This is a genomic window from Halovenus marina, from assembly GCF_051414115.1.
Taxonomy (GTDB): Archaea; Halobacteriota; Halobacteria; order Halobacteriales; family Haloarculaceae; genus Halovenus; species Halovenus marina.
Genome location: NZ_JBLKNZ010000001.1, coordinates 1111500 through 1167329, shown reverse-complemented (window position 1 = coordinate 1167329; position 55830 = coordinate 1111500). Strand labels below are relative to the sequence as shown.

Here is a 55830-nt window from a genome sequence, read left to right as displayed (position 1 = left end):
CGACTGCACCGCGTCGCTGACGCGCCCCCAGAGTACGAACCCCAGCAGGACGGGGCCGTTCTCGGGCGATTGCTGGTCGCACTTGGCTGTCCCGCTGGACACAAAAACGCACAGAGCGTCCGAACGCTCCCGCTGTGGGAGGCTCCAGCCCCCCACGCTGTTCGACTGCCGTTCGCTCAGGTGTACGTCGCGTTGCGTGGACACGACCGGAGCGACCGGCCCGGGCTTCAGATCGCTGAAACACGCCAAGAGAGCTACCGCCAGTCGCTCGAAGCGCTGTTCCGTGACGTGACCGACGACCCCGACGGCGTCAGCAGCGGATCGTGGCCGATCTATCTCAGCGGCGACGCCTACGAGACGTTGACCGCTCCCGTGGCAATAGCACGGCGCTGTGAACAGAACGCGGCGTGAGTGTCCGGACGGGTTCGTCGCTACTCACGGGATGTCGGCGGAATTTCCTCGTGGATTCGCCGAAATTCCAGTTCGCTCTCGGCGACGACCATCGTCCGACGGTCATCGAGCGCGTGAAACTCGTAGAGGTCCGGATCCGACAGTTGCTGGAGCGCGCTGTGCTGGATGATGACCGGGAATCGCTCAGAACTCGGCCCCCACAGCCTCGCCCCCTCGATCTTTGGATATCTCAGCAGGTCCTCGAACAGTTCGACGAACGTATCGAGCGTCTCGATAGAAAGCGTTTCCTTCGGGACGAAGGCGTCTTCGGGCGGGTCTGCAAGTGGTTCAGTCTCGTACGTGACATCGCTGTACGCTTCCACGTACGGGTCGAGAATTGCCGTTGCTGCCTCCTCGTCTACATCGGCCTCGAACAGCGGATAGAGACTGAACGCGCCCATAGATCTCCGTAGGAAAACCGGGAGTAAACCCCTTCCGTTATCGTGAGCGGCGACGCCCCAGACCGACACCAGCAAGCGGATCCACAATACTCGACTGTGAGAATACCCGCTGGACTTATCTGGGCATCCAACGTACGAACGTACATGTCACACAAGAGTGACTTCGATGGGAAGACAGTCGTCGTAACAGGTGCAGGATCGGGAATCGGGCAAGAGACTGCAGTCGAGTTCGGCGACGCTGGCGCGAACGTCGTTCTCGCGGACGTCGACACCGAGGGCGGCGAGGAGACTGCCGCCACGATCAACGACGACACAGACGGTGCCGCGACGTTCGTCGAAGTCGACGTGACCGACGACGGCGACGTCGAGCAGATGGTCGAGACTGCAACGGAGGAGTACGGTGGCCTCGACGTGGCGTTCAACAACGCGGGGATCGGCGGCACCTTCGACGAGACCCACGAAATTTCGGAGGAAAGCTGGCAGGCGATCATCGACGTCAATCTCAGCGGCATCTGGCGGTGTCTGCGCAAGGAGATTCCGGCGATGCACGAGGACGGCGGCGGCGCAATCGTCAACACTGCATCCATCCTCGGACAGGTTGGCGAGGCCGGAACGCCAGCGTACACGGCGGCGAAACATGGCGTCGTCGGCCTGACGAAGGTGGCAGCGCTCGAACAGGCGACCGAGGACATCCGCGTGAACGCGGTCTGTCCGGGCTACATCGAGACGCAGATGCTCGACGACGCGGGCGTGACGACTGACGAGCAGATGCGCGCAGAGACCGAAGCGCTCCATCCGATGCAGCGACTCGGAAACGTAGACGAGATTGCGGACGCGGTGCTGTGGCTGGCATCCGACGGCGCGTCCTTCGCCACGGGCGAAGCGCTCGCCGTCGACGGCGGCTATCTGAGCCGGTAGGTGACAGACGGAATTCAGGGGTGTATCGCAATTTTTTCAGATTTGGACGAATATCGTGATACGCAAGAGATGGACCCAGCACGCAGCCGAGAACGGCTCTACGAGGTCTTTGCTGATCCAGATAGCGACCCAAAGAAAAAGATTCAGCAAGCGCTCGAGATCGGGAGGGGCTTCCTCAAACTCCCGCTCGGGTTCTATACACAGATTCAGCAGGGCACACAGGAGATCGTACTCTCGGCAGGCGATCATCCACTGATCCAGCCCGGCGAGCGCTGTCCACTCGACGAGGCGTACTGCCGTCGGACGGTTCAGATCGACAGTGTACTCGCTATCGAAGATGCCGACGCCTCCGCCGCAATCTCGAACACTGCGATCGAGAGATTCGATCTCGGAACCTACATCGGTGCCAAAGTAACGGTCAACGACGAACCGCACGGAACGGTCTGTTTCGCCGCTGACGAGGAGCGAGAGACGGTGTTTACCGATACAGAGATTCACTTCGTTGAACTGTTTGCTCAGCTGCTCGGTCAGACCATCGAGCGACACATCTACGAACGCGAGTTGAAAGACCAGCAAGAACAGCTCCGCACTCGAAACCAACTCATCAGCGTGCTGAACCGAGTTCTCAGACACAATCTCCGCAACGATATGAACGTGATCTCGGGATTGGCGTCGATACTGGTGAATGAAATCGACGGGCAGGAAGCCGACTACGCACGTCAGATAGTCGAAACGAGCGACGGGCTGTTGGACATCACCGAAACGGCAAACAAACTGGAGGCGAATCTGAATACCCCTTCGGAGCCACAGTTGATGGATATCGTTCCTGTTGTGACCCGGGTGGCGAATGCAGTCGATGACGCGCATCCTGCTGTGTCAGTTTGCATCGCTGCGCCGGAGACGGCGATGGCGTGGGCCGATTCACGTCTGGAGCTTGCACTCCGGGAATTGGTCGAGAACGCAGCCAAACACGCAGGCGGCTCCCCGTCAGTCAGAATCGACGTGACCGAATCGGACACATCGACGAAAATCCACGTTCGGGACGATGGGCCGGGGCTCCCAGAGCAGGAGCGGCAGGTGTTGCTGACGGGAAAGGAGACACCGCTCGTTCACGGGAGCGGACTCGGCCTCTGGCTCGTTCACTCGCTGGTCCAGAGCATCGACGGGACACTGGAAATTGGCGAGACAGACGACGGTGCGTGCATCGTCCTTGAACTGCACAGGGGTAAGCGAATGGTCGGAGACGCCAACAATGATATACTCGCCGACCGGAGATGAGGTAAGGAATGTCCGGACGCAACTACAACCATGCGCAGGTGACCGAGTACTGGCAGTACGTCTGGAACCGCGAGCACGCCTACGAACTCGACGACGGCGCGGTCGACCCGACGTACGTGCTCGGGATGTTTCCGTACACGTCTGGCAACCTCCACATGGGTCACGTCAGAAACTACGCGATCACCGACGCGTACGCCCGGTATCGACGGATGCAGGCCGACGACGTGCTGCACCCGATGGGGTGGGACGCGTTCGGGTTGCCCGCGGAAAACGCCGCGAACGAGCGATTCACCGACCCCCGCTCGTGGACCGAGGCCTGCATCACCGAGATGCGCGAGGACATGGAGGAACTCGGCTTCGGCTACGACTGGTCGCGAGAGATCACGACCTGCGACCCCGAGTACTACCGGTGGAATCAGTACTTCTTCCGGAAGTTCTACGAGGAAGGCCTCGTCGAGTACGACGCCGCCGCGGTGAACTGGTGTCCGGAGTGTGAGACCGTCCTCGCGGACGCACAGGTCGTCGAACACGACGACGGGGACGTGTGCTGGCGGTGTGAGACGCCCGTCGGTCGGCGCGAACTCGACCAGTGGTTTTTCACCATCACCGACTACGCCGAGGAACTGCTCGACGGACTCGACGACCTGGATGGCTGGCCCGAAAGTGTCAAAGAGATTCAGCGCAACTGGATCGGCAAACGCGAGGGCGCACGCGTCACGTTCGAAGTCAAGGAGTACGGCGACGTGGACGTGTTCACGACGCGACTCGACACCATCTTCGGCGCGAGTTATCTCGCCGTCTCGCCGGGTCACGATCTGGCCCGAACGCTCGCGGAGGAACGCGAGGCCGTCGCAGAGTACGTCGAATCTGCCCGTAGCGAGCGAGAGACGGAGTTTTCCGGCATCCGAACCGACCTGACGGCGACCAACCCGGCGTCGGGCGAGGAACTCCCGGTCTACGTGGCATCGTACGTGCTGGAAGACGTCGGAACCGGCGCGGTGATGGGCGTGCCCGCACACAACGAGCGCGACTACGAGTTCGCGACTGCACAGGATCTGCCGATCCCACAGGTCGTCGAACCCGTCGACGACACGCCGGTCGACATCGGCACCGCGCCCTTTACCGGCGAGGGGATGCTCACCGACAGCGGAGAGTACGACGGCCTCGCGAGCAGCCCGGCCCGTGAGCGTCTGCTTGCGGATCTCGATGAAGCCCGCGAGGACGTGACCTACCGCCTGCGGGACTGGCTCATCTCCCGACAGCGCTACTGGGGCACGCCGATCCCGGTCGTCCACTGCGAGGAGTGTGGGCCAGTGCTGGTGCCCGAAAACGAGTTGCCGGTCGAGCTGCCCGAGTTCGTCCAGACGCGAGCGAACCCGCTCGAAGCGGCCACGGAGTTCGTCCAGACGACCTGCCCAGAGTGCGGGGGTGAGGCCCGCCGCGAGACTGACACGATGGACACTTTCGTCGACTCGTCGTGGTACTTCCTCCGGTATCTCTCACCCGACCGGTCGGACGTTCCCTTCGACAGCGAGCGAGCGAACGAGTGGCTCCCGGTCGACGTCTACGTCGGCGGCGAGGAACACGCCGTCTTGCACCTGCTGTACATCCGGTTTTTCACCCGCGCGCTCTCGGATATCGGCCTGATCGACTTCGAGGAACCGGTCGAGCGCCTCATCAATCAGGGGACGGTGTTGCACAGCGGCGAGAAGATGTCCAAGACGAAGGGCAACGTCGTCAGCCCCCACGAGTACGGCGCGGAGACGACGCGCCTGTTCGTCCTCTCGGCGGCCCATCCCGAACAGGACTTCGAGTGGACGGCCCGGGATGTCGGCAGCGCCTACGACATCCAGCAACAGATCTACAGCATGGTCGACACCTTCGCGAACGGCATCGACTGCCGAGAGTCGCGGGAGCCACAGGACGAGTACGTCGCCCGCGAAATCGACCGAACAATCCAGGCCGTCTCCGAGGAGTACGAGCGCGTTCGCTTCCACCGTGCTGTCAACGAGATCAGGGGACTTGCGGGCCTGCTCGGCCAGTACCGCGAGTACGGCCAGCCACACGAGGCGGTCTACCGACGCGGGTTGCGCGTGCTGACCCGTCTGATCGCGCCGCTGACGCCGTATCTCGGCGAGGAGTGCTGGAACCTCCTGCGCGGCGACGGCATCGTCGCACACGCCGGCTGGCCGACGCCCGAGCACGCAGTCGAGGACTACGCCGCCCAGCGCCGCATCGTCGAGCAACTCCGCGACGACGTGCGGGAGATATTCGAGGTGGCTGATCTCGCTGATGCAGCAGAGATAGAGGTCGTCGTCGCACCCGACTGGAAGTTCGAGATATACCGGCAGGCGCGCGAGGCGGAAAAGCGAGAGGCCTTCGTCGGGACGGTGATGGCGGACGAGCGCATGCAGGAGGTTGGCGAACCCGCCCAGTCCTACGCGGCAGAACTCGAAGACCGAACACAGCGACTACCGCCCGTACTCGACCCCGCGGAGGAGTTCGAACTGCTCGACCGCGCGTCGTGGCTGCTCGACGACGAGTTCGGCGTCGACGTGATAGTTCGTCGAGCGGAGGAGAGCGACGAACGCGCGAACAAAGCCCGACCGGGGCGTCCAGCGATACACGTCCGTTAAGAGGAATACTATGGGGGAAACCAACGAAACACCGACCGACGTACCGAGAACCGACGAGCCACCGTACCGAGTCGACCCGTCCAAGGAATCGCCAGAAAGCGAGGACAACGAACAGTATCTGTGCGAGGGGATGCCAGCGGAGCCATCGCTCCCCTTCGAGCAGCTTTCTGGGGTGCGAGTTGCGGGAGACCCGCTCGATTACACGGAGGCTGACCCCGCGTATCGAGTTCGTTCGATCGCGAACCGGGCAGCACTCGAAATGGCAGTTGATATCGAGCAGTCGAGCGACGGCGACCGACTCGATGCGGTGGATTTCGACAGCGAAAGCGTCATCCTCGTCGAGTCCGGGTTCGGGTCGAGTTCGGTCTCTCAGCGATTCAAGCGGGTCGAACTCGACGGCCGGACGCTGCACCTATACGGCTGTTACACGCAGCCGTTCGTCCGCACCAGCGATTACACGCAGTGGGACACCGCTGTCATCGTCGAACACGACCAGCGCATCCAGCACGTGCTGGTCAGCCTCACCGTCGCCGCGGACCGTCGGGTCAACTTCGACTCGACGGAAGGAGTCGTGACTGTCGAGAAGTGACCGCGTTGCGGCCGTCGACCAGTGTTCGTATCGTAACCATCGAGAGGTGATCGCGTCGTGACCACGGAAGGAAATCACCGCGAGCGGCGGGGAAACCCACAAGCATGTTGCGCCCAAGTGAGAGACAGATGGAACGGGAGCAGCGACCGGCAGCGGAGAGGTTCCTCGGTTCCGAGACAGCGTCGGCTGTCGCAGAGACCGAGGTCGACGACGCTGACGTACTCGAACTGCTCGAACCGGTCGTCCAAGAGTGGTGGGTCGAGCAGTTCGGGGAGTTCGTTCCCGAGAACGGCGGGTACTTCACGCCGCCACAGAAGGAGGCGATTCCGCTCATCCACGACGACGAGAACGTACTGGTCTGCTCGCCAACTGGCAGCGGCAAGACGCTCGCGAGTTTCTGCTCGATCATCGACGAACTGTTCCGGCGTGAACTCGCTGCTGACGACCCCGAAGACGGACTCGACAACAGCGTCTACTGTCTGTACATCTCCCCGCTGAAATCGCTGGCGAACGACATCCACCGGAATCTCGCGATTCCCCTCGATGAGATCACCGACAAACTCGACGAGCGTGACGAAGACGTCGACATTCGACACGCGATCAGGCACGGCGACACCGACGACAGCGAGCGACAGGCGATGCTCGAACGGACGCCCCACATTCTGAATACGACACCCGAGACGCTCGCCATTCTGCTCAACTCCCCGAAGTTCAGGGAGAAACTTCGAACTGTCGAGTACGTCATCGTCGACGAGATACACAGCCTCGCGGAGAACAAGCGTGGGACGCATCTCTCGGTGTCGCTCGAACGACTGGAGGCGCTCGCGAACGATTCACCGACGCGTATCGGCTGTTCCGCGACTGTCGAACCGCTCGATACCGTGGCGGAATTTCTAGTCGGCCGAACGTTCTCCGGGGAGGTTTCAGAAAAGGGAACCGGCGGAGAATCCCGCGAGTACAGCATCGTCGACACGCGCTTCGTCAGGAACTTCGACATCGAACTCCACTGCCCGACAGACGACCTGATCAACACTCCCGCGGGGGTGGTCAACGACCGCTTCTACCGGGAACTCGACGACCTGATCGCGGAGTATACAACCACGCTCGTGTTCACGAACACGCGCTCGGGGGCGGAGCGAGTGCTTCACAACCTCCGCGAGCGGTTCGGATACGACGAGCGAAATTCCGCCTGTCACCACGGCAGCCTCTCGAAGGAGAAGCGGCAGGACGTCGAGCGTGCGCTGAAGGCGGGCGAGTTGGACGTGGTGACGACCTCAACGTCACTCGAACTCGGCATCGACATGCCGGATCTGGACCTCGTGGTGCAGGTTGGCTCACCGAAGTCCGTCGCCGCGTTGCTCCAGCGCGTCGGTCGGGCCGGACACCAACTCGGCGAGACAGTCACGGGGCGCGTTATCGCGCTCGACCGCGACGAACTCGTCGAGTGTGCGGTCATGCTCAAGCGCGCCGAGGAGGGCTTCGTCGACCGGGTGTTCGTCCCGGAAGGACCACAGGATGTCGCCACCCAGCACGTCTACGGGATGGCGATAAACGGCCCACGGCCCGAATCGGAGATACGGGAGATTCTCACGCGATCGTATCCCTACCGGTCCTACGGCGACGAGCAGTGGGAACAACTCTGTCGCTATCTGACCGCCGACTATCCGGGGCTGGAGGGAAAAAACGTCTACGCGAAGGTCTGGCGGGACACGAACGACCCGCCGGACGGCGAACATCACTACGAGGAGTTTCCGGTCGGGGAACCGCTCGTCGGCAAGCGCGGCCGACTGGCACGGGTCATCTACATGACCAACATCGGCACTATCCCGGACTCGTTTACCTGTGACGTGATCACTCGGAGCGACGAGTGGGTCGGACAACTCGACGAATCGTATCTCGACACGCTCGACCCGGGCGACGTGTTCGTGCTCGGCGGCGACCGCTTCGAGTACCGCTATCGCCGCGGGTCGAAGGTGTACGTCGATCCGACCAGTTCACGCCCGACGGTGCCGTCGTGGTTCTCCGAGCGCTTGCCGCGCTCCTACGACCTGGGCCGAGAAATCCTCGACTTTCAGCGCGCGCTTCTCGACCACCTCGACGCGGGCGGCAAAAGCGAGGCACGCGTCTGGCTTCGGTCCTTCCCGCTCGACGAGCACAGCGTCCGCGCGCTCGTCCAGATGTTCGACCAGCAGGTCAGATACGCTGGCCCGGACAGTGTGAGCACGGACAGCAGACTCGTCATCGAGGAGGAACTCGACCACAGCGAGTACGAGCGCCGCTACTACGTCCACTCCGAGTACGGGCGGCGGTTCAACGACGGCTTCTCGCGGTTGCTGGCCTACCGGATCGCACAGGAGGCGAACGCGAACGTCACAGTCGCCGTCGCGGACAACGGCTTCACGCTCTCCTTGCCGCTCAACCGCAAGGTTGATCTGGTCGGTCTCGTCGAGGACATCGACCCCGACGACGTGCGCGCGGATCTGCGCGCGAGTCTCGACGGCACCGACCTCTTACAGCGGTACTTCCGCATCAACGCGACGCGCTCGCTGATGATTCTCAAACGCTACAAGGGCTACGAGAAGTCCGCGAGCGAACAGCAGGTCAGCAGTGAGATGCTACTGGGATTTGCCAGCGACCTCGACGACTTCGCGGTCATCGAGGAGACGTACCGGGAGATTCTGGAGGACAAACTCCACGTCGAGGGGATCGAATCGGTGCTTTCGGACCTACAATCGGGTAACCTCGAACTCGCGTCGTATCGCGTCGATTCGCCCTCGCCGAGAGCCTTCGGGTTGGCGACGCTGATGGCCTCCGACGTGGTGCTCGCAGAGGACGAATCGGCGGTGCTGCAGGAGTTTCACGAGCGCGTCTTGGCCGAAATCAACGAGCAGTAGCTGGAGTCGGTCGTTTCGCTGGGTTCGAGACCGTTTCGTCGGGGTTCGGTAAACTGGGCGGCAGTCAGTCTGTTGGCCGTGCGTCACCGGACGCCGACACGCCCGGCAAGTCCGGCAGAGAGAGGTCGACTCGCCGGAGCAGTTGCGCGTTGATGGCGACGATGATCGTACTCAGCGACATCAGCAGTGCACCCACCGCTGGCGACAACAGGATGCCGACTGGGGCGAGTACACCGGCCGCTAGAGGGATAGCGAAGACGTTGTACCCTGCCGCCCAGACGATGTTCTCCTGCATCTTTCGGTAACTGGCCGTGCTGAGTTTCACCAGTCGAACCACGTCCATCGGATTGTTCTGAACGAGGATGACGTCCGCAGACTGGACGGCCACGTCGGTGCCGCTGCCGATGGCGATGCCCACGTCCGCTCTCGTCAGGGCGGGCGCGTCGTTGACGCCGTCGCCGACCATCGCCACGAGTTTCCCCTGATCCTGTAGCTCCTGCACCTTCGTGTCCTTGTCCTCCGGAAGCACTTCGGCGAACACGGTGTCGATGCCCAGTTCCTCGGCCACTGCGTCGGCCACGTCCGCGGAATCACCGGTCAGCATCGCTACCTCGATGCCGAGGTCGTGGAGCGCCTCGACGACGCGGTAGCTCTCCGCCCTGATTACGTCGGCCATGGCAAATGCAGCGACTACCTCCCCCGCTCGAACGAGATAGACGACGGTCTGTGCGTTCTCGCCAGCCTCGTCTGCGAAGCCGGTGAGCGACCCGGGAACGGCAACGTCCAGATGACTCAGGAGGTTCGGGCCACCGACGTAGATTTCCTGACCACGGTCGGCGGCGTCCGACGAGTCACCTGTGTCGCCGGAGACGTCTACGGTCGCTCTGACGCCGCGGCCTTTCATCGCCTCGAACCCACTGGCCTCGGGCACCGCTACGTCGCGTTCCGTGGCCGCCTCGCGAATGGCACGGGCAATCATGTGTTCGGAGTCCGCCTCGACGGCCGCCGCGAGTGCGAGTGCGTCCGCCTCGTCGACGCCTGCGACGGTCTCCATGTCGACGACGCCGTGTTCGCCCTCGGTGAGCGTCCCCGTCTTGTCGAAGATGATGGTGTCAAGGTTGCGGGCCTGCTCCATGGCGATACGGTTCCGGACGAGCATCCCGTTGCGCGCGGCCAGCGAGGTGTTGATGGCAACGACCAGCGGAATGGCGAGGCCGAGCGCGTGCGGGCAGGCGATGACCAGCACGGTCACCACCCGCTCGACGACGGTGGCGTCGAACGTGGTGGCTGCCGTCCACGCGAGAGCAGTCACGAGCGCAGCGCCAACCGCGACGTAGAACAGCCATCCCGCCGCACGGTCGGCCAGGACCTGCGTTCTGGACTTGCTCGACTGAGCTTCCTCGACCAAGCGCATGATACCCGCCAGCGTGGTATCGTCCCCCGTCGCGTCGATGCGGACGCGAAGGCTGCCGTCGCCGTTCACGGTTCCCCCGATAACGTCGTCGCCGGGTTCTTTCGAGACGGGCTTTGACTCGCCCGTGATCATCGCCTCGTTCACGTTCGAGTCGCCCTCCTCGACCACGCCGTCCGCGGGAACGCTCGCCCCCGGGCGCACGAGAACGAGATCACCCTCCGAGAGGTCGCCGACCGGCACTTCCTCGGTGTCACCGGACCGCGTCCGGTTGCCCGCGGGACTCTGTCCCGCGCTGCCGTCGTCGGTGATGCGCTCGGCGGTGTCTGGCATGAGTTCCGCCAGTTCGTCCAGCGCGCTGGAGGCCCGCCGAACCGACCGCATCTCTATCCAGTGACCCAGAAGCATGATATCGATGAGCGTTACCAGCTCCCAGAAGAACGCGGACTGCTCGGGGAAGACGACGCTCGCGAGACTGTAGACGAAGGCGACGCTGATCGCCATCGAGATGAGCGTCATCATCCCGGGCGCGCGCTCGCGTAGTTCCGGGACAGCCATTCGGAGGAAGGGCACGCCACCGTAGGCGAAGACGACGACGGCGAAGACGGGGTTTATCCACTCGCTACCGGAAAACGCCGGGACGGAAAAGCCGAGCCACGACTGGAGCGTCTCGCTGTAGAGGAGGACGGGAACCGAGAGGAGCGTCGAGACGAAAAACCGACGCCGGAACATCTGTTCGTGGCCCGCGTGCATCCCGCCGTGGTCGCCATCGTCGTGGCCATCGTGCATCCTGCCGTGGTCACCATCGTCGTGGCCATCGCGCTGTCCATGCCCATCGTCGTGACTGGTGTGAGCCGTCCGCTCGTCGGCGTCTGAGGGACGGCCGTGTTCGTCGTGGTTCGCTCTATCCTCGTGGTGTGAGTCGTTCACGAGTTAGTCATCCTCCCGGAGTTTTTCGCGGCGTGCGTCGAACTCCTCCTCGTCGAGTTCCCCCTCGGCGTAGCGCCGCCGCAAAACAGCGAGTGCATCGTCTGTCGTCTCGCTGTCGGTGTCGCGCCGGGTAAGAAGCAGGTACCCGAGACCGAGCGGGACGCCGATCAGGAACACCATCCAGAGTGTCATCCACAGATACCCGAAGGTCCCGTCGGAGACTCCCATCCAGCCATCGTGGTGGTGAACCCCGTCGTCCCCGCCGTGTGCGACGACAGGTCCGCTAAGCGCAATCACGAGTACCACGAGCAGTGCTGTCCAAGCGAGAACCGATCCGCCGGTTCGCTGGCCGGGTGTTTGGTTCATGTTGATAGATACGGCCGTTTCATTCATTCTGATTGTGGTTACGAATCCAAACCACAGAACAGAGATAACCGTAGTATCAAAACCAGCGTCAAGCAGTAGAGTCTCGTCCACGAGGAGAGCGGGGGTAGTAGTGGGAGGAATCCCTCATTAGACGAGCAGGGTGTTGAGCGCGTCGGGGACGACGAGTACGTCACTGCCAGGTTCGATAGCGTCCTCGGGGCGGTCTGCGGCCTCGAACAGACAATCCTCGACGAGTTCCGGATGCTGGCTGTTCGTCACCCAGACATCGTGTTCACGGAGGACACGAGCGACGACGAACGCACGCTGTGCGCCCGGTTCGTAGCCTGAGCGCATCTCCCGATACAGCGAGTCGGCGTCGGCCGCGTTCGAGAGCCACTCGTGAAAGCGCTTCTCCCCTGTCCCTTCCCCCGCCCCTTCGGTGAGCGTCGCAGGGACGACGATTCGACCGCCGTCCCGAAGCGGGTTCCGCGCGCCGAGTGCGACGTAGGTGGGCGCTCTGCTTGCCTGATAGAGGTTCCTGTCCTTCGGCGCACCGACGCCCGCGAGAACGACATCGTACTCCTCAGTGACTGTGACCGAGCGCGTCTCGCGGGCAACGTCTGCGAGTTCGCGCACCACCGCCCGCGGGTCGCCAGCGCTCGCGCCCGTGATGCCCTCCGGGCCGTGGGTGACGTTCAGACAGAAACCGACGCCGATTTCGTCGCCCGCGCGGTCGAGAAAATCCCGGAAGGGGTTGTCGTCGATCCGGCCGAGGCGGACGCCCTCGCGTGCCAGCATCTCCGGGCCGTGCGTGTAGCGGATCTGTGACTCCCCGCCAGCGCCGATGACAGCGGTTTTGGCACCGCCGGAAAAGCCAGCGTACTGGTGTGGCTCGACCATCCCCGTCGAGCAGAGATAGTCCGTCTGCGCGGCCACCTCGAACAGTTCGATCGGACAGCCTTCGACAGTCCCCACCTCGACGGTGCGCTGTGGGTCGTGGTTGACCGCCAGGTCGGCGTGGTTGCCGAGCGACTCGCGGAGTTCCTCGTCGGTCAGCGGCCGGTGCAAGCCGAGACCGACGATAACGGTGATCTGCTCGCGGGCGATCCCGGCGCGTTCGAGTTCGTCGACCAACGCGTCGAGCAGAATATCGTCGGGCGTGGCGCGGGTCACGTCGGTGACGACGATTGTGACGGTGTCGTCTGGGTCGACGCACTCGGCCAGTCGCGGGCCGTGTGGGTCTGCGACCGCGGCCCGTGCTCGCTCGCGCACGTCGACGGCTTCGCCGCCGGGCGGAGAGACTGCGGTCACGTCACAGGAGGGCAGCGAGACCGATATCGAGCCCTTCCCAAGTGGAATCGAGTGTGCCATACCAGTGGTTGCACGCAGGGGTGAAAGTGTATTGTGGTGATCCTACCCACGGGAGGACGACGCACCGGCATCAATATCTCGCAACGTTTTTGGCCCGCGGTGTCCCACGGTTTACATGGCGAAGGAATTCTCAGAGAAGTTGGACGTGCCGGAGGCGCTGACATTCGACGACGTTCTGCTCAGACCGAAAGAGAGCACCGTCGAACCCGACGAGTCGGACATGACAACGCGTGTCTCGGCAAACGTGAAGCTGAACGTCCCGGTCCTCTCGGCGGCGATGGACACCGTCACGGAGAGCGGCATGGCAATCGCGATGGCCCGACACGGCGGTCTCGGCGTGATGCACCGGAACATGGACATCGACGCAATGGTCGCGGAGATAGAGCGCGTCAAGCGCGCGGACGAACTCATCATCCGCGACGTGGTCACGGCCTCGCCCGACCAGACCGTCCGAGAGGTCGACGAGATGATGGAACAGGAGGGCGTCTCGGGCGCGCCAGTCGTCAACGACGAGGGGGAGGTGCTGGGAATCATCTCGGGAACGGACATCCGTCCGTATCTCGAAGTCGGTGACCGTGACGAGGTTCGGGAGGCGATGACCGACGAGGTCATCACCGCACCCGAAGACGTCGAACCGCGCGAGGCGCTCGAACTGATGTACGAACACAAGATCGAGCGAGTCCCGCTGGTCGACGACCAGAACCGACTGATGGGGCTGATGACGATGGCCGGAATCCTCCAGCGTCGCGAGTTCGACAACGCAGCCCGCGACGAGAACGGTCACCTTCGCGTCGGCGTCGCCGTCGGCCCGTTCGAGGCCGAACGCGCGAGCGCCGCCGACGAGGCTGGGGCCGACGTGCTCTTTATCGACTGTGCCCACGCACACAATCAGGCCGTCATCGAGAGCGCACGGGAGATCAAAGCCGAGATCGACGCGGACATCGTCGTCGGGAACATCGGGACGCGCGAGGCCGCCCGGGACGTCGTCGACTTCGCCGACGGCGTCAAGGTCGGCATCGGACCGGGGTCGATCTGTACGACCCGCGTCGTCACTGGGGCGGGAATGCCACAGATCACGGCCGTCTCGCAAGTCGCAGACGTCGCAAGCCAGCACGACGTGCCTGTCATCGCAGACGGCGGCATCCGATACTCCGGTGACGCGATCAAGGCAGTCGCTGCAGGCGCGGACGCCGTGATGCTCGGTTCGTACTTCGCGGGGACCGACGAAGCGCCCGGCCGCGTCATCACGATGCAAGGGAAAAAGTACAAGCAGTACCGCGGGATGGGGAGCGTCGGTGCGATGAAATCCGGCGGCGGCGAGCGGTACATGAAAGACGAGCAGGACGACGAAGACCTCGTCCCGGAGGGCGTCGAGGCCGCAACTCCCTACAAGGGGACGGTCGAATCCGAACTCCGCCAACTCGTCGGCGGGATGCAGTCGGGGATGGGCTACGTCGGCGCGGGGACGATCCCCGAGTTCAAGGAGCGCTCGGAGTTCGTCCGCGTCTCCTCGGCTGGCCAGCAGGAGAGTCACCCACACGACGTGGTCATCACCGACGAAGCGCCCAACTACAGCCCCGACGGCAACTGACCGACGCGAGGACTCGCAGCGACGATGACCGACTACGACATTCGACGGATCCCCGGCAATGCGACGCTCGCAGATGCACACGCCGTCAGACGTGTCGTCTTCATCGAGGAACAGGACGTAGACGAGGACATCGAGATGGACGGCGAGGACGACGACGCGGTCCACTACGTCGTCTACGACGAGGACACGCCTGTCGGAACTGCACGCCTTCGGGTCACCGACGGCGTCGGCAAGCCCGAGCGGGTCGCGGTGCGGAAGTCACACCGAGGAGCGGGTATCGGATCCGCGCTGATGGAACACATCGAGGCGGAGGCGCGCGAGCAGGGCTGTTCACTGCTTCGCCTCCACGCCCAGACTGCAGTGCGCCCGTTCTACCGCGAGCGCGGCTACGAACAGACGAGCGGGGAATTTCTCGAAGCGGACATTCCACACGTCGAGATGGAAAAGCACCTGCGATAGCTCAAACGGCAAACGCGTCCCACAGCACCACGAGGCAGGCGAGCAGGATGTGTTCACTGTCGATGACAAATCCGTAAAAGAGGGTCGTCCGGTCTTCGGTCGCGAACAGGCAGTACGAGAAGATGTAGGCGAGAAAGCCAAAGAGCACCGCGTACCGCTCGGGAAGCAGTCCAGAGAAGATAGCTCCAAACACGACCACGGCGACCAGCAGCGTCGCGGCGGCCGCGAGACGGCGCGTCCACGCGGGCCCGAGCACTATCGGCACCGACCGGATCCCTTCCTGTCTGTCACCCTCGATATCCTTGATGTCGAAGACGGCCGCCGCAATCGTCAACATCACCGTGACGAACCCGAACAGAAACAGAATGTCCGCCGTCAGCAGGGCGTCGTAGTAGACGCCCACGCCGAGCGGGATCAGCCCCCACGAGAGACCGACGAGGAGATTCTTGACCAGAAAGAGTCGCTTGAGCCCAACGGTCGAGTAGAGTACCGCGACGAGAAGTGGGAGAATCATCGCGGGCGCGCCAGGAATCTCACTCAGGATTGCGAGAACGGTCGCGCTGGCGTAGAGTGCAATCCCCGCCGCGAGCAGTGCCCGGCCGTGCTGGTCGATGAACTCCGTCCGCGAGGGGACGTTCGTCTCGTCCTCGGCGCGGTCCGCGAGTCGGTTGAAGGAGTAGACGAACACCGTGACGGCAAAGACGATAGCGACCGGAAGCACCTCCAACTGAAGGTCAGCGAGACCGACTGTCGTGACGACCACACTCGCTGCTGACAGCGAAATCAGTACGTTCGAGTGAACGAGCGCCAGCACAGTAGCGACTGCATACGCCCGAACCGTCCTTCCAGACCAGTGACGACCAGACCCAGACGTGACTCCAGCAGACCCAGACGTGGGATCATCGGATTCAGCGTTGCTGTCGTCGGTCATCACAGTTGCACCAATGGGTGAACAACCTCTCCATCAGTGCTGGGGAGCGGAGACACTTTCGGATTGTGTCCGAAACCGATCAAGAGGCGACGAGATGAGAGGAAACGGCTCACAAGAAGCGGGTAACGATGAGAGTTTCGCGACTGTCACAAACAGAGGTACATCCATTCTGAGCGACAGATTCAAGTGAGTGTATGTCGCAATACATGGTAACACATGTCACTCTCGTCTGCAGGCCTCGACGCAACAGCGGTGAGCCACGTGCGGGACAGCGACCGGGTCAGAGACTACGACGAACTCACAGAACGCGAGACGCGGGCGTTTCATCGAGTGCTCGACGGACAGCCAGTTCGGGACGGCAAACTGATCGAATCGCTTTCCAATAGCGTCATCAGGTTCACGAAGTACTATCGGATCAAGCGTCGATAGGACTCTGCTTCGACAAGACCGGGCGCCCGTCGATTCGACCGAGGGTCGCTCTCAGCTCTCGCCGAGGAGTTCGTTCACGATCCGTTCGGGGTCGAATCGATCCAGATCGTCGTAGTCCTGTCCGGTGCCCAGAAAGAGGATCGGCTTTCCGGTGACGTGCGCGACGGAGATAGCCGCGCCGCCTTGCGAATCGGCGTCAGCCTTGGTCAGCACTGTCCCGTCGATTTCGGCGGCGTCGTTGAACTCCCGGGCGCGGTTGACCGCGTCCTGCCCGGCGACGGCCTCGTCGACGAAGATGGTCATGTCGGGGTCGATGACCCGGTCGATCTTCGAGAGTTGGTCCATCAGCCCCTCGCTCGTGTGGAGTCGGCCAGCCGTGTCACCGAGCACGACGTCAACGTCGTTCGCCTCGGCGTACTCGACGGCGTCGTAGATGACTGCCGCCGGGTCCGAACCCTGTTCGTGTGAGATGATCTTCTTGTCGAGGTTGTCGGCGTGCTGTTCGAGTTGCTCGTTCGCGCCAGCGCGGTAGGTGTCGCCGTTTGCGAGTACCGACGAGTGGCCTCGCTGTTCGAGATACCGGGCCATCTTCGCGATGGTCGTCGTCTTGCCCACGCCGTTGACGCCGGTGAAGATGATGACAACCGGCTTGTCGGCGGCTTCGATCTGCTGGTCGAAGTCGAACTGTCCGACGCTGATGACGTCGTACAGCGCCTCACGGAGCGCGTCCTCGACGAGATTGCCAGTGCTTTCGAGGCGTCTGCGCGTCTCTCCGACGAGATTTGCCTCCACACCGTCGAGAATTTCCCTAGTGACTTCCATCTCGACGTCGCTTCCGAGGAGGGCAAACTCCAGTTCGTCGAGGTGGTTCTGCAGGTCTTCCTCGTCGATGACGGTCTTGCCGGTCGCGAACAGTTTCGCGCGCTCTGTCAGCCCACGGCCCTCGTCTGTCTCTGCTTGCTCGTCAGGCTGTGACCGTTCGGGTTCGTTCGCAGTCTCCTGATCCGTCTCAGACTCGTCGTCCCGCGCGTCAGCCTCGGCATCAGGTGTGCGGGACTCACTGGCAGTATCTACATCGGATGCAGCATCCTGTGCTGAGCCAGCCTCACTGTCGTCGACTGCGTTGTCACTGTCCGATTCAGCGTCGCCGACATCGGCGTCAGCGTCTTCGACGTCATCCTCGACGTCGTCAGTAAAGCTGTTGAGTTTGTCTTTCAGTCCGTCGAACATCCGCCTTTACTCGTCGTCCTGCTGTTGCATCTGCTGCATCTGCTGCATCTGCTGGGCCTGCATCTGCTCGGCCTGCTGTTCGAGCTTTTCGGTTTCGGTTTCGATCTCTGCGATCTGTGACTGCAGTTCCTCGATGCGGTCGTCGAGTGTGTCTTTTTTCGCTTCCAGTGACTCCTTCGCACCGTCCTGGTCGCGCTCTGCGGCGTAATCGGCGCCCAGATCGACGATGATCTCGTCGATATCTGCGATCTCTGCGCGGATGTAGGCACCGCCGCCAAGTGGGACCTGTACCGTCGAACCGCTGTCGAGTTCCTCGATCGCTTCGGCCGCCTCGTCGATATCCTGTTTCTGGGCCTGCAGCTGCTCGATTTCGCCTTCGACGGTCTCCTTGTGCTGTTCGAGTTCCTCTATCTCCTGTGCGACCTGCTGCATCTGGCCGCCACCGCCGCCGCCAAGGCTCATGCCGACACCTCCTCGATTTCGATCTGCGTGCGCTTGAGGCCGTGCTTCGAGCCGAAGTCGGCGTAGGTGTACTCGACTGCCACGTCGTCGTTTTCGGCTTCGAGTTGCTTCTCGAAAGTCTGCCACCCGTCGCGGGCTTGCCATCGACCAGTCACCGTATACTCGTTCATATCCACCGATGGGCAGGCAAGGGGGAAAGGTCTTGCTACTCGGAAAGGAAAACGGCATCCAGCTTTTTCATCGACGCGACCGAATGAGTCGGTATGGACTTCGAGGTCATCCAGGGGGACATCGCCGCCCAGTCCGCCGACGTACTCGTCAACGCCGCCGGAACGAGTCTGCAGATGGGGTCCGGTGTCGCTGGTGCGCTCCGACGCGCTGCCGGACAACAGATAAACGACGAAGCGGTCGAACAGGGCCCCATCGAGTTGGGGGACGTGGCCGTGACCGACGCCTACGACTTAGACGCCGAGTGGGTCATCCACGCCGCGGCGATGCCACACTACGGCGACGGACTCGCGACTGCCGAGAGTATCGCCGACGCAACGAAAAACACCCTCGAACGGGCCGAGGAACTCGGCGCGACGTCGCTAGTCATCCCTGCGCTTGGCTGTGGCGTCGCGGGATTCGACCTCGACGAGGGCGCGCGTATCATCTGTGAGCAGATCCTCGCACACGAGGCGGACTCGCTCGAAGCCGTTCGGGTCATCGCCTACAGCGACGAGGAGTACCAGACGATACGTTCGGTCGCCGCAGACGTTCGCGGGCAGAAAAGCGGGTGAGCGCGCTCTCGCGCCGTCGAGCGCGCGGAGAAAATCGATCCCGGAGCGCAGAGGCCGAAACATCGGCCTTCGGAGTTGTGTCACCATCCCCGCGTCAAATCGTCGACAGCGCGCCAGTTCCGCGCACTCCAGTACACCAGCCCACCGGCGACGATCCCTACAGATGCGAGATACAGCGACAGTTGGGGTGCGACGACGACGAGGCCGTAGATGACTGCCTCGGTTCCGAGGCTGATACCGACAAATCCGAGAACACCGGCTGCTGTCGCACGGCGCAGGACGTGCATCTCGTCCTGTGGCAGGTACCGCATCGCCACCAGCGCACCCGCGAACACGACTGCACCAGCGAGAAGATAGACCGGGAGCCTGACCCCGAATCCTGCAGTCGCTCCGTCGACGAAACTCGCCACGCCGACGGCCAGTACCACGCTGGCGACGAGTGACCCGCCGACGATGTGTACTCTCTCTAGCAGTCCCTCTCGATCCCTTGTCTGATCCGTCGAGGTTGCCATCGAAATATCGATATACTGTTACAAATATAAAAGTTAGTCAGACTGCCGTCAGACAGCGTATTAGGCCATGAAGTACAACTTTCCAATTTCACCAATATGGATATTATACAGATAGTAAATAATAGTAAAATTAGAATAAAGTTGAAAGAATATGAGGAGATGATCAGTATTGTAGTGTAAACGAAGGTACGGCTTCGAGCGGGAGCAGATGAAACGATCTTTGTACGCGTGGGGTCGAAGACAGCACATGGTCCTGTACGACCGCGGCGAGTCCGAACACGCGCGAATCGTCGGCGAGTTCGAGGACGCCGTCTCGTGGATGGCCCATCCCGATGAGGAGGGAAAGCGCGCAAGCCACCGACGATGGCGTCTGGATCCTCGACCCTATCGACGCGCCGAACGTCCACGACCACGTCGACGCGCTCGGTGACGTCGTCGGCGTCGCGGTGCTCTCGGCGTATCACGCACGCGATGCCGGACACTTTGCTCGACGGTACGACGTTTCCGTCTCGATTCCCGAGTGGATGAACCGCGTCGAGAAGCGCGTCGATGCCCCAGTTCAGCGGTACACGAACGTGCCCGGCGACGCTGTGGCTGGGTTCACGACGCGCGCCTGCCGCCCGTTTCCGGGCTGGCAGGAGGCGTTTCTGTTCCACGAGCCAAGCGCGACGCTGTTCGTCCCCGATTCGCTGGGAACCAGCCACCAGTTCCTGCTCGGGGACCAACGGCTGGGTGTGAGCGTGTTCCGACGCCTTCAGCCGCCGACGCAACTCCGCGGACTCGACCCCGACAGGATTCTCGTCGGTCACGGAGAACCGCTCACCGAAGACGCGGCGAGCGCGCTGGCAAACGCGCTCGATGGCACCCGACGGTCGTTTCCCAGGGCCCTGCTCGAAAACGGCGTCGACGCGGTGCGCTCGGGCCTCGGTGCGTTCCGGGACTGAGGGACAGATGACTTCAGCAGCTAATCTTGGGTGACCGAGAGTCGGTCGTGTTCGGGCGTGTCTGTCGCTTCCGCATCCTCGTCGGTCTCACCCCGGTCTGGCCCGTCGCCAGTCGTCGCCTGCGCCCGCCCGCGAACCTCCGCGACGGTGAAGCGGTCTAGCGCCGCCTGCAGGTCGTCGGCCTGTCCGGAAACTGTCTCCACGTTTCGGCTCACCTCAGAGATCGTCGCCGTCTGTTCCTCGGCCGCAGCGGCCGCGTTCTCGGCCTGCGAGGTGGTCTCCTCGCTGACGCTCGCGACTCTGTCGACGGTTTCGACGACCTGCTGTGCCGTCTGGGCCTGCTCGTCCGTCGCGTCGCTTATCTCCTGTATCGTCGCGTTCACGCTGTCGATCTCGTCGACGATGTCCTCGAAGTCCCGCAGCGTCGTCTCGATGGTTCCGACGCTGTCAGAGACCCGCGACTCCATGGCCTGCACGTCCTCGACTGTCTCGTCAGAGGCGTTTTGCACTCCCGAGATGCGCTCGGATATCTCCGCCGCCGAGTCGCGGGTCTCCTCCGCGAGGGACTTGACCTCGTCTGCGACGACAGCGAAGCCCTCGCCTGCCTGCCCCGCGCGTGCGGCCTCGATGGAGGCGTTCAGCGCCAGCATGTTCGTCTGCTCTGCGACCTCGTCGATGAAGGAAACGATCTCGTCGATCTCTGCGATCTCCTCGCCGAGTTCCTCGACCGCAGTCGCCGTCTGCTCGATGCGGGCCTCCAGTTCGTCGAGTTCCGCGAGCGCGCCCTCTGCGGCCTCCCGCCCCGAGCGACCGCGCTCTGTCGCACGCGCCGCGGTGTTCGCGGCGTCGTCTGCCGACGCTGCGATCTCTTCGACCGTCGCGGAGAGCGTGTTGATCTCCTCCGCGACGGCCTGCAGGTCCTCGGTCTGTTCGGCCGCACCCTGTGAAATCTCCTCGACCGACCGAGCGACCTCGTCACTGGCGTCGTCGACTTCGGCCATGCTCCGTGTCACGTCCGTGCTCGCCTCCGAAACTTCGCCCGCGAACGACTGCACCTCGCTGACAGTCTCGCCGAGCGTCCGGACGAGTTCGTTGTAGTTCTCGACGAGCGTCTCGTGTTGGGCTTCGGTCGCAAGGTCCGGGTCTATCGTCGCCGTCAGGTCCCCGTCCTGTGCGCGCTCGGCCGCATCGCTGAACGCCGATACCAGCGTTTCGAGACGTTCTGACCGTTGCTCTAGCTGTGCGGTCATCTCTTCGAGTTCTCGGGTGTGCGCTTCGAGATTGTCGGCCATCCGGGACAGCGAGTCACCAAACTCGCCCGGCACCTCCTCATCGAGCGCAGGATCCTCGAAGTTCTGCTCTGCGAGCGCGTTCGCCTGTGCCGACACCGTGACCAGCGCCTCCTGCATGTCCGCGAAGGCGTTCGTCAGCCCTCCTATCTCGTCGTTCTGGTCTGCCCGCGAGACGACGGTATCGACGTTCCCGGCGGCTATCGTCCGTGCGTTTGCCTCCAGTTCGATGATCGGATCCGTGAAGTCCTGTCGGACGATGAGGACGGTGTTGATCATCGCGACGAGCGCACCGAGAAAGAGCGCGCCAGCCAGCACGTACCAGAGGACGCCGCTGAACACGAACGGGATCACGAAGATGCCGACGGTGACGGCGAACTGAATCGCCACGGCGGCGAGCACCTTCCGCTCGATGGAATCTGTAATCCCGAGCAGATCCATCGAAGCCCAGAGCAGGTCTTCGTATCGGTTCCTGAAATCGAACGCGTTCATACGCGCCTCTTTGCCGATCTGGGTTATAAATCAACAGCCCCGTTTTTCTGGCGTGATAATCAGAGTGGCATCCCGAGTGTGCAGACGAACACGGCGCGTTTTTATTTCGGGTTCCGCTATATCGGGGTGTGTACGAGAACATCCTCGAAACCATCGGGTCGCCGCTGGTCGCCGTCGACAGTCCGGCGGGAACGACGATTGCGGCCAAAATCGAGTCGTTCAACCCCGGTGGATCGGCGAAGGACCGTCCGGCGCGAGCGATGGTCGATGCGGCCGAGCAGGCCGGTGAACTCGAACCCGGGGACACCATCGTCGAACCCACGAGTGGCAACACGGGCATCGGACTGGCGATGGTGGGCGCGACTCGTGGGTACGACGTCGTGCTGGTGATGCCCGAGTCGAAGTCCCCGGAGCGACGGCAGATCATGGCTGCGTACGGGGCCGAACTGGAACTGGTCACCGGCGACATCAGCGACGCACGCGAACGCGCCGACGAACTCACCGACCAGTCGGGATACGTCCAGATGTACCAGTTCGAGAACGAGGCAAATCCCGATTCACACTACCGGACGACCGGGCCAGAAATTCTGGAGCAACTCGACGGACGTGAGCCGGATGCGCTGGTCGCGGGCGTCGGCACCGGCGGAACGATCACGGGAATCGGCCGCCGCCTGCGCGAGGAGTTTCCCGACATCGAAATCGTCGCCGTCGAGCCAGCCGAAAACGCTGTGCTCTCCGGTGAACCCGCCGGAACCGACGATTTTCAGGGGATGGGGCCGGGGTTCGTTAGCGAGAATCTGGACCGGGGTCTGCTCGACGACGTCGAAACGGTCGACATCGACGCCGCCGAAGCGGAGTGTCGCCGTCTCGCACGCGAGGAGGGGATTCTCGTCGGGCAGTCCTCGGGGGCCTCGAATCTCGCCGCGAAGCGCGTCGCGCGCCGCCTTCGGGAGAGCGCGGAGGACCCACTCGTGCTCACCGTCTACTGGGACTCCGGCGAGCGATACATGTCGACTGGGCTGTTCGACTAGGCCTCGAACTCCGATTTGGTCACTCTGACGACGAGCGTCTCGTCAACGTCACTGAGGTCGTAGTCGGGGATGCGCTCGCCGGTGCGGGCGAGAAACATCGGTTCGACGAGTTCCGGTCGGCCAGTCTGTTCTGGCTCCATCTGATCGTCGTCGGTCGACTCTGCGTCAGGGTCTGTCTCGCGGTCGTCTGTTTCGTCGTTCGGGTCGACGACGCCGTACACCTTCAGGAACCGGCCGGTCTCGTCCGGGTTGAGTTCGTCGTTTCTGATCGCGGTGGCGAGGCCGCGCGAGAGCCACTCGGTGTCGCTGACAGAGGGCTCGTAGACGAGCGCGTCGGAGACGAATCGGGTGAGATACCAGTCGAGGTCGTTGAGCAAGGAGACTGCCGCACCGAGGCTGACCGTCTCGACGACGAGCGTGTTCTCGTACGGTTCCCGCAGGTCGTAAGCGGCGAGCGCGTCGCGGGCCGTTTCCCGCGAGAGGAGTTCGTACTGGAGGTGACTGCCCGCCTCACCGACCAGACAGACCCGCGTCATACGATCACCGAGTGCTGGCCCACCAAAAGCGGTTTCGGCTGGTCGGCAACACGGTTCACTCGGACAGATCGACGACAGCGACGGCCTCGGCCGCGTCGCGTGCGAGTTCGGCCACGTCGTCCGGTTCAGACGCCTCGACCGCATCCAACGCCGGGTTCGTCGCTGGCATCTCGGGCGCAAGCCGGTGACAGCCGGTGTCGATAGTCGCGTCCTCGTAGGTCCCGATCGCTTTGGCGCGCTGGGTGATCGTAGACTTGTCTGTCCCGACGAGCGGACGATGGATCGGCAGATCGGTAACGGTGCTCGTGACAGCGATGTTCGCGCTCGTCTGACTCGACTTCTGGCCGATCGACTCGCCGGTTCCGATCCCGACAGCGCCGACATCGTCGGCGACTGCCTCCGCAATTCGATACATGAACCGGCGAACGACGAGCATCCGAAAATCATCGGCCTCGTCCACGATTCGGGCGATCCCGTCCCCACCGGGGGCGACCCGAAGCCGAAGATCACCGGGCACGTAGCGGTCGAGTGTCGCCGTCGTTCGCTCGGCGCGGATCTGGTGGTCGACGCCGCCGTACTCTCCAAGATCGATGTATAGCGGATAGACCGGACAGCCCCGTCGGAGCAACTCCCACGCGGCGACCGGGGAGTCGATGCCGCCGCTGACGAGTGTGACGATCGGTTTCTGTGTGCTGACGGGGAGTCCGCCCGGCCCGTCGCGTTTCTCGGTGAAGACGTAGGCCTCATCGGGTCGACACTCGACGTGAAAGGTCGTGTCGGGGTTGTCCAGATCGACTGTCGGGTCTGTTCCCGTCTCACGAATAGCCGCGCAGACAGCAGTGCCGCCCTTCTGCTCGATGTCGGGGCTCGAAAAGGGATGGTCGGAGTCCTGCCCCGCCCGCCGAGCACGGACTGCAAGTGATCCGCTGTCGCCTCGCGCTCGTGCGGTCGCGGCGAGCGCGTCGGTGATGGCGTCCATCGTCGGTTCGACACGCAGGCACGGACTCGCAGATACCACGCCGGGGCAATCGGTCACGGTATCGGTGACGGCCTCGACGCGTGCAGGCTGAGTTTCGGCGTACAGGCGCGTGTGTTCGCGCCTGACCGTCGCGTCGAGAGTGCGGTCGTCGAGCATCACCACCAGATTCTCCTGCAGTCGCTGTTCCATCCGAGCGAGAACCCCCTGGCTTTTGATACCGATCTCACCGTATCTGACGAGCACGGTGTCGGCTCCCGGCGGGTGCATAGCAGACGTTCGCGGGCGCGGAGCAACAGGCTTTGGATACGGCGATTACTGTGTCGATCAGGAGGCCCGTGCCAGAGAAGCCCGAGGCCGGAACGTGCCGAGCAGTTAGTCGGACTGTGACTCCTCTATCGCCACGTACAGCGCGCTGAGGATCACCACCACTCCGAGACCCATCATCGCATACTGAAGGTACCACACCGCAGAATCGAGCAAGAGCAGTCCGACTGTGTTGAGTCCCAGACCCGCAGAGAGGAGCGCGACCCACGTGTTCTCTTCGTCGTCCATGTCTCAGCGATTTCGTCCAGCGAGTATACGAGTTTTGTATCGGAAGCGTAGGTTGCCTGGCTCATCCGAACAGACTATCGCGCCCACTCGACCATCCGGGCGTAGGTGTCGTCGCTCGCGAGCGTATCGGCGTCACCGACGAGGACGAGCGCCTTCTTCGCCCGTGTGAGTGCGACATTCACACGGCGGTAGTCCTCGAAGATCGGGCTTTCGAGGCTGCCGGTGGCGACGAACGAAACCACGATGACCTCTTTGCTGGACCCCTGAAACCGGTCGACCGTGTCGACCGTGACTGCCTCGGGAACGCGTCGGTCGATCTCCGCGACCTGCGCACGATAGGGCGCGATGACGCCTATTTCACCTTCCGAGACGCCAGCGTCGAGATACGACTCGACGGCGTCTGTCACTGCGGCGGCTTCGGCGGGGTTGGTGTGACCCTTCTGGGTTCCACCGGGGTCGACGAACGCGACTCGGTCACGAAGATGTGCTGGGAGTCGGTCTGACTCGACGTCCGGGAGGTCGCTCACCTGCTGGCTCGCGACGGCACCGGTCGCTGGGCGAAGCGCCCCGTCGTAGAACTCCCGTGAGGGGTAGGCCTGAATCCGCTGGGCCATCCGGTACTGGCGGTCGAGCAGTTTCGACGCCTCCGGATAGGCCTCGATGAGACGCTCGAACAGCGACTCGCTGAGGTCAGTGTCGGCCCGCGTCACTGGCGGGAGTTGCTGGTGGTCCCCGACGAGCACGAACCGGTCTGCCAGCGCGACTGCGGCGAGCGTTCCTGGTTCCGTCAACTGTCCAGCCTCGTCGACCACCGCGACGTCGAACGACTGGGTTCGCATCGCCCGGGAGCCACACGAGGCCGTGGTTGCCGCGACGACACTCGCTTCCTCCAGTTGGCTCGCACACCGCTGTGGGTCGCCAGATCTGTCGAGTCTGTACTCCTGCATGTCCGCCCGAACGCCGCTCTCGCTTCCGAACCGGACGATGTCGGTGACGCCCTCCTCGATGAGTGCCTCCAGCGCGTTGTCGACTGCCCGGTTCGTGAACGCCGAGATCAACACCCGCTCGCCCCTGTCGAGAAACTCCCGGACGATTGTCGCGAGCGTGTATGTCTTCCCCGTTCCCGGTGGGCCGTGGACGAGCGCGAAGTCCTCGGCACCGAGTGCCATCCTGACGGCCTCGTCCTGCGCGGCGTTGTTGTCGATGACCGTCTCCTCGATTGGGTCGATTTCCGGTTCCGCGCGACCAAAGAGTGGATCCTTCCACTCCGGCGACTGTGTGAGCACGGCGTCGTGGAGCGCGGTCAACAGCCGATCGGTCGTGAGTTCTGAGGGATAGATGTCCAGCCGACGCAACTCGACCGGTTCGTCGGCCGTGACGACGATTTCCCCATCTGCGCCGCCGAGTCGTTCGACGCGAGCGAGTTCCGCGTTGCCGCCGACGGGGTCGCCGTCGCTGGCGAGCACCAGATCCCCCGTCCGAATCTTCGAGACTGCGCCAGTGCCGGTCGCGCGCAGTTCCCACCGACCGCCGTCGAGTTCGCGCTGTCCGGTCGGTTCGAGTCCGACCAGCGCCCGGTCGGCGTCAGCGCGCTCCTCGGGGGACTGTCGCCAGAGTTTGGCGTACTCGCGGTGTACCTCGCGGCGCTCTGTCTCGACGGCTCGATAGAAGCGGTCGAAGTAGGTCCGTTCGGACTCCGGGACTGCGGTGCCGACCTGTCCGGCCTTCGACTCCTGGTCGAGTCGACCCGAGACGGCCATGCAGGTGTCCTGCTCGAAGCAGTACTCGCATTTCGCCTCGCCCTCGTAGCCCGTCGGCACACTCATGTCGGACTCCATCGCGGCGATTTCGTTGCGAGCGCGCAGGACGAACGCGAGCAGTCCCGAGCCAATCGAGAAGTCCTTCGCTGGCGAGAGGTCACCCGACGTCTCGGCGCGGTCGACGGCGGCGTTTTTCGTATAGAGGAGCGTCCCCGTGTCGGGGGTGGTCTCGCCGTGTTCGCCCAGAATGAGCGCGTAGCAGGTCGCCTGCACCTTGTCCTTGAACCGGGGGTCACGCTTGGTGTTTTTCCCCGTCTTGAGTTCGACCGGTGCGCCCCGCCGAACGGCGTCGGCCCGGCCCTTGAGGCCGTAGCGTCTGCTGATCAGCGTCTGCTCGGAGCGGTACTCGTCGCGCTCGGTGAGCGTGCCCTGTTGGAGCCATCCCTCGATGGCCTGTGCGTGCTGGCGAACCGACTCCGTCATCGACTCGACGTCGGCACCGAGCAGTCCAAGGTCGAGTCCGGCCTCCCTGACGCGGTCTTCGACGGCCGCCTCGACGTCTCGGCCCCGGAGCAGGTCGCCGAACACCTCGTGGACGATGGTCCCCTTGACGACCGGTTCCGCGAGTTCGATGCCACCAATCTTGTTGAGATAGTACATCCGCGGACAGTCGACCCACGCGCGGACGTTCGTCACGTCGACGATGAAGTCGGGTTCGACGACCACCATCGTCCCGTCGCCCGTGGTGTATCGGGTCTCCCCGCGGTACTCGTCGACGTCGGCGTCGTAGACTGCAAGTTCCATCCCCGGTTCGAGCAGTGCGCCGGCTTCGGTCCACTTCCCCCAGAGCGTGACCGTCGTCTCCTCGGCCGACTCAGCCTCCCGAAGTGAGACCTCCACCAGTTCGGACTCGCCGTAGTCGGTCGAGACCGTTTTCCCATCACTGACCCCGACGACGACACCGCGTACGTTCACGACATGAGTCAGGGACGGGGGCAGAAAAACGCTGTCGGTGTCAGAGAGAACGATCACACGAGAGCCGACGGCAGGACTACTGTTGTTGCGTCAGCCCACTAGTTCACGGCTTTGGACAGTTCAGCGCCCGCTTTGAATTTGACCACGTTTTTCGCCGCAATCTGGATCTCCTTTCCCGTCTGTGGGTTGCGGCCGGTTCGAGCGGACCGCTTCGAGATGCTGAACGAACCGAATCCGACCAGCGATACGGTGTCGCTCTGCTGGAGCGCTCTTGTCGTGACACTGACGAACCCGTCGAGTGCCTTCTTCGCGTCGGCCTTCGAGAGACCCGCGCCGTCCCGTGTGTCGGTTGCGATGCGGTCTGCGTCGACGACGACGTCAGCAGAGCGGCATCTGGATCCTGCTTTGTTTCGGCGCTGGTCGCCCTTTCCAGGGCCGAGATCGAGTGCGGCGGCGAGTTCCGGGCATTCGTCGACATCGACTATCCCGTCGCCGTCCGAGTCGTTTCCGCTGCCGTTTTTGACGCGCTGGGAGACGGAGAACAGACCGAATTCGGGGAGTAGCACGCTGTCACCGTTTGCCAGTGCTTTTGTGGTGGCGTCGATGAACGCGTCGAGCGCGGCCTGTGCTTCGGCTTTGCTGAGGCCAGATTTGCTCGCGATTGCCTCGACGAGTTCGGCCTTCCGTGCTGTTGCTGATCCGGAGAGCGCGGGTATGCCGAGTCCGAAAAGGATCGAGAGGGCCCCGCCTCTGTGAAGAATGGCTCGGCGTGAGTAGGTTGGTTGAGGTTTGCTAACGGAATTCATATAGAATCATACGTATAGAGGGCAGAGGATAGCATAAGTATTCCGTAATTATATTATACATTATATTAAAGATGTGTCTATTAAATAGACGAACGGGCGGCTAGTGAAAACCGCACTGTTCAGTGCAGGAGTCCAGTTGCAAAGAGCAACTCCGAGAACCGATGCGTATTTTCACGCCGAACCCCAAGCGAGGATATGCGCGTTCGAGACTGGGAGGATATCCTCGAAGACGTCGCCGAGTCGAAGGCTGACCCCTCTGGATGGCGGGCGGTCGGCGGTGACCGCGAGCGCGGAATCGGTGAAGACCTCTATCTCGGCCATCCGGACGTGGGGGCCTACCAGATCAAGACCTACGCGAAAAACCCCTATCAGGTCGAGGGCGTCGGGACACGGATCGCCCGCCGGATCGACGACGAACTCGACCCACTCTTTCCCAACGAAGAGACTCGAAACGGACATTTCGGCGTCCAGCAGGGGGTCGAAGACGAGGAGACCGCAAAGGAACAGGTTCAGCGTCTCGGGTCGGTCATCGAGACACACGCCGACGCGCCGACGACGCCGGACGCGTTGTTCGAGGACATCATGGACGCGATGGACAGCCCCGCCTACGGGCCGATGGAGTTCGACCACTACGACCGCCCCGAGGGGATGGAGACGCTCACCGACACGTTCGAGGAGGCCGAGGAGTTACTCGAAGTCGAATTCGACGATATCGTCGACGAGAGCGTCGACCGGGGCTTTCAGTAGCGCTCACTGCGGGGGATCGGCGGCCGCGAAGGCCAGTTCGACACGATTGCCCGTCCCATCGTACTCGAATCGCAGGTCTCCCTCGACGACGCGTGTCACCCAGTAGACGAGCCACAGACCCACGCCAGCGGAGTGTGACAGGTCTGTCTCCTCTTCCTCGCGGAGCACCCGCCGCTCGGCTTCGGGGATCTGCGAACACTCGTCGAGGACGGCCGTAACGACCTCACCTCCCTCAAGATAGACTTGAATATGCACCGAGGGGTGGCCATCGCCCTCGTAGTGTTCGATACCGTTTTCGATCAGTTCCGAGAGCGCTACCTCGTAGGAGTCGGGCACGCGTGCGTACGCCGACTCCGGCGCGTCGATGCTGAGTGAGACTTCGGGGTGGTTTGCGCGAAACTCGGTGACGACCCGCCGGGCGTAGGTTGCAACGTCAGTGCGGTGGTCGGTTTCGGGCACAGCGCGGATCCGCTCCTGGATGGTGCGGACCTTCTCGCTGAGTTCGACCATCTGCCGCGCGTTGGCTTCGATCTGTGTCGCAGTTTCGATCACCGTCTCGAAGTCAAAATCGTAGTCGTCGTCGGTTGCACGCGTGCGGAGAAGTTCGGCCTTCCCCATCACCAGTCCGAGCTTGTTGCGGATATTGTGTCGCAGGACGCGTGTCATCACCTGCAGCTTCTGTTCGCGGCGCTTGCGCTCGCGAATGTCGCGGGCGACGCCGACGATGCCGTCCAAGTCGCCGTCGTCTCCGAGTACCGAAAAGTGAAGTTCGGCAGGGATGCGGTTGTCGTCTTTCGTCAGAATCGTCGCAGTCCACGTCTCAGAAGTAGTCTCATCGACCGAAAGCAGGCGATTGATTCGCGCTCGGCCCGTCTCGGCGTCTTCGTCTGCGAGCAGCCGATCCAGGCTGTCACCGACCAGTTCGTCCTTCTCGTAGCCGGTCGTCTCGGACATCGCGTCGTTGATAAAGGTGAACCGGCCGTCGCTGTCGAGCATGTACAGCATCTCCTCGGCCTCCTCGACGAGATGCTGATAGAGCTGTTCACTCGTCCCCTCGAATGCCCCCGCCTCGAACTCCTCTGACACAGTTTCACCCTGTTCGTCGTCTATCATATATGTTCCGGCCCTCGGTCATCACAGTCTCCCCCACCCGATGACCTGGTTCTCACTATTCACGCTGCGATTGTATAGGTACTGGGGAGTTTCAGACTCTGAAATTACTGGGACGGTTCGACGGTCACTCGTGCCATCTCGGGCAGTTCGTCGACGAGAACCGCTGCCTCCCCCTCGATCACCTGCTCGCCTGCCTCGTCGTACACGTCTGTCGTCAGTTCGTACTTGTTCGAGCCGAGGGTGTCGACGACCTCACAGCGTGCGGTCACGCGCGACCCGATATCGACGGGGGCGAGAAATGAAAGGTCCTGCGAGAGATAGATCGTCAGCCCCGGGATACGGGCGAGGGCGGCGCTGATGAGGCCACCGACGAGCGTTCCGTGAACGATCCGCCGTCCGAATCTGGTCTCGCTGGCGTACGCTGCATCGAGGTGAAGCCGATTCGTGTCACCGCTCGCTGCCGCGAACGTCCGAACGTCCTGTTCGGTGATCCGCTTGCTGAACGTGGCGGTGTCGCCAACGGTCACCGACCCCTCCGAGACGGTTATCGACTCGAACGTCCAGTCAGGATTCTCGTAGGCAGTTTCCTCCCGGGCGTGTGTCTGCGTCTCCCGGTCTGCCGAGGCTGGCATCCCCGCCCGGTGGAACACCTGTGGAACGTGTCGAACGATGTCGTCCGTACTGAGAAGGCCGACGAGTTCTGCCCCGTCGAGAACGACCAGACGGGCAATATCGTGTTCGCGCATCTTCGACATGGCCGCCGTGACTGACTGATCAGGTGCAATCGAGCGCACTGGGGCGGACATCACGTCGCGGATCGGTAGCATCCCCGCGTCGTCCTCGGTTCCGAGGGCTCTGAGGAGGTCAGTTCCGGTGACGATACCGACGACATCGCCGTCTTCGGTCACGACGAGCGAGTTGATATCGTACTCGTGGCACATCGCTGCCGCCTCTGTGACAGTCGACTCAGCAGACACGGTTCGCGCAGGACTGCTCATCAGGTCCTGCACCTGAATCGGGATGGACATCGTTCCCCAGTTCGAACCGAACCGGGATAGCTATACGGGGCATATCGGGGACAGTTTGGCTCCGTTCACTCTGTAGATGAGAGCGGACGAAGCACCGCCATCGATTCGGTGGACTGACGAACCTCGATCGACTCCCCGACTGATAGCTCGTAGGTCTCGGAATCGTTGTCGCGAACCAGCACCGCGCCCGAGGCGTGGTCGGATTCCAGCAGTTCGAACTCGACGGTGCTATCGGGCGAGAGCACGCGAAACGACGGCGTGTCGACCGGCGTATGCACGTTGTTGAACGCGACACCGAGGCCCTCAGAGAAGGTTCCGCCCGTGACCGAGCGGTAGTAGGCCGACGAGCCAAAGGGCGTCGCGACGAGCGCGCCGTCACCGATGAGACGCTCGAACGTCTCAGTCGTGCCCCGGTCGTGGATCCGGACGGTGAACACGGCCGCGAGCGTCGGTGCGCTATGGTGGAGGTTGATCTCGTTGAGTGCGCGAAACCCACCGCGGAGTTCGGTTCCATCCCGATACGCGGCGATCGTTCGATGCTCGACAGTCGTGTAGCTCTCACCCGAGGGGTCGGCCTCGATTCGCTCCAGCGCAGCAAGCAACTGGTCGGTTTCGAGGTGAGTCTGGTAGCCAACCGAATCGCCCGTCCGTACCGGAAGAATCGTCGGTTCAGCGTGTGTCCGTGCAGCATAGAGGATCGTTCCGTCACCGCCGAGAGTCACGATGACGGCCTCGGTGTCGTACTCCTCGACCACGTCGAAGCCGTGCTCGGTGAGTTTGTGCTCCCACCGACCTTCGGTCTCCCTGTCGTTCGAGACGAGATAGTAGTGCATGATTGGGCTGTTTTCGAACTGCGGGCGTTTGTAGCTATCCACGTGTCGACGCTCCCCACGCTGCAATCCGAATCCGGCTAGTTACGCGTCCACGTCCACGTCTCGTCGAACACCACCTGATCGTCGAGCGTGACCGTCGTCGACGTCTCTGCGTGGTGTCGCGCGATCCGGTTCGAAACGTCGACTCGGACGGCGGAGTCGCCCCAGTCGAATTCTGCAGTCGTCTCGCGGGAGAGCGACACGCTCAGCGAGTCGTCGCTCGTGACCTGCGTCTTCGTTCGCCCGGACAACTCGAACTCGCCGTGGTCGAAGGGTAGTCGATACCCCTCTGTCGACGTTACTGTGGCTGTCTCTGCGAGATGGTCGCGACTCGTCGACCAACTGCTCTCGCGGTTCGGTTCCTCGTAGCCAGCGGTGGGGGACGGCATCGCCACCGTGTCCGCGAACTCGACCGGGTCGCTGTGACGACGACCCGGGAAGCGAAGCAACGAGGGGTCGGCAGGGGTCGATCGAAGCGTGAGCGACCCCTGATAGGGCGGCGGCAACACTCGCGGAAAATCGGCCGCACTGACCGAGAGGCGAAGGCGATGGCCGGACTCGAAGACGTGCGATTTCGGTTTCAGCGGGAGCGTCACCTCGTACTCCGACCCGGGTTCGAGTGGGTCCGGGTCGGCAACGCTCTCCCGACAACTCGCGAGGCCCTGACCGCTGGTGACGAGGCGGGCCGCCCCGTCTTGGGACACGTCGATCACCCGTGCAGCGACGACCAGATCCGGCGTCGTGGGCTGGATCCGGAGCGTAACCGCACCTGTCCCGGTGAGTTCGAGCGGCGCGTCGAGCGGGCCCGAGTCAAACGTCATCGAGCGCGCGTCGTCGTCGTTCGTGAGTGGTGGCGTCCCGTAGTCGACTGCGTGCATCCCGACCGTCTGGTCGTACTCGTACTCGCGCGCGACAGAGCCGTCCTCCCACTCGCCGCTCAGAAGTCCATCGGACGTCAGGTCGAACTGGAGTTGCTCCACGTCGTCGTCCCAGCGCGGCCAGGCGTCCGTCGTTCGCCACGCTCCCTGCTCCGTCTTTCCGCCTCCGTCGCGTTCGGTCCAGTAAGAGATTTCGGGACCCGTTTCGATGCCATTTTGCTCGCCCTTGAGGAATCGGTCGAACCAGTCGCGCATCTGTTGGTAAAATCCGAGTGCGTGCTCGCGGCCCTCCGGCGGCATGCGATGTCGCCACGGGCCCAGAAGCAGACGCTTGGGCGCGTCGATGCGCTCGAAACACCGGATCACCGTCGGCGTGTTCGCCTCGTCACGCCACCCGCCAACCGAGAGCGTCGGCGTTTCGATGTTCGACACCGGAATCTCCTTCGACCGCCAGTAGTCGTCTCTCCGGTCGTGTTCGAGATACTGGTGCAGCCACGGTTCGGACTCGCGTAACCCCTCCAGTCGCGTGCGCCAGATGCGCGCCCACCGCCCCTCGGGGTCACGACGGCTCGGCGGGAGCGCCGGGAGCGCCTGCATCAGCGGCAACCACGTGCCGCCCATCCGAAACAGCTCGAAGGCCCCGCCCTCGTACATGTCGTGATAGTCGAGGTTTGGCGCGTGTATCGGAACGATCGCTTCGAGCCCGTCGGGCTGTTGGGCCGCAGCCGCGAGTGCTGTGAGCCCCGGATAGGACAGTCCAAACATCCCGACCCGACCGGTCGACCAGTCCCGGTCGGCCAGCCACTCGACGATGGCAGCGCCCTCGCGCCCTTCCTCGGGCGTGAACGGCTCCGCTCGCACCCCAGTCGAGGCCCCGGTTCCGATCATGTCGGCGAGGACGACCCGATACCCGCGCTCCGCCAGAAAGTGAAAGCCGGGATAGTGAAGCCCGTATGCTCTGTCGTCTTTCCGGTATGGCGTGTAGACGAGCACGACCGGTTCACGGTCGGCGGCGTCGGTCGATTCGATCCGCGAGGCAGCGACCGTCTCGTCGCCGACTGGGATCCTGAGGCCGTCGTGACGAACGAGGTGGTCTGACTGGGCGAGCGGGGACGGAGTCATACTGTTCCGTGTGAACCAGCCACAAAAAAGGTAGCGTCCGCAGAGGCCCGAAAGATGGAGTGGGTCGGTCGCTAGTCGAGCGACATGAGCCAGATGTTCGGTGCGACGTCCTCGTCGTAGAAGGTGACCAGCGTGTGTCGTCGGTCTTCGCCCATCTTCGCGAACGTGGCGTAGCCGAATTCGGCCTCGTTGTCGGACATCTGCACAGCAATTGGGGTGACGGGGGTGTCTTCGAGGAGTGTTGGATCCTGCCAGAGGAGGCGTGCGCTGGCCTGCATGGAGTTCACCCGGTCGTTCGTGCGGTCGCCCCAGATGACAGTCACCTCGTTCGCGTTCGTCCGCTTGAACCACGCTGGCGTCGGGTCGACCATCCCAGTTGGATTGAAGTAAACCGGGTCGGTCCAGGTCAGGCCGCCGTCTTCGCTCTGCATCGCGAACATGTCCGCGGTGGCGTTGTCACGGCCGAAGGTCCAGAGTTTGTCCTCGGTGTAGGTCGTCGGAACCGGTTCGGTGAGGACGCGTCCGGGGACATCCGTCGAGTCACCGACCAAGACGTTGTTCCCCCAGGTGCGCCCGCCATCGGTGCTGAACAGCGCCTCGACGACGCCGTAGGAAAGGGCCGAACGTACGGAAGTCAGAGAGCCACCGCTGATCGGGGCTTCGACCAAGGACATTTGAGGTTTGAAGAAAACTGGGGTATAAGGCTTGAGTAAGCCTTTTCCGCGCTATGGGTTCGGGCAGATTTGAACTGCCGACCTCCTCCATGTCAAGGAGGTGTCATAACCAGCCTAGACCACGAACCCTCGCACCAGTTCGTACCGGCCACGGTTAATTGAAGGTTTCGATCTGGTGGGCGTCACGTCCGTCGATTGTCGACAGTTCACACGCGGATCGGCCGCGGGAGAACGGGGCCGAAAGCGGACTGTCGGACCGATTCGATAACGTATTTGGCCGTGCGCGCCCCCGCTAGGGTATGTTCGTCCTCGTCAACCTGAAAGCGTATCCCTGTGACCCAGTTGCGGTCGCCAGCGCGGCCGGTCGCGCCGTCGAAGGGACAGACGCGACAGTCGCAATCGCACCACAGACAGCCCATATCGGCGCCGTCGCAGACACCGGCGTCGAAACGTGGGCCCAGCACGTCAGCCCAGTCGAACACGGCAGCCACACCGGCAGCGCGCTCGCGGAGGCCGTCGAGGACGCTGGCGCGACTGGCACGCTGTTGAACCACTCGGAGAATCGGCTGAAACTGGCCGACATCGACGCGAGTCTCGACGCCACAGAGCGTGCCGGACTCGACACAGTCGTCTGCGCGAACAACCCCGACCAGATTGCGGCCGTCACCGCGCTCGGTCCCGACGCCGTCGCCGTCGAACCCCCAGAACTCATCGGCACCGGAACGCCGGTGAGTCAGGCCGATCCCGACATCGTGAAAGACGCCGTCGCGGCCGCGGAAGCCGTCGATCCATCTGTCGACGTCTACTGTGGCGCAGGCATCTCCACCGGCGAGGACGTCCTCGCCGCCCGCGAACTCGGCGCTGACGGCGTCCTGCTGGCAAGCGGCGTCGCCAAGGCCGACGACCCGGCCGCAGCGCTCGGATCGCTGCTCGATCCGCTCTGAGAGGATAGTCCGCCGATCGCAAGCGGAATCGCCGACGGCTTACGTATCGAGAACCGTCTCTTCGATGTTTTTCGCGTACCGTTCGATCGTATCCGAGTCGGCCCCGTCGAGTGTTTCGGAGAGATACTCCCGAAGACAGTAGTCGTACCGGCCACGGCCGACGTGTTCGACGAGGCCGCGGGTGCGAAGCCGTCGATTGTGAGCGTACGCCCGCGTCCGGTCGCCGTCGCCGCCAGCCGCGAAGTGCGCGTTCAGCGGCGTCCCCGGCCCGAGTTCGGCGTAAAATTCGAGCATCTTCCGCGTCTTGGTTTCGAACTGCCCGATGTCGGCTTTGAGTTCTCTGACCGCGAGCGGTTCGCTGTGACCAGTCCCCTCGACCGGCGTGTGCGCATCTGCTGATGGGGAATCAGTCCCGACTCGCTCTGCGTCGTCTGACTCGAACGCCGACTCGTCGCGCACATCCTCGATGGACAGTTCCGAGGCGGCCTTGAGCGTCTCCATCACCGCCTCGGCGCTGAACCCGCCGCCGCCCGACTGCGTCGCAGTGCCGCCGTCTGTCGTCGCGGTATCGGCGCTTGCGGTGTCGGCCCCTGCAGTATCGACGCCTGCGGTGTCGGTTGGTGCAGCGTCGACACCCGCAGTGTCGGCGTCTGCAGTGTCGACTCCTGTCGCGTCCGCTCCCGCACCGTCTCCAGCGGCGTCCATCATCGCCGCGAACCCGTCCATCCCATCCATCTCGGCGGTATCCTCTGATCCCGCGTCTGCTGTCGCCTCCGTCTCTGGGTTCGCTGACGCCTCTGTGGCAGCCGAGTCCGCCGTCTCGCTGTTCGAACTATCGGTCGAAGGCTGGTCGTACTCGGCGTCGAAGTCCATCGAGGGGTCAGAGCGCATCCGTTCGCGCTCGGTTCGGCCCGGGGCTGGCCCCTCGACTTGTCGAACGAGGGCGTTGACGAACTGGTCTGCCATCCGACTCAAGTCTCTGGCGTCCTGGAGTTCTGCCTCCAACTCGGCAATTCGCGAGTTCTTTTTGTCGAGTTGTTCGCGCAACTCCGCGATTCGGTTTTCCGTCTGCTCGCGCTCGTCGCTGATCGATTCGAGTTCCGACACCAGGTCGTCGCTGACGCTTTTCAGGTCCGGGCGCTCGAAGTCCTCCAATCCCGGCGTCGCACCTGCGTCGAAGGTGCGCTTGCGGTGAAATTGTACCCGCCGGACCGACTCGGACCAGTCGGTCATCAGGAATCCCTCGCCGTCGTCCAGGTCCTCAACAGCGTCGGCGTACTCGGCGTCGAGGATTCGCTTGACGACGCGGGTGTCGTTGTTCCAGGTGAGGCGATGCCAGAGCAACCAGTCACACTGGGTGATGAAATCCTTCTTCACGTCTGCGGGGCGCTGGCTGATCCCACAGATCCCGAGGCCGTGTTTGCGGCCTCGTTTGCCGATTTTGATCAGCATTCGCCCACACTCCCCGACAGAGCCGTTCTCGGGGATGTACTCGTGCACCTCCTCGACGAGCAGGAGGAACGGCTGTTTCTGCTTTTTCGCCTTCGCGAAGAGGCTGCGCGCGACGGCGGTCAACACGTCCTCAGCCTCGCTTTCGTCGAGATAGCTCGACACGTCGAGGATGATCGGAACGTTCTGTTCGAGCGCGAGCGAGGCGAGTTTCTCGGAGTGGTCGGTGGTGACCTGGATGTCACACTCCTCGTCTGCGCCCGCGTGGAGGATTTCGTACTCCTCCTTGAGCCCGTAGTACTCGCCGTCGATGTCGACGATGAGCAGTCCGAAGCCGTTGTCCAGCAGGTTCTCCGCGATGACGCTCGCGGAGTTCGACTTCCCGCTCCCGCTCTTTCCGGTGACGAAGCCACGACCAGTCAGCAGCTCGACGACCGGAAGCGACACCTCGGCACAGGTGTCCGACCCGCCAAAGCCATCGCTAGTCTCCGCGACGGTGATTGCTTTTGTCTCGGCCATACGCGTTGCCAAATTGTGGCGGCTCAGCCCACATAACTCTCCGTCAGACGGACGACAGACACAGTCGCCGTCGAGACCACCATCAGTGTCGCTGGGTGAGACTGATACTGTCGGCTGTACGTGCGTACGAATATTCGTCACCCCAGTGGTGAAGTATGTTCGAGATGGTACAGCCGACAGTATGAACGACAGACCTACCTGTCCCCAGTCCAACCGGCGGGTATGAGTACGGGGCTTGTCATGCTGAACTTCGGCGAACCAGCCGAACCGGACAGGGAAGCGGTCGTCGACTATCTCGAACGAATCTTCTACGCGAACGCCGACCTCGAAGACGCAGACACCGAGGAGGAACGCCGAGAGCGCGCCCGACAGCTCGCACAGCGACGCGCACCGGCGCTCATCGAGGAGTACGGCGAGATTGGCGGGTCACCGCTAAACCCACAGTCCGAGCGGCAGGCCGAGATGGCCGAAGCAGAACTGAGAGAACGGGGCTACAACGTGACCACTTACGTGGGCATGCAGTACACCGAGCCGTTCATCGAAGACGCTGTCGAACACGCCCGAGCGGATGGGATGGACAGGCTCGTCGGCTTTCCTGTCTACCCGCTCTGTGGCCCCTCGACGAACGTCATCTCGCTCGACGAACTCGACGAGGCAGTCGCAGAGAGTGACTGGAGCGGACCAGTACAGGGGATCACCGGCTGGCATCGACACCCGACGTACAACCGCGTCCGCGCGGACAACATCGCAGCGTTCGCTGATGCGGAGGGCGTCGACCTGACCGCAGCGGAGACGACGCTCGTCTTCTCGGCGCATGGTACCCCACAGCACTATCTGGAAGAGGGAAGTCGGTACGAAATCTACGTCGAGGAGTGGTGTTCCGCGATGGCAGGTATGCTCGGCGTCGAGGACTACCGGATCGGCTACCAGAACCACGAGAACCGCGACATCCCGTGGACGGAACCAGAAGTCGAGGACCTGATCGAGGAGGTAGACGCCGAGCGCGTCGTCGTCGAACCGGTCAGCTTCCTGCACGAACAGAGCGAGACGCTCTCCGAACTGGACATCGAACTCGCGGAGGAGGCGGCCGACGAGGGACTCGACTTCCATCGAGTGCCGATCCCGCACGACGACGAGCGGCTCGGTGGCGTGTTCGCGGACCTCGTCGAGCCGTTTCTCGCTGACATCGACCCAGAGTACTACCAGTACCGGCAGTGTCAGTGCCGCGACGAACCGGGGACGATGTGTCTGAACGCGCCACAGACATCGCCGGACGCAACAGAGCCGAGCGCGACAGACGCAGCCGCTCAGACTGGTCGCGACGACTGACATGGACGTCGCAATCGTCGGCGGCGGGATCACCGGACTCGCCCTGACACACCACCTCGCGAAGCGGGACATCGAGAGCGTCACCTTCGAGAGCGAGGACCAGCCGGGCGGCGTGATCCGCTCCCGAACGGTCGAGGGCCACACCGTCGAAGTCGGGCCACAGCGGATGCGCCGCACGCCCGGCGTCGACGAACTCATCGAGGCGGCCGGACTCGAAGCCGACGCCATCGAGGCCGAAGACGGAGCGCTGTTCGTCTACTCGCGGGGGAAACTCCGAGAAGCGCCGATGGAGACGGATATCTTTCTCCGGACGAGTCTGCTCTCCTGGCGCGGAAAGCTCCGGATGCTGGCCGAACCGCTGACGAGAGCGGGGATGCCCGAGGAGACGGCCGCGGAACTGTTCACCCGGAAGTTCGGCCGGGAGGCATACGAGCGCTTCATCGGGCCGCTGTACGGCGGCATCTACGGCTCAGACCCGGCCGAGATGCCAGCGGCGTATGCGCTGTCTGGCTTGCTCGAACGCGAACAGGAGGAGGGGAGTCTCCTGCGGGCGTTCCGCAAGCGCGTCGCTGGGGGGAGTTCGGCACCGCCGCTCTCGTTCGAGGACGGCAATCAACAACTGCCCCGGGGTATCTACGAGCAGTACAGGTCACGGGTCCACCTCGACACGCCCGTCACCGACATTCGTCGACCGGACAGTTCGTCGGTTGACGGCTCTGACGAGGACAGTCCCGGATACGTCGTGGAAACGCCGGACGGGGCGCACGAGGTCAACCACGTCGTCGTGACGACGCCAGCCTTTGTCACCGCGGATCTGCTCTCTGGCGTCGCGGAGGGTGCGGACGGACTCGCAGAACTCACCTACAACCCGCTCGCGCTCGTGCATCTCGAATCCGACGCCGACCGCAAGGGCTTTGGCTATCAGGTCGCGCTGGACGAATCGTTGCACACGCTCGGTGCGTCCTGGAACGCGAGCATGTTCGACCGCGATGGGCTGTACACCGTCTTTCTCGGCGGCATGCACGAACCCGAGATGATCGACCGGACAGACGAGGAAATCGGCGAGATAGCGGCAAGCGAGTTCGAGCAGGTGATGGGGGCAAACGCACGAGTGCTCAACGTCGAGACCAGAGCGCGGTGGTTCCCGGCGTACGACCGCTCGTGGGCAAATCTCGACGCCTTCGAGACGCCGCCGGGGATCCACGTCGCGACGAACTACACCGCACGCATGGGCATCCCGAGCAGAGTGTGCGAAGCGCGCGAGGTAGCAGAACGGCTGGCCGACCTGTGAACATCCGAGACGGGCAGTCCGCTACGCCGTGACGAGGGTAATCAGCACGAACAGCGTCGCCACCGAGACGAGCGTCGTGAGAAAGACGTTGAGCGAGGCGAAGTTTCGGTCGCCGCCGAGTTCGGCCGAGAACACGTAGGTGGAGACGGCAGTCGGCATCCCGAGCATCACGACCACCGCGGTGAACGTCGGTGTTCCGACCTGCAGCATCGAGAACACGACCCAGGCGAACGCGGGCATGACGGCGAGTTTGAGCGCGACGACGGTTCCGCTCTCCCGATAGTCGATGGACGCTGCGCTCGACTGGAGCGAGGCCCCGACGACGAGCAGCGCGAGCGGAAACGCGAGCGCGGCGATCACGTCGAGACCGGCGGTGACTGGCGAAGCGACTTCGATGCCAGCAGTTCCGACCACGATGCCAGCGATCAGCGTCAGCAGGACTGGGTTTTTGACCAGTTCCACGACTCGGGCCGCCCATCGCGTGTCCGCGCCGGTAATCGTCGTCAACAGAGTCACCGTGATCGGAACCTGCACGAGCGACCCGATACCGAGAATGACGCTCGCGATTGCAGTCACGTCGGCGTCGAACGTCGCAGCGACGAGCGGAAGCCCAAGATAGCCGAGATTCGAGTGGTAGGACTGCACGAGTGCGACGCTTTTTCGGTCCGGGGAGTTCCAGCGGGTGGTGATCACGTACGCGGTTCCTGCCGTCAGTAAGAGAACGCCGACCACGCCACCGAACAGTTGGGGGGTGAGGATAGCGACGATGTTCTGGTCGTACATCGCCGTGAAGACCAGTGCCGGGAGCGCCACGTAGTACGTGACCGCGTTGAGCGTCGCAGTCCGACGCCGGTCGAGAATTCCGCTGCGGCGCAGTCCAGTCCCGAACAGCAGGACAGCAAGCATCCCGAGCAACCGGATAGTGACGTCCATCTCCGCGTTATCGCTCGACCGATTTGGCCGTCTCGACGAAGGCTTCGACGGATTCGACCGGCGTGTCCTTGTTGACGCCGTGGCCGAGGTTCAGAATGTGACCGTCGGGTCCGGCCGCGTCGATTATCTCCCGGGTTCGCTCGCGGACAAAGTCGGGGTCGCCGAACAGATACGACGGGTCGAGGTTGCCCTGCACGGGCAGGCCACCGAGTTGGTCGCGGGCCTCGCCCATCTCGACGGTCCAGTCGAGTCCGATGACGTCTGCCCCGCTCTCTCTGAGCAGGTCCAGTCGGCCGCCCATCCGCCGAACGAAGATGATCGAGGGGGCGTTCAGGTCGTCGAGAATCTCCCGGTGCAGTGGGAGCAGAAACTCACGGTAGTCCGCTTCGGTCAGCGTCCCCGCGTAGGTGTCGAACAACTGGACGGCGTCGGCACCGTTACCGATCTGGAATTCGAGGTAGTCCCGCACCACGTCCGCAAACGAAGCAAGCAGCGTCCGGAACGCCTCGGGATGACGAGCGCGCAACTTCCGGAGGGGCATGTTCGTCCGACTCGGGCCACCTGCGACGGCATACGACGCGAGGGTGAAGGGGCCACCGGCGAAGCCGATGATCGCGGTGTCGTCGCCGATCCGTCGGTTCAGACCGACGAGCAACTCACCGACGTAGTCGAGTTCCTGCGCCACGTCGCCGTGTGACCGGTCGACGTCGTCGGGACCGGAGACGGGGTTTTCGACGACGGGGCCGACACCGCTCTCGATGTGATAGGAGAAGCCGAGCGGTTCGAGCACGGTCAGAATGTCCGAGAACATCACCAGCCCGTCGGGGCGGTAGTACTTCCACGGGAGCATAGTTATCTCCTCGGCAATCTCGGGCGTCTTGATGGCTTCGAGAAAGCTGTACTCCTCCCGGATCTCGCGATACTCTGGGATGTGTCGCCCGGCCTGTCGCATCAGCCAGACTGGAGGGCGTTCGGTGTGTTCTCCGCGTGCTGCACGGACGAGGAGATGGTCCATTACGCGGAGATTGGACGAGTCGACAGTAAGCGCTTGTGATGTGGGATCCGTTTGGACAGCCATTTAACTGGTGACGTAAAACTCCGAGATATGGCAACACCACAGATCGTAATCATCGGACCGCCAGGGGCAGGCAAAGGGACCCAGAGTAGCAACATCGAGGAAGAGTACGGCGTCGAGCACATCACGACGGGTGATGCGCTTCGGTCGAACAAGGACATGGACATCAGCTATCTCGACACTGAACACGACACGCCACGGGCGTACATGGAGGCTGGCGAACTCGTCCCGGACGTTGTGGTCAACGAAATCGTCGCGGAGGCGCTGTCTGCGGCCGACGGGTTCATACTCGATGGCTACCCGCGAAACCTCGAACAGGCGACCGAACTCGAAGAGATGACCGATCTGGATATGGTCCTCTCGCTCGACGTGAGCCGCGAGGAACTGATCCGGCGGCTGACCGGCCGCCGCGTCGACCCCGAGACGGGCGACATCTACCACACCGAGTTCAACATGCCCGACGACGAGGAAGTCCAGGAGCGACTGGAACAGCGCGACGACGATAGCCGCGAGGCGGTCGAGCGCCGACTCGACGTGTTCGAGGACACCACCGCGCCGGTCGTCGAACACTACCGCGACTACGAGGGCTTTGTCGAAATCGACGGCGAACAGCACCCCGAGGACGTGTGGGACGAGATCAAGAAAGCGATCGACGCACACATCGATGACTGACCAAGCAGCGGGCGCAAGCGACCGGAATCGGGACAGGAGGAGTAAAAGCTTCATTAGCACGCGCGACAGTACCTATCAGTAATGCCGCGTACCGCACAGAAAGTAGACGACCTCGCCGACGAGGGCGAACACATGACAGACGCTCTCGTCGCGGTGCTCGACGTGGCCGAGGAGGAAGGAACGGTCACGTGGAGCGACGTGAGCGACGAACTGACGACCGGCGAGTGGGGTCGCCTCATCGAGAAAGGGCTGCTCGTGGACGCTGGCGGCGAAGGGTTCGTCGTAAACGACCCCGACGCCGTGCGCGAAGCGCTCGGGGAAGCCGATCCAACGAGTGACAGCGACCAGGACACCTCGTGGACGACCTACGACAAGATGGCCGGACTGACCGTGCTCGGTATCTTCGTCGGCTACTGGCTTCCCTCGGCCCGTGCCGTGATTGCCGGGACGGTCGACATCGTCTTTGGCCCCATCGAGGCGTTTCTCCCCTTCTATCTCGTCATCCTCGTGTTGGCCCTGCTCACGGGGCTGTTCTCCTCGATCATCCAGGACAACCTCATGAACATGGAGGTGATGGGCGATTACAAGGAGAAAAGCGAGGAGCTGAAAGAGCGCCGCAAGCGAGCGAAAGAGCGCGGTGACGACGAGGAGCTCGAACGTATCCAGGAGGAGCAAATGGAGATGATGTCGGAGAATCTCGGGATGTTCAAAGCCCAGATCCGACCGATGGTCTGGATCATGCTGTTGACCATCCCGGTCTTCCTCTGGATGTACTGGGTCGTGCGCGACTTGGGCGTAACGGCCTCCTCGACGGTCATCGTGATGCCCTTCGTCGGTGAGATCAGCGACTGGCAGGCGGGACTGGTCGGACCGATGGAAGCGTGGCTCGTCTGGTATTTCATCTGCTCGCTGGCCTTCACCCAGATCATGCGGAAATCGCTGAACGTGCAGACCTCACCGTCCTGACGTTCCGGTAACGTCGCCCTTCTCGGTCCGCCGACCCGGACACGTAACCTCTTTTAGCGCGACACACGCAGGTATGGTATGTTGATAACCGTCTCCGGCCCCGCCGGGAGCGGCAAGAGCACGCTCGCGGGGGCCCTTTCGGACCGACTCTCCTACGAACACGTCTCCGGGGGAGACATCTTCAGAGAGATTGCAGACGAGCGCGGTCTGACGCCGCTCGAACTGAACCGACTGGCGGAGGAAGACGACCAGATCGACCGCGACCTCGATCGCCGTCTTCGCTCGCTCGCTCGTGACAGCGACGACCTCGTGCTCGAATCGCGACTCGCCGGGTGGATGGCTGGCGACTACGCCGATATCCGCATCTGGCTCGACGCGCCGCTGTCGGTTCGCGCAGCCCGGATCGCAGACCGTGAGGACAAGCCGACCGAGCAGGCTCGCGAGGAGACACAGGCACGTGCCGAAAGCGAGGCGCTGCGGTACGAGCAGTACTACGGCATCGACATCGACGACCTGTCCATATACGACCTCGTCGTCAACACCGCCCGCTGGAGTCCCGAGGACGTCCAGTCACTCGCGGTGACCGCCGTCACCTCCTACGACGAAGCCGACGACGAGGGACAGACGCCCGTCACCGGCGTCGACTACGAGTTCGAGTGAGATGGTCGCCCGTTCCCCTCCCGGTGAGCGCTCGCCCGCTGAACTGCTCACCTTCGGCGTCGTCAACCTCGACAAACCGCCCGGACCCTCGGCACATCAGGTCGCAGACTGGGTGGGCGACATGGTCGACGACGCGCTCGCGGAGGCAGGAAGCGACCGCCGCGCAGAGCGGGTTGCACACACGGGAACGCTGGATCCGAAGGTGACTGGGTCCCTGCCCCTACTGCTCGGTGACGCGACCAGACTCGCGCAGGTCTTCGACGAGAGCGAAAAGGAGTACGTCGCCGTGCTCGAACTGCAAGGCCCCGCGCCGTCAGATTTCGCAGCTATCGTCGCCGAATTCGAGGGGGAACTCTACCAGAAGCCGCCGCGAAAGAGCGCGGTCGCACGGCGGCTGCGAACACGGACGGTGTTCGATCTGGACGTCCTCGAACGCGAGGACCGGCGCGCCTTGCTTCGTGTTCGCTGTGAAGCCGGGACCTACATCCGGAAGCTCTGTCACGATATCGGCCTCGCGCTCGGGACGGGCGCACACATGGGGGACCTCCGCCGGACGATGACGGGGACGTTCGACGACACGACGCTCGTGACGATGGAGGAGTTGGCCGACGCACTCGCGTTCTGGGTGGAGGACGGCGACGAGAGACCGCTCCGGGAGATTGTCCAGCCTGCGGAGCACGCGCTCCGGACCATCCCACAGGTACAGATCGCACCGAGTGCCGTAGACGAAGTCGCACACGGCGCACCCGTGTACGCGCCGGGCGTCATCGGGACTGCACCGGCAGAACTCGGAGGGCGTGAACCGACACGCGGAGACCCGGTCGTCTGTTACACGCCCGACGGCTCCGCGGTCTGTCTCGGTGAACTCGTCGGTGACCCCGACGCAGATACAGGTGTCGTCGTGGCTCTGGAACGAGTTCTCGTCTGAGAAGTTCCCCGTTTTCGACTGTACGCTACAACGACACTGGCTCGTGTCCCTCCTCGCCGGGACAGGTCGGGTCGCGGTCACTGTACCCCTTCCGGCCGATTGCCTCCTCCCCGAGCACCCCGTAGATGGTCATCATAGCGTCCTCCTGAGTTTCCAACTCCTCACCGGGCAGACGACCCAGCACTTCCCCGAGCGTCGTCGACCCGTTCGGGAACTGAATCTCCACGTTCCCGTGTGCGTCGATGAGTTGCCCGGTCGTGGTCGGGAAGGTGTGGGTCTCGAACGACTCGACTGCCTCTCTTGTGAACCTCATATCCCGACGTTACCGTGGACGGGTATAAATGTAACTATCTTTCATTATAAATTGTTCTAGGACGAGTTCTTCACAATCAATAATGTAGTATCGGTATAGGTGAGGGGATGTGTATAAGGCACACGCGGTCGGAGGGCACAAGCGCCTCCGTGGCGAAGGGGCGGTATGGTCGTCGCAGACCTGCACGTGCACACGACAGCCTCGGACGGGACACTGACGGTATCGGAGGTGCCAGCGGCTGCACGGCAGGCCGGGCTGGAGGTGGTCGCGATAACGGACCACGATAGACCCCACCCGGAGCTACAGGAGCCAGTGAGCGACCACGGGGCAACTCCGTCAGGAGACACCACTGACGTCACCGTCGTCCACGGCATCGAGTTGCGCGTGGCGACGGAACGGCAGCGAGTCGACCTGCTCGGCTACGGACTGAAGCGCACGCCACGACTGGAGAGGCTCGCCGACCGCCTGCAGACGAATCGAATCGAGCGCGCTCACGAAATTATCGACTGCGTCGAACGCCGAACCGGTGTGAAACTGGACCTCCCGGTCGAGTCAGGGGTCGGACGACCGCATATCGCCAGATCAATCGCCGAAAGCGACGCCCCCTACGGCTACCAGGAGGCGTTCGATTCCCTTATCGGGAACGACTGCACCTGTTACGTGCCGCGAGAGATACCCTCCTTCGAGACTGGTGTCGAAGTGCTCTCGGAGGCGTGTTCTGTGGTCACACTCGCGCACCCGTTTCGATACGGCGACCCCGAGCAGGCGCTCGAATACTGTGACAGACTCGACGCGGTCGAGTACTACTATCCGTACGACCACACCGTCGACGAATCCATCCTCGACCGGGCCGTCGACGAGTTCGACCTGCTCAGGGTCGGCGGAAGCGACGCCCATGACCGTCAACTCGGGCGTGCTGGCCTCGGTGTGGGAGAATCTGAGCGATTCGTGGCTCAACTCCGATGACGTCACTTCCGAAACCGGCAACTCGGGGCGGAGTCGCAGGGTTCAATGTAGTTGGCCGCGTAGAACTCGGTATGGAATGCCACTACTGTGACTCGGACGCGGAGATCACCGTCGAGAAGGACGGGGTTCGCGTCGGCGTCTGCAAGACCCACTTCCGCGAGCAGATGGAACAACTCGCGGACGAGGACTGGGTCGAAGACCTAGAAGAGCAACTGGACGTCGAGCGAACCGACTGAACCCTGATTCCGGACCCCCGTTCTTCTCGTTTTCTCTGTGCTCGAAGCGATTAGGGTCCTCTTGAATTTTTGTCGACTCGCGCTTTCTCGTTCCAGTCATTCGTTCGAGTTTCGTACTCTGTCGAAGCCCTCAATCGATGGCAGGTTTCCGAAGTCCTGCCCAATACAGAGCGCGAGTGTTGCACTCTGTGGCGTATGAGCGGGTGGAATTTATAACTCAGCACAGAGGCGAAAAAGCAGTATTCGGACTCACCACCTAGAATAGTGACGATACAGTTCCGGCCGTGTCAGGGGGCCAGGACGGGGTCGCTACCATCTTGGAATTCTTCGTCATCGTTACCATCGAAGAAGCTGTCAGGGAACGATACTTTTCCGTCAAATGCCTTCTTGGCCTTGAGGAACCGGTCTTCAGGTGCTGCATCGTTTGCTGCAGTGTTACCCGGCCCTATTTTTTCATCAAAGAAGGAATCTGGGAACTGAACGTTGTCACCAGGCATTACCCACTTCTTTTCGTTCCCATCCATTTGGTCGGGGTCGGTGACGGTGACCTTGTCACCCGGTGCGGCCACGGCGGGAGCAGCCATCATCGAGAGTGCAACCGTCAGAACAACGGCAAACACCGTTAATCGGATAGTAATGTTTAGCATTACTCTAATTACTTGAATATAATAGATGATAACCTAGTAGTAAAGTAAGTTAGCACTGCTCACAGTATCCTTCTCACTCCTCGTCCGCTTCCGTCGACCGGTGACGGTATTAGACATGACTCGGGGGAGAGCCTTTACATCCGCTGGATACCCATCTCACGGCGTGATGACTGACGGCGACAGCGAAAGGGCGGGGTTCGGTGAGACGTACGGAGTTCCGATCACCGGACTGCTCGCTCTGTTGTTTGCGGTACTTGCAGGTGCGACCGCGTATCCGGCGGTGACGTCGGGGTCGCTCGGCTCCGTCGCGTTCCCGGTCATCTTCGGTCTCGCGAGTCTCCTCTGTGTTCGGCTCCGACAGCGCTACGCCGAGTCGACGGCGGAGTGACCTACTCCACCTGTCTGGCGAGTTCGAGTGACCAGAAAAAGCCGAAGTACGCGGGAATCCCAGCGATGAGGAACATGTACCGCGCCCACGTCGGCGCGCCGACGAAGACGACGTCGAACAGAATCGAGACCAGACCGACCCAGACGACGGCGAACATCAGGTCGTACAGCATCCCCGACCGGTGTTCGCGGACGTGCTGCTGGAGGCGGTCCGCGAGGGTCATCGGCGTTCTCGTCGACTTGATGGTGGTGAGGGTGTCATGCGAGAGTAGGCGAGACTACGACTCCGCTCCCTGTGCGTCGACCACGAGGACGGGGACGTGCGTCGAGCGGAGCGTCCGCTCGGTGACACTCCCCAACAAGGCCCGGCGGACGCCCGAACGGCCGTGACTTCCCATCACGATGAGGTCGATGTCGTTGTCTTCGGCGTAGTCCGCGATCATGTCGTGAGGGCGGCCACCGGCGTGGTGCTCGACGGCCTCGATCCCCTCCATGTCAGCGAGGTCGGCGACGTGGCCGGTCGCCGCCTCCGCCTTCTCACGGAGTTCGGTCATGCCAGCAAAGTTCCCCTGCTGGATCCGGTCGACCTGTTCGGCGCCGAGACTGTAGGCGATTGCGTCAGTATCGGCGACGAAGAGCGCGTGCAGTTCGGCGTCGTACTTCGTCGCGAGGTCGAGCGCGTGGTCGACTGCCGCCTCGGCGACGTCGCTTCCATCGGTCGGGACGAGTATGCGTTCGTACATGGTCAGGTCTCCACTGTATCGTTGTCCGTAGTCACTCGGTCGTCGTCATCCTGTTGCTCGCCAGTCGGCTGACCGCCGTCAGTGCGCGTCCGATCGGCGTCAACGGACTGACCGCCATCGGTGCGCGTCCGATCGGTGTCGGCAGACTGACCGCCGTCGGTCGCGGCGTCTCTGGCGTTCAGTTTCCGTTCGACGACTTCGGCGGCGGTCGCGTCCTGGCTCATCGGCTCAGGGCTGTGACACTGCCGCACCATCATCTTCGTCTTCTCCGGCGGTTCGTCGGTGACAATCGAAACGACCACCATGGTGACGATCACGACCGGCATCGCGATGAGCGCCGACCCGGTGGCTGGCATCCACTGGGTGAGGAATTCGATGCCGATCCCCTCGCCACCGTTGACGATGCCGAAGTTGCCCTCGTTTATCATCGGGATGAACCACAGGACGAGTCCGAGTACCATGCCCGTGAGCGCGCCCTGCCGGTTGGCGTTTTCCCACCACAGCCCGACGAAAAACATCGGGAACAGCACGGTCGCGGCCAACGAGAACGCGTAGCTGACAAGCGCGGCGATAGGCTGCTGGGGGTCGAGCGCAGCGAGTGTCGTGAGCGCGCCGAGCGCGACGATGCTCAGACGACCGACGACCATCTGTTGGCGTTGAGTCGCTTCGGGGTTGATGATGTTCGCGTAGATGTCGTGTGAGATGGCCGACGAACCCGCAATGAACAGTCCGGCGGTCGTCGCAACTGCAGCGGCGATGCCACCCGCCGCGACGAGGCCGACGAGCCACGTCGGCAGATTGGCCAACTGGGCCGCCAACACGACGATCACGTCGCCCGCCGCGTCAGTCATGCCCGGGTCACCGTAGGTCGGCGCGACGTTCTCGGTGTACAGATGCGTGCCGAAGGCGGCGAACGCGGGCGCACTCAGATACAACAGGCAGATGAAAAACAGCCCCCAGGTACACGACCAGCGCGCGATGCGCTCGTTCTCGACGGTGTAAAACCGCACCAGCACGTGCGGAAGCCCGCAGGTGCCAAACACCAGCGAGAAACACGTCGCGACCCAGAGGTAGTAGCTCCCGCCCGCGAAGGGCGCCGAGAACTCGTTGCCCAGTTCGCTGATCAGTTGTCCGTACTCAAGTTGCGGGAGCACAGTCGAGAACCCGGCCGCCCAGCCAGTCGCGAGCAGGCCGATCAGAAACGCCGCGATCAAGATGATATACTGCAGCGCCATGTTCTTGGTCGCGCCAAGCATCCCCGACAGCGCCAGATAGCCGACGGTGACGACCATGAACAGCACCATCATCGACTGGTAGGCAGTCAGGCCCGGGACGCCGAGGTCACCGAGCATGTACATCCCGACCAGCCCCATCCCGCGGGCCTGTCCGATGGCGTAGACGAAGCCGATCAGAAACGTCGTCACGGCCGCGATTGCGCGTGCGGCGTCGGAGTTGAAGCGGTCGCCGACGAAATCCGGCGCGGTGTACTTCCCGAACCGGCGCATCTGTGCGGCGAGAAAGATTAGCAGGATGAAATATCCGGTCGTCCAGCCGACGGTGAACGCCAGCCCGTAGACGCCAGCCGTCGCGATCAGTGCAGCCATCCCGAGATACGAGGCGGCTGACATCCAGTTCGCACCGATCGCCATGCCGTTTTCGACGTTCCCGATCGAGCGGCCAGCGACCCACATGTCGTCGGTGTCGGCGACCTTGAAGACGAGTCCGACGGCCAGAAACAGCGCCATCATCGCGATGACGATGATCGCCGGGAGAAGCTTAAAGGAGATGTCGAGTCCCTCTGGGAGCAGCGCTTCCGACTCCAGGACGACGCCGCTCGCGAGCAGCGCCGCGTTCATTCGCGAGTACCCCCGTCAGTGGCCGCCACGCTCTCGTCTGCCGTCTCGGCGGTCGCCGTCCCGCCCGAGACGCCCTGTTCGATGCCGTACTTTCTGTCGATCTGGTCGCGCTTGCGGGCGTACCACACCGACAGCAACAGCGCCGCAGACGGGCTTCCGATGGCGATCAAAAAGTAGTGCAGCGGGAAGCCGATCATCGGCATCGTCGAGGTCATCACGTCCGGCGCGAGACGAGTCAGCGTGATCGGGCCGAAGGTCGTACACGTCCAGACGATGGCGCCGATCCAGATTACCTTCAGGTGGTCTCGCATGAACGGCGTTGCCGGGCGAAGGAGGTTTATCTCAACGTCGAGGTAGTCGATCTCTCGCTCGCGCTCGACGTCGCTCATACTCTCAGCCGCCGGTGCATCATCCTCAGTCATCGTCTCACCGCCGTCCGTAACCGCCGCGCTGGCGGCCTGCTCGTCGACTGCCGGGTCTGACTCAGTGGTTTCAGATTCTGCGTGTGTTTCGCTCATCGTGCTGGTTTCGCTGACGTGAAATCAGTTAGTGGTGCTGTCAGTCGCCACCGGATGACCGTCGCAGGGGGTGAGTATCAGTCAGCCCCGCGGAACGTCAGTCGCCGTGAACTTTCTGCTGGATGTCGTGGACGACGTCGGGGTTCCGCAGCGTGCTCGTGTTGCCGAGTTCGTTGCCGTCGGCGATGTCTTCGAGGAGGCGACGCATGATCTTGCCCGAGCGAGTCTTCGGCAGTTCAGGTGTGAAGATGATCTGCTCTGGCCGGGCGATCGGACCGATCGCGTCCTCGACTGCCTCGATTATCTCGTCGCGCAGCGCGTCGCTTTCCTCCTGTCCGTCCTCGGTGATGACGTAGGCGTAGACCGCCTCGCCTTTGACCTCGTGGTCGCCACCGACGACGGCGGCCTCGGCGACGCCTTCGACACCGACGATAGCCGATTCGATCTCCATCGTGCCGAGGCGGTGTCCGGAGACGTTCAGCACGTCGTCGACGCGGCCGAGAACGGTGATGTAGCCGTCGTCGTCGATCTTCGCGCCGTCCTCGGGGAAGTACACCCACTGGTCACGCTCGGGGATGGAGTACTCGTCCCAGTACTCGTCGATGAAGCGCTCGTCGTTCTTGTAGAGCGTTCGCAGCATGCCGGGCCAGGGCTTGTTGATGACCAGATGGCCCGCACGACCGGCCTCGACAGGGTCGCCCGAGGGGTCGATGACATCCGCACTGATTCCCGGGAGCGGCGGCCCTGCAGAGCCGGGTTTCATGTTCGAGATGCCCGGCAGGGTCGTGATCATCATCCCGCCAGTTTCGGTCTGCCACCACGTGTCGACGACCGGGCACTCCTCGTTGCCGATGTGTTTGTAGTACCACTTCCAAGCCCGCGGGTTGATCGGTTCCCCGACAGTGCCGAGCAGACGCAGACTCGACAGGTCGTGTTGCTCTGGGTACTCCGTGCCCCACTTCATGAACGCACGAATCGCGGTCGGGGCGGTGTACAGTTGCGTCACGTCGTAGTCCTCGACGATTTCCCAGAGGCGGTCCTTGTCGGGGTAATCCGGCGTCCCCTCGTACATCACCGTCGTCGTTCCCAGCGCGAGCGGGCCGTAGACAATGTAGGAGTGCCCGGTGATCCAGCCGATGTCCGCCGAACACCAGTAGGTGTCCTCGGGTTTGACATCGAGTACTGCGTGGCTAGTCCAGGCGGCATACGAGAGATAGCCACCGGTGGTGTGTTTCACGCCCTTTGGCTTGCCGGTGGTTCCCGAGGTGTACATCAAAAACAGCATGTCCTCGGCGTCGCGGGTGACTGGGTCGACCGTCTCGCCGCTGTGTGCCTCGACGAGTTCGTCGTAATCGCGCTCCTCGGGGAGCGGGTCGATTTCCGAGTCGTCTCCCAGCCTGTCGACGACGATTGTGGTCGCGTCCTGCTCGACCTTGTCGAGTCCCTCGCGGGCCTTTTCGAGGTGCTGGAGCGGGTCGCCACGCCGGTAGTAGCCGTCGACGGTGACGAGATACTCGGAGTTCGCGGCGTTCATCCGCTCGGCGAGCGCGTCTGCCGAAAAGCCCGCGAACACGACGGCGTGTGGCGCGCCGATGCGAGCACACGCGAGCATCGCAATCGGCAGTTCGGGGATCATCGGCATGTACATCGAGACGACGTCGTCCTCCTCGACGCCCTGCTCGCGCAACGCGGCGGCAAACTCGTTTACTTCTCGGTGGAGGTCACGATACGTGTACGTACGCGTCTCCCCGAGTTCCCCGACCCACTCGATGGCTGCCTCGTCGCCGCGCTCGTCGAGATGGCGGTCGATACAGTTCTCCGCGGCGTTGAGTTTGCCGTCGACGAACCACTCGTAGAACGGTTCGTTCGAGTCGTCGAGTACCTGATCCCACTCCTCCTCCCAGTCGAGAAGGTCCGCCGCCCGTTCCCACTCGTCGGGCCAGTTTTCCTCGAAGTCGTCGTAGATCGCCGGATCCGACACGTTCGCCTGTTCGACGAAGGCTTCCGGTGGCTCGAACTCTTCCTGTTCTTCGAGCCGTGCCTCAAGCTCGACGTCGATTTCGTCATCTGACATAGCATCAGTAGATCCACAGAGTGGTCTCTTAATCCCTAGCTCTAGCTATCCCAAATGGCCGTCATTTTCCAAACGGTCGTCTGTCTCTGCCACCGTTTCGCGTCACGTCGCTGTCCGTCCCAGAACCTACTCGTCTTCGAGCAAGGACGCAAGCAACGTCTTCTGAGCTTTCCTGAGGTGGTTGTGAAGTGTCGGTGACGCGACCCCCATCGAGTCGGCGAGATCCTCTGCGGTGCTGGCCCGTGGCCACTCGAAGTAGCCAGCGTGATAGGCAGTTTCGAGAACTGCCCGCTGTTTGTCGGTGAGACGCTCCGACACGGAGTCGCGCACGTCGGGCGTTCTGGTCGTCCGTGGCTGTTCTCGCTTTCGCTGGAGGCGAACCGACGGATACTGTCGTTTCAGCGCCTCACCGAGCGACCGAACGTCGGTATCGGGCGAGACTTCACACACGAGTTGTGCCTCATCCGATTCGATCTGGAGATCGGTGACTGTGGCCCCCCGCTGGGCGAGCACGTTCGCCGGTGATCCGCGCTCCAGACACACTTCGAGTGTCCCTCCGTCGTCCTGCTGTCGGATCAGGCGCGTCTTGGTCACAGCCTCGGCGTCAGCCATCACTTCAAGTGTGCGCTCCGCAGTCGCCCCCCGCACCTCGACGAAGCAAAGGAGCGATCCGTCACCGTCCGGGACGATACCTTCGATCGACAGACGGCAATCGAGTCGAGCGGCGATGTCGATCAACGTTCCGTTGCGGTCCTGATAGGCGAAGTCCAGTTCGAGGACGGTGCTTCCAAAGAGCAACTGTTTGCGCTCGGTTGCGGTGATGGTCGCGGCGAGTCGCCGTCCGAGTGCAGTCAGCGCCGTTCGCTCGGCGTCCTCGAACGCAGCATCGGTGCGAGCCTGCACGACCAGTGTCCCGTAGCTGGTTTCACCGTGTGTCAGCGGGGCAGCAGCGAGCAACCCCCGTCCGTCGTAGCGCTCGCTCAGACCGGGACTGTCGGGCGTCACAAGAGTCTGTCCGGTCTGAAGCGCCCGTCTGACGATGCCGGTTTCCCCTGGCACGTCGAATCGGTCCGGCTGTTCGCCCGCGTGTGTCCGGACGGTTATCGAGCCGTTTCGGTCGCGCTCGGTCAGCCACGCACCTTGATACACTTCGGAGGTCAGTTCCTCACAGGCGGCCCGTTCGATAGCTTCGCGGTTTCCAGCGGCGATAATCGTCTCCTCGACGGCCTCGAACGCGTCGATCAGCCGAGAGAGGCGGCCGGGTTGTGCCTCAGTCCGGTCCAGTTGCTCGAACGACGCCGCAATCTCCTCGCGTGTCGGCTCGTCTGCAGACCTGAGTAGCCCGTCGACCCCCTCCCACCCGCCGACTGCGGCGACGACCCGCGCGTCGACACCGTGTTCGGCCAGCAACTGTCTCGCGAAATATCGCCTGAGTGTCGATGGAGTGACCGACTGGAGCGTCGCCAATCCCGTCTGCGCGGCGGCCCGTTCGCCCACCTCGCGGACGAGCATCTGAACGCGCCGACTCGTCACACTGATGACCGCCTGATCGGTGTCGATGCCGTTCGAGCGGACGTACTGCCAGAACTCGTGTGCGACCGACGAGGGGAGATATGAAGTCCGTTCCCCGCCGTCACCCTCCCGAACAGTCAGAAAGGACCGGCTCCGGTCGTCTGCGCCCGTCCCGGACACGTCTGCGGGCGTGAGTCTGACGATTTCGGCCGCACGAAGCCCTACCTCACCACACAGTCGGACGATGAGTTCCTCGCGGTGTGTTTCGGTCCCACGACGGAGTCGCTCGTACTCCCGCGTCGAGATATCCACCCCCGGCTCTATCTCACTCATTTCGGTACTCGCAAATATTGCGAAACGGAGGAATATACCTT

At 63.0% G+C, this 55830-nt stretch carries 54 protein-coding genes and 1 tRNA gene (1 of these 55 cut by a window edge); 23 read left to right on the top strand and 32 right to left on the bottom strand.

Features of this window, described 5'->3' with window-relative positions; genetic code table 11:
* On the top strand, positions 1-411 hold the end of the coding sequence (locus ACMGFL_RS05950) for a hypothetical protein (protein WP_436934617.1). Its footprint begins 438 nt before the window's first position; 411 of the gene's 849 nt are visible here — the last part of the coding sequence; its start codon lies off the left edge, out of view; the stop codon is at positions 409-411.
* 20 nt (positions 412-431) lie between these two features.
* Here ACMGFL_RS05950 and ACMGFL_RS05945 read toward each other — a convergent pair whose 3' ends face one another.
* On the bottom strand, positions 432-851 hold the full coding sequence (locus ACMGFL_RS05945) for a hypothetical protein (protein WP_436934616.1): 420 nt from the start codon (positions 849-851) through the stop codon (positions 432-434).
* 144 nt (positions 852-995) lie between these two features.
* On the opposite strand from ACMGFL_RS05945, the gene ACMGFL_RS05940 reads away from it, so the two are divergent.
* From ACMGFL_RS05940 to ACMGFL_RS05920, 5 genes are all read left to right on the top strand, one after another.
* A complete protein-coding gene (locus ACMGFL_RS05940) occupies positions 996-1769 on the top strand; it encodes an SDR family NAD(P)-dependent oxidoreductase (RefSeq protein ID WP_436934615.1) in 774 nt (257 codons plus the stop codon).
* A gap of 69 nt (positions 1770-1838) precedes the next feature.
* Entirely contained in the window at positions 1839-3047 is a 1209-nt protein-coding gene (locus ACMGFL_RS05935) for a GAF domain-containing sensor histidine kinase (protein ID WP_436934614.1), read from the top strand.
* Positions 3048-3055: 8 nt separating this feature from the next.
* Positions 3056-5683: a leucine--tRNA ligase gene (gene leuS, locus ACMGFL_RS05930; protein ID WP_436934613.1), complete on the top strand. Its 2628-nt coding sequence runs from the start codon at positions 3056-3058 to the stop codon at positions 5681-5683.
* Positions 5684-5693: 10 nt separating this feature from the next.
* Positions 5694-6272 carry a hypothetical protein gene (locus tag ACMGFL_RS05925; protein ID WP_436934612.1) on the top strand — a complete coding sequence of 193 codons (579 nt, stop codon included), beginning with the start codon at positions 5694-5696 and terminating at the stop codon, positions 6270-6272.
* Between the two features lie 128 nt (positions 6273-6400).
* Positions 6401-9166, top strand: coding sequence for an ATP-dependent helicase (locus tag ACMGFL_RS05920; protein WP_436934611.1), 2766 nt, complete (start codon positions 6401-6403; stop codon positions 9164-9166).
* Positions 9167-9230: 64 nt separating this feature from the next.
* Here ACMGFL_RS05920 and ACMGFL_RS05915 read toward each other — a convergent pair whose 3' ends face one another.
* The 3 genes from ACMGFL_RS05915 to ACMGFL_RS05905 all read right to left on the bottom strand — a co-directional run bounded on the left by ACMGFL_RS05915 (position 9231) and on the right by ACMGFL_RS05905 (position 13244).
* Positions 9231-11330, bottom strand: a complete 2100-nt coding sequence (locus ACMGFL_RS05915) for a copper-translocating P-type ATPase (protein ID WP_436936423.1) — start codon at positions 11328-11330, stop codon at positions 9231-9233.
* A 180-nt stretch (positions 11331-11510) separates the two neighbouring features.
* On the bottom strand, positions 11511-11873 hold the full coding sequence (locus ACMGFL_RS05910; RefSeq protein WP_436934610.1) for an SHOCT domain-containing protein: 363 nt from the start codon (positions 11871-11873) through the stop codon (positions 11511-11513).
* 147 nt (positions 11874-12020) lie between these two features.
* Positions 12021-13244 carry a lactate racemase domain-containing protein gene (locus tag ACMGFL_RS05905; RefSeq protein WP_436934609.1) on the bottom strand — a complete coding sequence of 408 codons (1224 nt, stop codon included), beginning with the start codon at positions 13242-13244 and terminating at the stop codon, positions 12021-12023.
* Between the two features lie 115 nt (positions 13245-13359).
* Between ACMGFL_RS05905 and guaB the strand changes: the two genes are divergently transcribed.
* Together guaB and ACMGFL_RS05895 are read left to right on the top strand one after the other, a co-directional pair.
* On the top strand, positions 13360-14835 hold the full coding sequence (gene guaB, locus ACMGFL_RS05900) for an IMP dehydrogenase (protein WP_436934608.1): 1476 nt from the start codon (positions 13360-13362) through the stop codon (positions 14833-14835).
* 24 nt (positions 14836-14859) lie between these two features.
* Positions 14860-15294, top strand: a complete 435-nt coding sequence (locus ACMGFL_RS05895) for a GNAT family N-acetyltransferase (RefSeq protein WP_436934607.1) — start codon at positions 14860-14862, stop codon at positions 15292-15294.
* A gap of 1 nt (position 15295) precedes the next feature.
* Here the strand turns inward: ACMGFL_RS05895 and ACMGFL_RS05890 are convergent, their stop codons facing one another.
* On the bottom strand, positions 15296-16225 hold the full coding sequence (locus ACMGFL_RS05890) for a UbiA family prenyltransferase (protein WP_436934606.1): 930 nt from the start codon (positions 16223-16225) through the stop codon (positions 15296-15298).
* A 216-nt stretch (positions 16226-16441) separates the two neighbouring features.
* Between ACMGFL_RS05890 and ACMGFL_RS05885 the strand changes: the two genes are divergently transcribed.
* Complete coding sequence (locus tag ACMGFL_RS05885) at positions 16442-16654, top strand: DUF7979 domain-containing protein (RefSeq protein ID WP_436934605.1); 213 nt, start codon at positions 16442-16444, stop codon at positions 16652-16654.
* A gap of 51 nt (positions 16655-16705) precedes the next feature.
* Here the strand turns inward: ACMGFL_RS05885 and ftsY are convergent, their stop codons facing one another.
* From ftsY to rpl18a, 3 genes are read right to left on the bottom strand one after another with little or no spacing between them, the layout of a single operon-like run.
* Positions 16706-17884: a signal recognition particle-docking protein FtsY gene (ftsY, locus tag ACMGFL_RS05880; protein WP_436934604.1), complete on the bottom strand. Its 1179-nt coding sequence runs from the start codon at positions 17882-17884 to the stop codon at positions 16706-16708.
* Positions 17885-17890: 6 nt separating this feature from the next.
* The gene (pfdA, locus tag ACMGFL_RS05875; RefSeq protein WP_436934603.1) at positions 17891-18346 is read right to left on the bottom strand and encodes a prefoldin subunit alpha; all 456 of its coding nucleotides are present in this window, start codon (positions 18344-18346) and stop codon (positions 17891-17893) included.
* A complete protein-coding gene (gene rpl18a, locus ACMGFL_RS05870; RefSeq protein ID WP_436934602.1) occupies positions 18343-18516 on the bottom strand; it encodes a 50S ribosomal protein L18Ae in 174 nt (57 codons plus the stop codon). Before rpl18a ends, pfdA begins: the two co-directional genes overlap by 4 nt.
* A 93-nt stretch (positions 18517-18609) precedes the next feature.
* Between rpl18a and ACMGFL_RS05865 the strand changes: the two genes are divergently transcribed.
* Entirely contained in the window at positions 18610-19128 is a 519-nt protein-coding gene (locus ACMGFL_RS05865; protein WP_436934601.1) for a macro domain-containing protein, read from the top strand.
* Between the two features lie 80 nt (positions 19129-19208).
* On the opposite strand, the gene ACMGFL_RS05860 is transcribed toward ACMGFL_RS05865, so the two are convergent.
* Positions 19209-19640, bottom strand: coding sequence for a hypothetical protein (locus tag ACMGFL_RS05860; protein WP_436934600.1), 432 nt, complete (start codon positions 19638-19640; stop codon positions 19209-19211).
* 332 nt (positions 19641-19972) lie between these two features.
* Between ACMGFL_RS05860 and ACMGFL_RS05855 the strand changes: the two genes are divergently transcribed.
* The gene (locus ACMGFL_RS05855) at positions 19973-20584 is read left to right on the top strand and encodes a hypothetical protein (RefSeq protein WP_436934599.1); all 612 of its coding nucleotides are present in this window, start codon (positions 19973-19975) and stop codon (positions 20582-20584) included.
* 20 nt (positions 20585-20604) lie between these two features.
* Here the strand turns inward: ACMGFL_RS05855 and ACMGFL_RS05850 are convergent, their stop codons facing one another.
* Positions 20605-22314: a methyl-accepting chemotaxis protein gene (locus tag ACMGFL_RS05850; RefSeq protein WP_436936422.1), complete on the bottom strand. Its 1710-nt coding sequence runs from the start codon at positions 22312-22314 to the stop codon at positions 20605-20607.
* Between the two features lie 179 nt (positions 22315-22493).
* Between ACMGFL_RS05850 and ACMGFL_RS05845 the strand changes: the two genes are divergently transcribed.
* Positions 22494-23396, top strand: a complete 903-nt coding sequence (locus tag ACMGFL_RS05845; protein WP_436934598.1) for a PLP-dependent cysteine synthase family protein — start codon at positions 22494-22496, stop codon at positions 23394-23396.
* Here ACMGFL_RS05845 and ACMGFL_RS05840 read toward each other — a convergent pair.
* The 5 genes from ACMGFL_RS05840 to ACMGFL_RS05820 form a co-directional block, all read right to left on the bottom strand.
* Positions 23393-23932: a DUF5804 family protein gene (locus tag ACMGFL_RS05840; RefSeq protein WP_436934597.1), complete on the bottom strand. Its 540-nt coding sequence runs from the start codon at positions 23930-23932 to the stop codon at positions 23393-23395. The genes ACMGFL_RS05845 and ACMGFL_RS05840 overlap by 4 nt on opposite strands.
* Positions 23933-23987: 55 nt before the next feature.
* Entirely contained in the window at positions 23988-25178 is a 1191-nt protein-coding gene (locus ACMGFL_RS05835) for a tRNA sulfurtransferase (RefSeq protein WP_436934596.1), read from the bottom strand.
* Between the two features lie 105 nt (positions 25179-25283).
* Positions 25284-25463 (bottom strand): hypothetical protein, encoded by a 180-nt coding sequence (locus ACMGFL_RS05830; RefSeq protein WP_436934595.1) that lies wholly within the window; start codon positions 25461-25463, stop codon positions 25284-25286.
* Positions 25464-25537: 74 nt separating this feature from the next.
* Positions 25538-28198 (bottom strand): AAA domain-containing protein, encoded by a 2661-nt coding sequence (locus tag ACMGFL_RS05825; RefSeq protein WP_436934594.1) that lies wholly within the window; start codon positions 28196-28198, stop codon positions 25538-25540.
* A gap of 98 nt (positions 28199-28296) precedes the next feature.
* Entirely contained in the window at positions 28297-29004 is a 708-nt protein-coding gene (locus ACMGFL_RS05820) for an HU family DNA-binding protein (RefSeq protein ID WP_436934593.1), read from the bottom strand.
* Between the two features lie 195 nt (positions 29005-29199).
* Here ACMGFL_RS05820 and ACMGFL_RS05815 point away from each other — a divergent pair, with 195 nt between their 5' ends.
* Entirely contained in the window at positions 29200-29751 is a 552-nt protein-coding gene (locus tag ACMGFL_RS05815) for a hypothetical protein (protein ID WP_436934592.1), read from the top strand.
* A gap of 3 nt (positions 29752-29754) precedes the next feature.
* Here the strand turns inward: ACMGFL_RS05815 and ACMGFL_RS05810 are convergent, their stop codons facing one another.
* The 6 genes from ACMGFL_RS05810 to ACMGFL_RS05785 all read right to left on the bottom strand — a co-directional run bounded on the left by ACMGFL_RS05810 (position 29755) and on the right by ACMGFL_RS05785 (position 35567).
* Positions 29755-30837 carry a PAS domain S-box protein gene (locus tag ACMGFL_RS05810; protein WP_436934591.1) on the bottom strand — a complete coding sequence of 361 codons (1083 nt, stop codon included), beginning with the start codon at positions 30835-30837 and terminating at the stop codon, positions 29755-29757.
* A gap of 131 nt (positions 30838-30968) precedes the next feature.
* A complete protein-coding gene (locus ACMGFL_RS05805) occupies positions 30969-31892 on the bottom strand; it encodes a CBS domain-containing protein (RefSeq protein ID WP_436934590.1) in 924 nt (307 codons plus the stop codon).
* Positions 31893-31957: 65 nt separating this feature from the next.
* A complete protein-coding gene (locus tag ACMGFL_RS05800) occupies positions 31958-32767 on the bottom strand; it encodes an NAD(+)/NADH kinase (RefSeq protein ID WP_436934589.1) in 810 nt (269 codons plus the stop codon).
* A 35-nt stretch (positions 32768-32802) separates the two neighbouring features.
* On the bottom strand, positions 32803-34764 hold the full coding sequence (locus tag ACMGFL_RS05795; RefSeq protein ID WP_436934588.1) for a CocE/NonD family hydrolase: 1962 nt from the start codon (positions 34762-34764) through the stop codon (positions 32803-32805).
* A 71-nt stretch (positions 34765-34835) separates the two neighbouring features.
* On the bottom strand, positions 34836-35438 hold the full coding sequence (locus ACMGFL_RS05790) for a sialidase family protein (RefSeq protein WP_436934587.1): 603 nt from the start codon (positions 35436-35438) through the stop codon (positions 34836-34838).
* 54 nt (positions 35439-35492) lie between these two features.
* Positions 35493-35567, bottom strand: a tRNA-Val gene (locus ACMGFL_RS05785).
* A gap of 170 nt (positions 35568-35737) precedes the next feature.
* Here ACMGFL_RS05785 and tpiA point away from each other — a divergent pair.
* Positions 35738-36382 (top strand): triose-phosphate isomerase, encoded by a 645-nt coding sequence (tpiA, locus tag ACMGFL_RS05780; RefSeq protein ID WP_436934586.1) that lies wholly within the window; start codon positions 35738-35740, stop codon positions 36380-36382.
* Positions 36383-36421: 39 nt separating this feature from the next.
* Here the strand turns inward: tpiA and ACMGFL_RS05775 are convergent, their stop codons facing one another.
* Entirely contained in the window at positions 36422-38350 is a 1929-nt protein-coding gene (locus tag ACMGFL_RS05775; RefSeq protein WP_436934585.1) for an ATP-binding protein, read from the bottom strand.
* A gap of 222 nt (positions 38351-38572) precedes the next feature.
* Here ACMGFL_RS05775 and hemH point away from each other — a divergent pair, with 222 nt between their 5' ends.
* Both hemH and hemG read left to right on the top strand, forming a co-directional pair.
* The gene (hemH, locus tag ACMGFL_RS05770) at positions 38573-39679 is read left to right on the top strand and encodes a ferrochelatase (protein WP_436934584.1); all 1107 of its coding nucleotides are present in this window, start codon (positions 38573-38575) and stop codon (positions 39677-39679) included.
* Position 39680: 1 nt separating this feature from the next.
* Complete coding sequence (hemG, locus tag ACMGFL_RS05765; protein WP_436934583.1) at positions 39681-40970, top strand: protoporphyrinogen oxidase; 1290 nt, start codon at positions 39681-39683, stop codon at positions 40968-40970.
* A gap of 21 nt (positions 40971-40991) precedes the next feature.
* Here the strand turns inward: hemG and ACMGFL_RS05760 are convergent, their stop codons facing one another.
* Positions 40992-41903: an AEC family transporter gene (locus ACMGFL_RS05760; RefSeq protein ID WP_436934582.1), complete on the bottom strand. Its 912-nt coding sequence runs from the start codon at positions 41901-41903 to the stop codon at positions 40992-40994.
* A 7-nt stretch (positions 41904-41910) separates the two neighbouring features.
* The gene (hemE, locus tag ACMGFL_RS05755) at positions 41911-42918 is read right to left on the bottom strand and encodes a uroporphyrinogen decarboxylase (protein WP_436934581.1); all 1008 of its coding nucleotides are present in this window, start codon (positions 42916-42918) and stop codon (positions 41911-41913) included.
* A gap of 90 nt (positions 42919-43008) precedes the next feature.
* Here hemE and ACMGFL_RS05750 point away from each other — a divergent pair, with 90 nt between their 5' ends.
* The 4 genes from ACMGFL_RS05750 to ACMGFL_RS05735 all read left to right on the top strand — a co-directional run bounded on the left by ACMGFL_RS05750 (position 43009) and on the right by ACMGFL_RS05735 (position 46204).
* Positions 43009-43650 carry an adenylate kinase gene (locus ACMGFL_RS05750; RefSeq protein WP_436934580.1) on the top strand — a complete coding sequence of 214 codons (642 nt, stop codon included), beginning with the start codon at positions 43009-43011 and terminating at the stop codon, positions 43648-43650.
* An 81-nt stretch (positions 43651-43731) separates the two neighbouring features.
* Entirely contained in the window at positions 43732-44616 is an 885-nt protein-coding gene (locus ACMGFL_RS05745) for a DUF106 domain-containing protein (RefSeq protein ID WP_436934579.1), read from the top strand.
* Positions 44617-44694: 78 nt separating this feature from the next.
* Complete coding sequence (cmk, locus tag ACMGFL_RS05740; RefSeq protein ID WP_436934578.1) at positions 44695-45276, top strand: (d)CMP kinase; 582 nt, start codon at positions 44695-44697, stop codon at positions 45274-45276.
* A gap of 1 nt (position 45277) precedes the next feature.
* Positions 45278-46204: an RNA-guided pseudouridylation complex pseudouridine synthase subunit Cbf5 gene (locus ACMGFL_RS05735; protein WP_436934577.1), complete on the top strand. Its 927-nt coding sequence runs from the start codon at positions 45278-45280 to the stop codon at positions 46202-46204.
* 25 nt (positions 46205-46229) lie between these two features.
* Here the strand turns inward: ACMGFL_RS05735 and ACMGFL_RS05730 are convergent, their stop codons facing one another.
* Entirely contained in the window at positions 46230-46517 is a 288-nt protein-coding gene (locus ACMGFL_RS05730; RefSeq protein ID WP_436934576.1) for a DUF5789 family protein, read from the bottom strand.
* A 165-nt stretch (positions 46518-46682) separates the two neighbouring features.
* On the opposite strand from ACMGFL_RS05730, the gene ACMGFL_RS05725 reads away from it, so the two are divergent.
* The gene (locus ACMGFL_RS05725) at positions 46683-47483 is read left to right on the top strand and encodes a PHP domain-containing protein (RefSeq protein WP_436934575.1); all 801 of its coding nucleotides are present in this window, start codon (positions 46683-46685) and stop codon (positions 47481-47483) included.
* 71 nt (positions 47484-47554) lie between these two features.
* Positions 47555-47719, top strand: coding sequence for a DUF6757 family protein (locus ACMGFL_RS05720; RefSeq protein WP_436934574.1), 165 nt, complete (start codon positions 47555-47557; stop codon positions 47717-47719).
* Positions 47720-48006: 287 nt separating this feature from the next.
* Here the strand turns inward: ACMGFL_RS05720 and ACMGFL_RS05715 are convergent, their stop codons facing one another.
* Positions 48007-48366, bottom strand: coding sequence for a hypothetical protein (locus ACMGFL_RS05715; RefSeq protein WP_436934573.1), 360 nt, complete (start codon positions 48364-48366; stop codon positions 48007-48009).
* 166 nt (positions 48367-48532) lie between these two features.
* Between ACMGFL_RS05715 and ACMGFL_RS05710 the strand changes: the two genes are divergently transcribed.
* A complete protein-coding gene (locus tag ACMGFL_RS05710; protein ID WP_436934572.1) occupies positions 48533-48754 on the top strand; it encodes a hypothetical protein in 222 nt (73 codons plus the stop codon).
* 1 nt (position 48755) lies between these two features.
* Here ACMGFL_RS05710 and ACMGFL_RS05705 read toward each other — a convergent pair whose 3' ends face one another.
* The 6 genes from ACMGFL_RS05705 to ACMGFL_RS05680 all read right to left on the bottom strand — a co-directional run bounded on the left by ACMGFL_RS05705 (position 48756) and on the right by ACMGFL_RS05680 (position 55789).
* Positions 48756-48977 (bottom strand): DUF8119 family protein, encoded by a 222-nt coding sequence (locus ACMGFL_RS05705; RefSeq protein ID WP_436934571.1) that lies wholly within the window; start codon positions 48975-48977, stop codon positions 48756-48758.
* A gap of 54 nt (positions 48978-49031) precedes the next feature.
* Entirely contained in the window at positions 49032-49496 is a 465-nt protein-coding gene (locus ACMGFL_RS05700; protein ID WP_436934570.1) for a universal stress protein, read from the bottom strand.
* A 2-nt stretch (positions 49497-49498) separates the two neighbouring features.
* On the bottom strand, positions 49499-51352 hold the full coding sequence (locus ACMGFL_RS05695) for a VC_2705 family sodium/solute symporter (RefSeq protein WP_436934569.1): 1854 nt from the start codon (positions 51350-51352) through the stop codon (positions 49499-49501).
* Positions 51349-51774, bottom strand: coding sequence for a DUF4212 domain-containing protein (locus tag ACMGFL_RS05690; protein ID WP_436936421.1), 426 nt, complete (start codon positions 51772-51774; stop codon positions 51349-51351). Before ACMGFL_RS05690 ends, ACMGFL_RS05695 begins: the two co-directional genes overlap by 4 nt.
* Positions 51775-51967: 193 nt before the next feature.
* Positions 51968-53944, bottom strand: a complete 1977-nt coding sequence (acs, locus tag ACMGFL_RS05685; RefSeq protein WP_436934568.1) for an acetate--CoA ligase — start codon at positions 53942-53944, stop codon at positions 51968-51970.
* Positions 53945-54070: 126 nt separating this feature from the next.
* Positions 54071-55789: a bacterio-opsin activator domain-containing protein gene (locus ACMGFL_RS05680; RefSeq protein WP_436934567.1), complete on the bottom strand. Its 1719-nt coding sequence runs from the start codon at positions 55787-55789 to the stop codon at positions 54071-54073.
* Positions 55790-55830 lie beyond the last annotated feature (41 nt).

Excerpts from the sequence above, each read along its gene's own strand:
- ACMGFL_RS05905 (WP_436934609.1), bottom strand. The coding sequence starts at position 13,244 with ATGGCACACTCGATTCCACTTGGGAAGGGCTCGATATCGGTCTCGCTG.
- ACMGFL_RS05805 (WP_436934590.1), bottom strand. The coding sequence starts at position 31,892 with ATGTCCATCCCGATTCAGGTGCAGGACCTGATGAGCAGTCCTGCGCGA.
- ACMGFL_RS05695 (WP_436934569.1), bottom strand. The coding sequence starts at position 51,352 with ATGAACGCGGCGCTGCTCGCGAGCGGCGTCGTCCTGGAGTCGGAAGCG.
- ACMGFL_RS05745 (WP_436934579.1), top strand. The coding sequence starts at position 43,732 with ATGCCGCGTACCGCACAGAAAGTAGACGACCTCGCCGACGAGGGCGAA.
- ftsY (WP_436934604.1), bottom strand. The coding sequence starts at position 17,884 with ATGTTCGACGGACTGAAAGACAAACTCAACAGCTTTACTGACGACGTC.
- ACMGFL_RS05940 (WP_436934615.1), top strand. The coding sequence starts at position 996 with ATGTCACACAAGAGTGACTTCGATGGGAAGACAGTCGTCGTAACAGGT.
- pfdA (WP_436934603.1), bottom strand. The coding sequence starts at position 18,346 with ATGAGCCTTGGCGGCGGCGGTGGCGGCCAGATGCAGCAGGTCGCACAG.
- ACMGFL_RS05885 (WP_436934605.1), top strand. The coding sequence starts at position 16,442 with ATGTCACTCTCGTCTGCAGGCCTCGACGCAACAGCGGTGAGCCACGTG.
- acs (WP_436934568.1), bottom strand. The coding sequence starts at position 53,944 with ATGTCAGATGACGAAATCGACGTCGAGCTTGAGGCACGGCTCGAAGAA.
- cmk (WP_436934578.1), top strand. The coding sequence starts at position 44,695 with ATGTTGATAACCGTCTCCGGCCCCGCCGGGAGCGGCAAGAGCACGCTC.
- ACMGFL_RS05710 (WP_436934572.1), top strand. The coding sequence starts at position 48,533 with ATGACTGACGGCGACAGCGAAAGGGCGGGGTTCGGTGAGACGTACGGA.
- ACMGFL_RS05815 (WP_436934592.1), top strand. The coding sequence starts at position 29,200 with ATGCGCGTTCGAGACTGGGAGGATATCCTCGAAGACGTCGCCGAGTCG.
- ACMGFL_RS05690 (WP_436936421.1), bottom strand. The coding sequence starts at position 51,774 with ATGACTGAGGATGATGCACCGGCGGCTGAGAGTATGAGCGACGTCGAG.
- leuS (WP_436934613.1), top strand. The coding sequence starts at position 3,056 with ATGTCCGGACGCAACTACAACCATGCGCAGGTGACCGAGTACTGGCAG.
- ACMGFL_RS05865 (WP_436934601.1), top strand. The coding sequence starts at position 18,610 with ATGGACTTCGAGGTCATCCAGGGGGACATCGCCGCCCAGTCCGCCGAC.
- tpiA (WP_436934586.1), top strand. The coding sequence starts at position 35,738 with ATGTTCGTCCTCGTCAACCTGAAAGCGTATCCCTGTGACCCAGTTGCG.
- ACMGFL_RS05890 (WP_436934606.1), bottom strand. The coding sequence starts at position 16,225 with ATGACCGACGACAGCAACGCTGAATCCGATGATCCCACGTCTGGGTCT.
- ACMGFL_RS05705 (WP_436934571.1), bottom strand. The coding sequence starts at position 48,977 with ATGACCCTCGCGGACCGCCTCCAGCAGCACGTCCGCGAACACCGGTCG.
- ACMGFL_RS05820 (WP_436934593.1), bottom strand. The coding sequence starts at position 29,004 with ATGAATTCCGTTAGCAAACCTCAACCAACCTACTCACGCCGAGCCATT.
- rpl18a (WP_436934602.1), bottom strand. The coding sequence starts at position 18,516 with ATGAACGAGTATACGGTGACTGGTCGATGGCAAGCCCGCGACGGGTGG.
- ACMGFL_RS05735 (WP_436934577.1), top strand. The coding sequence starts at position 45,278 with ATGGTCGCCCGTTCCCCTCCCGGTGAGCGCTCGCCCGCTGAACTGCTC.
- ACMGFL_RS05795 (WP_436934588.1), bottom strand. The coding sequence starts at position 34,764 with ATGACTCCGTCCCCGCTCGCCCAGTCAGACCACCTCGTTCGTCACGAC.
- hemH (WP_436934584.1), top strand. The coding sequence starts at position 38,573 with ATGAGTACGGGGCTTGTCATGCTGAACTTCGGCGAACCAGCCGAACCG.
- ACMGFL_RS05895 (WP_436934607.1), top strand. The coding sequence starts at position 14,860 with ATGACCGACTACGACATTCGACGGATCCCCGGCAATGCGACGCTCGCA.
- ACMGFL_RS05750 (WP_436934580.1), top strand. The coding sequence starts at position 43,009 with ATGGCAACACCACAGATCGTAATCATCGGACCGCCAGGGGCAGGCAAA.
- ACMGFL_RS05680 (WP_436934567.1), bottom strand. The coding sequence starts at position 55,789 with ATGAGTGAGATAGAGCCGGGGGTGGATATCTCGACGCGGGAGTACGAG.
- ACMGFL_RS05830 (WP_436934595.1), bottom strand. The coding sequence starts at position 25,463 with ATGGACGACGAAGAGAACACGTGGGTCGCGCTCCTCTCTGCGGGTCTG.
- hemG (WP_436934583.1), top strand. The coding sequence starts at position 39,681 with ATGGACGTCGCAATCGTCGGCGGCGGGATCACCGGACTCGCCCTGACA.
- ACMGFL_RS05730 (WP_436934576.1), bottom strand. The coding sequence starts at position 46,517 with ATGAGGTTCACAAGAGAGGCAGTCGAGTCGTTCGAGACCCACACCTTC.
- ACMGFL_RS05850 (WP_436936422.1), bottom strand. The coding sequence starts at position 22,314 with ATGGATCTGCTCGGGATTACAGATTCCATCGAGCGGAAGGTGCTCGCC.
- ACMGFL_RS05855 (WP_436934599.1), top strand. The coding sequence starts at position 19,973 with ATGAGGAGGGAAAGCGCGCAAGCCACCGACGATGGCGTCTGGATCCTC.
- ACMGFL_RS05860 (WP_436934600.1), bottom strand. The coding sequence starts at position 19,640 with ATGGCAACCTCGACGGATCAGACAAGGGATCGAGAGGGACTGCTAGAG.
- ACMGFL_RS05945 (WP_436934616.1), bottom strand. The coding sequence starts at position 851 with ATGGGCGCGTTCAGTCTCTATCCGCTGTTCGAGGCCGATGTAGACGAG.
- hemE (WP_436934581.1), bottom strand. The coding sequence starts at position 42,918 with ATGGACCATCTCCTCGTCCGTGCAGCACGCGGAGAACACACCGAACGC.
- ACMGFL_RS05840 (WP_436934597.1), bottom strand. The coding sequence starts at position 23,932 with ATGACGCGGGTCTGTCTGGTCGGTGAGGCGGGCAGTCACCTCCAGTAC.
- ACMGFL_RS05935 (WP_436934614.1), top strand. The coding sequence starts at position 1,839 with ATGGACCCAGCACGCAGCCGAGAACGGCTCTACGAGGTCTTTGCTGAT.
- ACMGFL_RS05700 (WP_436934570.1), bottom strand. The coding sequence starts at position 49,496 with ATGTACGAACGCATACTCGTCCCGACCGATGGAAGCGACGTCGCCGAG.
- ACMGFL_RS05915 (WP_436936423.1), bottom strand. The coding sequence starts at position 11,330 with ATGCACGCGGGCCACGAACAGATGTTCCGGCGTCGGTTTTTCGTCTCG.
- ACMGFL_RS05760 (WP_436934582.1), bottom strand. The coding sequence starts at position 41,903 with ATGGACGTCACTATCCGGTTGCTCGGGATGCTTGCTGTCCTGCTGTTC.
- guaB (WP_436934608.1), top strand. The coding sequence starts at position 13,360 with ATGGCGAAGGAATTCTCAGAGAAGTTGGACGTGCCGGAGGCGCTGACA.
- ACMGFL_RS05835 (WP_436934596.1), bottom strand. The coding sequence starts at position 25,178 with ATGCACCCGCCGGGAGCCGACACCGTGCTCGTCAGATACGGTGAGATC.
- ACMGFL_RS05725 (WP_436934575.1), top strand. The coding sequence starts at position 46,683 with ATGGTCGTCGCAGACCTGCACGTGCACACGACAGCCTCGGACGGGACA.
- ACMGFL_RS05925 (WP_436934612.1), top strand. The coding sequence starts at position 5,694 with ATGGGGGAAACCAACGAAACACCGACCGACGTACCGAGAACCGACGAG.
- ACMGFL_RS05720 (WP_436934574.1), top strand. The coding sequence starts at position 47,555 with ATGGAATGCCACTACTGTGACTCGGACGCGGAGATCACCGTCGAGAAG.
- ACMGFL_RS05775 (WP_436934585.1), bottom strand. The coding sequence starts at position 38,350 with ATGGCCGAGACAAAAGCAATCACCGTCGCGGAGACTAGCGATGGCTTT.
- ACMGFL_RS05920 (WP_436934611.1), top strand. The coding sequence starts at position 6,401 with ATGGAACGGGAGCAGCGACCGGCAGCGGAGAGGTTCCTCGGTTCCGAG.
- ACMGFL_RS05910 (WP_436934610.1), bottom strand. The coding sequence starts at position 11,873 with ATGAACCAAACACCCGGCCAGCGAACCGGCGGATCGGTTCTCGCTTGG.
- ACMGFL_RS05790 (WP_436934587.1), bottom strand. The coding sequence starts at position 35,438 with ATGTCCTTGGTCGAAGCCCCGATCAGCGGTGGCTCTCTGACTTCCGTA.
- ACMGFL_RS05715 (WP_436934573.1), bottom strand. The coding sequence starts at position 48,366 with ATGCTAAACATTACTATCCGATTAACGGTGTTTGCCGTTGTTCTGACG.